General features: G+C 44.5%; 59 protein-coding genes (1 of these 59 running past the window's edge). 13 read left to right on the forward strand and 46 right to left on the reverse strand.

The window, feature by feature from the left end; genetic code table 11:
- Positions 1-960: 960 nt before the first annotated feature.
- From rplQ to L1286_RS20735, 32 genes are all read right to left on the reverse strand, one after another.
- Positions 961-1,362, reverse strand: coding sequence for a 50S ribosomal protein L17 (gene rplQ / locus L1286_RS20580; protein WP_010386932.1), 402 nt, complete (start codon positions 1,360-1,362; stop codon positions 961-963).
- Between the two features lie 38 nt (positions 1,363-1,400).
- Positions 1,401-2,387, reverse strand: coding sequence for a DNA-directed RNA polymerase subunit alpha (locus L1286_RS20585; RefSeq protein ID WP_023401260.1), 987 nt, complete (start codon positions 2,385-2,387; stop codon positions 1,401-1,403).
- A gap of 24 nt (positions 2,388-2,411) precedes the next feature.
- Positions 2,412-3,032 carry a 30S ribosomal protein S4 gene (rpsD, locus tag L1286_RS20590; protein ID WP_039611418.1) on the reverse strand — a complete coding sequence of 207 codons (621 nt, stop codon included), beginning with the start codon at positions 3,030-3,032 and terminating at the stop codon, positions 2,412-2,414.
- Positions 3,033-3,054: 22 nt separating this feature from the next.
- Entirely contained in the window at positions 3,055-3,441 is a 387-nt protein-coding gene (rpsK, locus tag L1286_RS20595) for a 30S ribosomal protein S11 (protein ID WP_010386935.1), read from the reverse strand.
- A 13-nt stretch (positions 3,442-3,454) separates the two neighbouring features.
- Entirely contained in the window at positions 3,455-3,811 is a 357-nt protein-coding gene (gene rpsM, locus L1286_RS20600; RefSeq protein ID WP_010386936.1) for a 30S ribosomal protein S13, read from the reverse strand.
- A 129-nt stretch (positions 3,812-3,940) separates the two neighbouring features.
- Entirely contained in the window at positions 3,941-4,054 is a 114-nt protein-coding gene (rpmJ, locus tag L1286_RS20605) for a 50S ribosomal protein L36 (protein WP_002959476.1), read from the reverse strand.
- Positions 4,055-4,075: 21 nt separating this feature from the next.
- Positions 4,076-5,404 carry a preprotein translocase subunit SecY gene (gene secY, locus L1286_RS20610; RefSeq protein ID WP_063355767.1) on the reverse strand — a complete coding sequence of 443 codons (1,329 nt, stop codon included), beginning with the start codon at positions 5,402-5,404 and terminating at the stop codon, positions 4,076-4,078.
- Between the two features lie 11 nt (positions 5,405-5,415).
- Positions 5,416-5,850 carry a 50S ribosomal protein L15 gene (gene rplO / locus L1286_RS20615; protein ID WP_039611416.1) on the reverse strand — a complete coding sequence of 145 codons (435 nt, stop codon included), beginning with the start codon at positions 5,848-5,850 and terminating at the stop codon, positions 5,416-5,418.
- Positions 5,851-5,854: 4 nt separating this feature from the next.
- Positions 5,855-6,034: a 50S ribosomal protein L30 gene (gene rpmD / locus L1286_RS20620; protein ID WP_010378276.1), complete on the reverse strand. Its 180-nt coding sequence runs from the start codon at positions 6,032-6,034 to the stop codon at positions 5,855-5,857.
- A gap of 6 nt (positions 6,035-6,040) precedes the next feature.
- On the reverse strand, positions 6,041-6,547 hold the full coding sequence (gene rpsE / locus L1286_RS20625; RefSeq protein WP_063355769.1) for a 30S ribosomal protein S5: 507 nt from the start codon (positions 6,545-6,547) through the stop codon (positions 6,041-6,043).
- Positions 6,548-6,556: 9 nt separating this feature from the next.
- On the reverse strand, positions 6,557-6,907 hold the full coding sequence (gene rplR / locus L1286_RS20630) for a 50S ribosomal protein L18 (protein WP_063355770.1): 351 nt from the start codon (positions 6,905-6,907) through the stop codon (positions 6,557-6,559).
- Between the two features lie 9 nt (positions 6,908-6,916).
- Positions 6,917-7,447 carry a 50S ribosomal protein L6 gene (gene rplF, locus L1286_RS20635; protein WP_235408899.1) on the reverse strand — a complete coding sequence of 177 codons (531 nt, stop codon included), beginning with the start codon at positions 7,445-7,447 and terminating at the stop codon, positions 6,917-6,919.
- Between the two features lie 13 nt (positions 7,448-7,460).
- Positions 7,461-7,853 (reverse strand): 30S ribosomal protein S8, encoded by a 393-nt coding sequence (gene rpsH / locus L1286_RS20640; RefSeq protein WP_063355771.1) that lies wholly within the window; start codon positions 7,851-7,853, stop codon positions 7,461-7,463.
- 20 nt (positions 7,854-7,873) lie between these two features.
- Positions 7,874-8,179 (reverse strand): 30S ribosomal protein S14, encoded by a 306-nt coding sequence (rpsN, locus tag L1286_RS20645; RefSeq protein WP_063355772.1) that lies wholly within the window; start codon positions 8,177-8,179, stop codon positions 7,874-7,876.
- Positions 8,180-8,189: 10 nt separating this feature from the next.
- On the reverse strand, positions 8,190-8,729 hold the full coding sequence (rplE, locus tag L1286_RS20650) for a 50S ribosomal protein L5 (RefSeq protein ID WP_063355773.1): 540 nt from the start codon (positions 8,727-8,729) through the stop codon (positions 8,190-8,192).
- Between the two features lie 15 nt (positions 8,730-8,744).
- Entirely contained in the window at positions 8,745-9,059 is a 315-nt protein-coding gene (gene rplX / locus L1286_RS20655; RefSeq protein ID WP_023401269.1) for a 50S ribosomal protein L24, read from the reverse strand.
- Between the two features lie 10 nt (positions 9,060-9,069).
- The gene (gene rplN, locus L1286_RS20660) at positions 9,070-9,438 is read right to left on the reverse strand and encodes a 50S ribosomal protein L14 (protein ID WP_039611414.1); all 369 of its coding nucleotides are present in this window, start codon (positions 9,436-9,438) and stop codon (positions 9,070-9,072) included.
- A 271-nt stretch (positions 9,439-9,709) separates the two neighbouring features.
- A complete protein-coding gene (locus L1286_RS20665) occupies positions 9,710-10,516 on the reverse strand; it encodes a polysaccharide deacetylase family protein (protein WP_235408900.1) in 807 nt (268 codons plus the stop codon).
- A gap of 166 nt (positions 10,517-10,682) precedes the next feature.
- Positions 10,683-14,132, reverse strand: coding sequence for a glycosyltransferase (locus tag L1286_RS20670; RefSeq protein WP_235408901.1), 3,450 nt, complete (start codon positions 14,130-14,132; stop codon positions 10,683-10,685).
- The gene (locus L1286_RS20675) at positions 14,129-15,211 is read right to left on the reverse strand and encodes a hypothetical protein (protein WP_235408902.1); all 1,083 of its coding nucleotides are present in this window, start codon (positions 15,209-15,211) and stop codon (positions 14,129-14,131) included. The genes L1286_RS20670 and L1286_RS20675 overlap by 4 nt, the downstream gene beginning before the upstream one ends.
- A 102-nt stretch (positions 15,212-15,313) precedes the next feature.
- On the reverse strand, positions 15,314-17,977 hold the full coding sequence (locus L1286_RS20680) for a family 20 glycosylhydrolase (RefSeq protein WP_235408903.1): 2,664 nt from the start codon (positions 17,975-17,977) through the stop codon (positions 15,314-15,316).
- 145 nt (positions 17,978-18,122) lie between these two features.
- The gene (locus tag L1286_RS20685; protein ID WP_235408905.1) at positions 18,123-19,052 is read right to left on the reverse strand and encodes a glycosyltransferase; all 930 of its coding nucleotides are present in this window, start codon (positions 19,050-19,052) and stop codon (positions 18,123-18,125) included.
- An 86-nt stretch (positions 19,053-19,138) separates the two neighbouring features.
- The gene (locus L1286_RS20690) at positions 19,139-19,942 is read right to left on the reverse strand and encodes an ABC transporter permease (RefSeq protein WP_235408906.1); all 804 of its coding nucleotides are present in this window, start codon (positions 19,940-19,942) and stop codon (positions 19,139-19,141) included.
- Between the two features lies 1 nt (position 19,943).
- On the reverse strand, positions 19,944-20,744 hold the full coding sequence (locus tag L1286_RS20695; protein WP_235408907.1) for an ABC transporter permease: 801 nt from the start codon (positions 20,742-20,744) through the stop codon (positions 19,944-19,946).
- On the reverse strand, positions 20,741-21,727 hold the full coding sequence (locus tag L1286_RS20700; RefSeq protein ID WP_235408908.1) for an ABC transporter ATP-binding protein: 987 nt from the start codon (positions 21,725-21,727) through the stop codon (positions 20,741-20,743). Before L1286_RS20700 ends, L1286_RS20695 begins: the two co-directional genes overlap by 4 nt.
- Before the next feature lie 9 nt (positions 21,728-21,736).
- Complete coding sequence (locus tag L1286_RS20705) at positions 21,737-22,819, reverse strand: radical SAM protein (RefSeq protein ID WP_235408909.1); 1,083 nt, start codon at positions 22,817-22,819, stop codon at positions 21,737-21,739.
- Between the two features lie 5 nt (positions 22,820-22,824).
- Positions 22,825-23,997 carry a radical SAM protein gene (locus tag L1286_RS20710; protein WP_235408911.1) on the reverse strand — a complete coding sequence of 391 codons (1,173 nt, stop codon included), beginning with the start codon at positions 23,995-23,997 and terminating at the stop codon, positions 22,825-22,827.
- Positions 23,981-25,072: a hypothetical protein gene (locus tag L1286_RS20715; protein WP_235408912.1), complete on the reverse strand. Its 1,092-nt coding sequence runs from the start codon at positions 25,070-25,072 to the stop codon at positions 23,981-23,983. The genes L1286_RS20710 and L1286_RS20715 overlap by 17 nt, the downstream gene beginning before the upstream one ends.
- The gene (locus tag L1286_RS20720; RefSeq protein WP_235408914.1) at positions 25,069-26,367 is read right to left on the reverse strand and encodes an ATP-grasp domain-containing protein; all 1,299 of its coding nucleotides are present in this window, start codon (positions 26,365-26,367) and stop codon (positions 25,069-25,071) included. The genes L1286_RS20715 and L1286_RS20720 overlap by 4 nt, the downstream gene beginning before the upstream one ends.
- 3 nt (positions 26,368-26,370) lie before the next feature.
- Positions 26,371-26,640: a phosphopantetheine-binding protein gene (locus tag L1286_RS20725; protein ID WP_235408915.1), complete on the reverse strand. Its 270-nt coding sequence runs from the start codon at positions 26,638-26,640 to the stop codon at positions 26,371-26,373.
- 226 nt (positions 26,641-26,866) lie between these two features.
- On the reverse strand, positions 26,867-27,631 hold the full coding sequence (locus L1286_RS20730; RefSeq protein WP_235408916.1) for an SDR family NAD(P)-dependent oxidoreductase: 765 nt from the start codon (positions 27,629-27,631) through the stop codon (positions 26,867-26,869).
- Between the two features lie 214 nt (positions 27,632-27,845).
- A complete protein-coding gene (locus L1286_RS20735) occupies positions 27,846-29,792 on the reverse strand; it encodes an AsmA family protein (RefSeq protein WP_235408918.1) in 1,947 nt (648 codons plus the stop codon).
- Between the two features lie 333 nt (positions 29,793-30,125).
- Between L1286_RS20735 and L1286_RS20740 the strand changes: the two genes are divergently transcribed.
- Positions 30,126-31,292 (forward strand): hypothetical protein, encoded by a 1,167-nt coding sequence (locus tag L1286_RS20740; protein ID WP_235408919.1) that lies wholly within the window; start codon positions 30,126-30,128, stop codon positions 31,290-31,292.
- A gap of 270 nt (positions 31,293-31,562) precedes the next feature.
- Positions 31,563-32,249, forward strand: coding sequence for a TorF family putative porin (locus tag L1286_RS20745; protein WP_235408921.1), 687 nt, complete (start codon positions 31,563-31,565; stop codon positions 32,247-32,249).
- Between the two features lie 46 nt (positions 32,250-32,295).
- Here the strand turns inward: L1286_RS20745 and purT are convergent, their stop codons facing one another.
- Both purT and L1286_RS20755 read right to left on the reverse strand, forming a co-directional pair.
- Positions 32,296-33,483, reverse strand: a complete 1,188-nt coding sequence (gene purT, locus L1286_RS20750; RefSeq protein WP_235408922.1) for a formate-dependent phosphoribosylglycinamide formyltransferase — start codon at positions 33,481-33,483, stop codon at positions 32,296-32,298.
- Positions 33,484-33,578: 95 nt separating this feature from the next.
- On the reverse strand, positions 33,579-34,247 hold the full coding sequence (locus L1286_RS20755) for a fumarylacetoacetate hydrolase family protein (RefSeq protein WP_235408923.1): 669 nt from the start codon (positions 34,245-34,247) through the stop codon (positions 33,579-33,581).
- Between the two features lie 241 nt (positions 34,248-34,488).
- Here L1286_RS20755 and L1286_RS20760 point away from each other — a divergent pair, with 241 nt between their 5' ends.
- On the forward strand, positions 34,489-35,166 hold the full coding sequence (locus L1286_RS20760) for a nitroreductase family protein (RefSeq protein ID WP_235408925.1): 678 nt from the start codon (positions 34,489-34,491) through the stop codon (positions 35,164-35,166).
- 18 nt (positions 35,167-35,184) lie between these two features.
- Here L1286_RS20760 and L1286_RS20765 read toward each other — a convergent pair whose 3' ends face one another.
- From L1286_RS20765 to L1286_RS20775, 3 genes are read right to left on the reverse strand one after another with little or no spacing between them, the layout of a single operon-like run.
- Positions 35,185-36,228, reverse strand: coding sequence for an efflux RND transporter periplasmic adaptor subunit (locus tag L1286_RS20765; protein ID WP_235408926.1), 1,044 nt, complete (start codon positions 36,226-36,228; stop codon positions 35,185-35,187).
- On the reverse strand, positions 36,212-39,496 hold the full coding sequence (locus L1286_RS20770; protein ID WP_235408927.1) for an efflux RND transporter permease subunit: 3,285 nt from the start codon (positions 39,494-39,496) through the stop codon (positions 36,212-36,214). Before L1286_RS20770 ends, L1286_RS20765 begins: the two co-directional genes overlap by 17 nt.
- Positions 39,497-39,506: 10 nt before the next feature.
- A complete protein-coding gene (locus L1286_RS20775) occupies positions 39,507-39,788 on the reverse strand; it encodes an ArsR/SmtB family transcription factor (RefSeq protein WP_235408970.1) in 282 nt (93 codons plus the stop codon).
- 113 nt (positions 39,789-39,901) lie between these two features.
- Here L1286_RS20775 and L1286_RS20780 point away from each other — a divergent pair, with 113 nt between their 5' ends.
- Positions 39,902-40,252, forward strand: coding sequence for a rhodanese-like domain-containing protein (locus tag L1286_RS20780; RefSeq protein WP_235408929.1), 351 nt, complete (start codon positions 39,902-39,904; stop codon positions 40,250-40,252).
- Here the strand turns inward: L1286_RS20780 and L1286_RS20785 are convergent.
- The gene (locus L1286_RS20785) at positions 40,249-40,737 is read right to left on the reverse strand and encodes a DUF6653 family protein (RefSeq protein WP_235408930.1); all 489 of its coding nucleotides are present in this window, start codon (positions 40,735-40,737) and stop codon (positions 40,249-40,251) included. The two genes, L1286_RS20780 and L1286_RS20785, sit on opposite strands and share 4 nt — an antisense overlap.
- A 194-nt stretch (positions 40,738-40,931) precedes the next feature.
- On the opposite strand from L1286_RS20785, the gene L1286_RS20790 reads away from it, so the two are divergent.
- A complete protein-coding gene (locus L1286_RS20790) occupies positions 40,932-42,602 on the forward strand; it encodes a S41 family peptidase (RefSeq protein WP_235408931.1) in 1,671 nt (556 codons plus the stop codon).
- Here the strand turns inward: L1286_RS20790 and L1286_RS20795 are convergent.
- The 5 genes from L1286_RS20795 to speA form a co-directional block, all read right to left on the reverse strand.
- Positions 42,551-43,375, reverse strand: a complete 825-nt coding sequence (locus L1286_RS20795; protein ID WP_235408932.1) for a substrate-binding periplasmic protein — start codon at positions 43,373-43,375, stop codon at positions 42,551-42,553. The genes L1286_RS20790 and L1286_RS20795 overlap by 52 nt on opposite strands.
- Before the next feature lie 266 nt (positions 43,376-43,641).
- Positions 43,642-44,817 carry a mechanosensitive ion channel family protein gene (locus L1286_RS20800; RefSeq protein WP_235408934.1) on the reverse strand — a complete coding sequence of 392 codons (1,176 nt, stop codon included), beginning with the start codon at positions 44,815-44,817 and terminating at the stop codon, positions 43,642-43,644.
- Positions 44,814-45,731: an acetyltransferase gene (locus L1286_RS20805; RefSeq protein WP_235408935.1), complete on the reverse strand. Its 918-nt coding sequence runs from the start codon at positions 45,729-45,731 to the stop codon at positions 44,814-44,816. The genes L1286_RS20800 and L1286_RS20805 overlap by 4 nt, the downstream gene beginning before the upstream one ends.
- Positions 45,732-45,785: 54 nt before the next feature.
- Positions 45,786-46,664 carry an acyltransferase gene (locus tag L1286_RS20810; RefSeq protein ID WP_235408936.1) on the reverse strand — a complete coding sequence of 293 codons (879 nt, stop codon included), beginning with the start codon at positions 46,662-46,664 and terminating at the stop codon, positions 45,786-45,788.
- Between the two features lie 120 nt (positions 46,665-46,784).
- Complete coding sequence (speA, locus tag L1286_RS20815; protein ID WP_235408938.1) at positions 46,785-48,665, reverse strand: biosynthetic arginine decarboxylase; 1,881 nt, start codon at positions 48,663-48,665, stop codon at positions 46,785-46,787.
- Between the two features lie 219 nt (positions 48,666-48,884).
- On the opposite strand from speA, the gene speE reads away from it, so the two are divergent.
- A complete protein-coding gene (gene speE / locus L1286_RS20820; RefSeq protein WP_235408939.1) occupies positions 48,885-49,745 on the forward strand; it encodes a polyamine aminopropyltransferase in 861 nt (286 codons plus the stop codon).
- A 67-nt stretch (positions 49,746-49,812) separates the two neighbouring features.
- On the opposite strand, the gene hemE is transcribed toward speE, so the two are convergent.
- On the reverse strand, positions 49,813-50,880 hold the full coding sequence (hemE, locus tag L1286_RS20825) for a uroporphyrinogen decarboxylase (protein WP_235408940.1): 1,068 nt from the start codon (positions 50,878-50,880) through the stop codon (positions 49,813-49,815).
- 678 nt (positions 50,881-51,558) lie between these two features.
- Between hemE and rsd the strand changes: the two genes are divergently transcribed.
- Positions 51,559-52,029 (forward strand): sigma D regulator, encoded by a 471-nt coding sequence (rsd, locus tag L1286_RS20830; protein ID WP_235408941.1) that lies wholly within the window; start codon positions 51,559-51,561, stop codon positions 52,027-52,029.
- A 45-nt stretch (positions 52,030-52,074) separates the two neighbouring features.
- Here the strand turns inward: rsd and fkpA are convergent, their stop codons facing one another.
- Positions 52,075-52,830, reverse strand: coding sequence for an FKBP-type peptidyl-prolyl cis-trans isomerase (gene fkpA / locus L1286_RS20835; protein ID WP_235408943.1), 756 nt, complete (start codon positions 52,828-52,830; stop codon positions 52,075-52,077).
- Positions 52,831-53,105: 275 nt separating this feature from the next.
- Between fkpA and L1286_RS20840 the strand changes: the two genes are divergently transcribed.
- Both L1286_RS20840 and L1286_RS20845 read left to right on the forward strand, forming a co-directional pair.
- A complete protein-coding gene (locus tag L1286_RS20840) occupies positions 53,106-54,104 on the forward strand; it encodes a WD40 repeat domain-containing protein (protein ID WP_235408944.1) in 999 nt (332 codons plus the stop codon).
- Positions 54,104-54,316, forward strand: coding sequence for a SlyX family protein (locus L1286_RS20845; protein WP_235408945.1), 213 nt, complete (start codon positions 54,104-54,106; stop codon positions 54,314-54,316). Before L1286_RS20840 ends, L1286_RS20845 begins: the two co-directional genes overlap by 1 nt.
- Before the next feature lie 44 nt (positions 54,317-54,360).
- Here the strand turns inward: L1286_RS20845 and L1286_RS20850 are convergent, their stop codons facing one another.
- Complete coding sequence (locus tag L1286_RS20850) at positions 54,361-54,561, reverse strand: YheV family putative zinc ribbon protein (protein ID WP_023401300.1); 201 nt, start codon at positions 54,559-54,561, stop codon at positions 54,361-54,363.
- Between the two features lie 123 nt (positions 54,562-54,684).
- On the opposite strand from L1286_RS20850, the gene L1286_RS20855 reads away from it, so the two are divergent.
- The 4 genes from L1286_RS20855 to L1286_RS20870 all read left to right on the forward strand — a co-directional run.
- Positions 54,685-56,607 (forward strand): ATP-binding cassette domain-containing protein, encoded by a 1,923-nt coding sequence (locus tag L1286_RS20855; RefSeq protein ID WP_235408947.1) that lies wholly within the window; start codon positions 54,685-54,687, stop codon positions 56,605-56,607.
- On the forward strand, positions 56,601-57,047 hold the full coding sequence (locus L1286_RS20860; protein WP_235408948.1) for a TIGR02444 family protein: 447 nt from the start codon (positions 56,601-56,603) through the stop codon (positions 57,045-57,047). Before L1286_RS20855 ends, L1286_RS20860 begins: the two co-directional genes overlap by 7 nt.
- Before the next feature lie 119 nt (positions 57,048-57,166).
- Positions 57,167-57,307, forward strand: coding sequence for a hypothetical protein (locus L1286_RS20865; RefSeq protein ID WP_235408950.1), 141 nt, complete (start codon positions 57,167-57,169; stop codon positions 57,305-57,307).
- Between the two features lie 202 nt (positions 57,308-57,509).
- Positions 57,510-57,671 carry the 5' portion of a hydrolase gene (locus L1286_RS20870; protein WP_235408952.1) on the forward strand. Its footprint extends 819 nt past the window's final position, so only the first 162 of its 981 coding nucleotides appear in the window; the start codon lies at positions 57,510-57,512; its stop codon lies beyond the right edge, outside the window.

Below are 57,671 nucleotides of genomic sequence, written 5' to 3' on the forward strand. Positions count from 1 at the left end.
TCTGTACGAGTGCCCACACAGATGATTGCTTCATATTTTTAAAGAACAATGTAACTAACCTTGGTTAGTTACCGCAGCGCTTTGCTGCGAAGTGGAGCGTCATATTAACCGCTTCACTTTTAAAGTCAACTAGAAAATTTAATTTTTTAAATCAACCTTTCAATTTAACTTTGACCTTCACTTTGCATCTCGCAGTTGTGCGTGTTGCTCCGTGTCAGTGGGTGCGCATTATAGGGAGATCAAAAATATGATCAAGTGTTTTTTTTAAAAAAATGATATAAAACACCTAGCTGGTTATTAGCCAAACAAACCGATGGAACTTTGAGCAGAATAAAGCTTTATTTTGTACAGTTTCCTCTTTTCCCCGCTCACGCGCCCATAAAACAAACCTAAAATATATCCACCTTCAAGCGGTAGAAATGTTGATTGAATGAAAAATCAATCATAACACTTACTTTGATTTCCATATTCTAGATTCTTGTCACGGAGATCGGACAATCTAACCATGATGCTCTTTGTCTGTATGACAGAGTTACTTCTTCATAACAAACATACAAAATCGTAGCCTGTAAAAGTGGGTCAACATTACCTATTGAAATGGGTCTTCATATATTCCCTGTTCTAAATGGTCAGTAATGTATTTATTAATACTCAGACAGCAAGAATGGTATTAAAAGGGTACTCGCTCGCTTTCATAACGAATGGCGTCAACAGAAATCCTTATTTCAATATAATCACCTCTTATTCATTGGATTTAGAATAAAGGTAAAATTGTAAACAGTGCCCCGTTTACTTTAAGACTACTCAGTATATCTAGCAGTGCTAGATACTTAATAAACCGGATTGGACACTCAACTTTTCTATATAAGAGAAGAAGCAGCGACTGTTGATATGCGTTCGAGATGTTAAATAAACAAAAAAGCCGAGCTAATGCTCGGCTTTTTCGTGTCTTATAAAGACTTACTCTGCAGACTGCGCGTCTTCTTGAACTTCTTCAGTCGCAACTGGGCGATCAAGTAGTTCAATGTAAGCCATTGGCGCATTGTCACCTGCACGGAAGCCACACTTAAGAATACGAGTGTAACCACCTGGACGATCCGCAAAACGAGGACCGATCTCAGAGAACAATTTACCAACTACTTCTTTATCACGCGTGCGAGCAAACGCTAAACGGCGGTTTGCTACACTGTCAGTCTTAGCCAGTGTGATTAAAGGCTCAATTACACGGCGCAACTCTTTCGCTTTAGGCAAAGTTGTTTTGATGATTTCGTGCTTCACCAAAGAACCAGCCATATTGCTGAACATCGCTTTGCGATGGCTGCTGTTACGGTTTAATTGACGACCACTCTTACGATGGCGCATGACCCTATCCTTCTAACTAAACTAATATAGTAATCTGATTATTCAGCTAGGCTTGCTGGCGGCCAGTTTTCTAAGCGCATGCCTAGAGAAAGACCACGAGAAGCTAGCACGTCTTTAATCTCTGTTAGAGATTTCTTACCAAGGTTTGGCGTCTTAAGAAGCTCCACCTCAGTACGCTGTACCAGATCACCGATATATTGAATTTGCTCGGCTTTCAGACAGTTTGCAGAACGTACTGTTAGTTCTAAATCATCAACAGGACGAAGTAGAATCGGATCAAACTCCGGCTTCTCTTCTTTTTCTTCTGGCTCAGAGACATCACGCAGATCTACAAATGCTTCTAGCTGTTCAGCTAGGATTGTAGATGCACGACGGATCGCTTCTTCAGGATCTAGTGTGCCATTAGTTTCCATATCAATGATTAGTTTATCTAAGTCAGTACGCTGCTCAACACGGGCTGATTCAACCGAGTACGCAATACGCTCAACTGGACTGAATGATGCATCTAGCAACAGACGGCCAATTGGACGCTCATCGTCATCAGAGGATAAACGACTTGACGCCGGAACATAACCACGACCGCGCTCAACACGGATACGCATACTGATATCGCTATTGTCAGCAGTTAAGTGACAAATAACGTGCTCAGGATTAGCAATTGTTACATCGCCGTCGTGCTGGATGTCAGCCGCAGTCACAGGGCCTACACCAGACTTAGTCAGGGTAAGGAAAACTTCATCTTTACCTTCTAAAGTAACTGCTAGACCTTTAAGGTTTAACAGAATTTCAATGATGTCTTCTTGTACGCCTTCTTTCGCGCTGTACTCGTGTAATACACCGTCGATCTCTACTTCTGTCACTGCACAACCCGGCATAGACGAAAGAAGAATACGACGTAAAGCATTACCTAAAGTGTGACCAAAGCCACGCTCTAGAGGCTCTAAAACTACTTTAGAACGGGTTGAGTTGATAGCGTCGATATCGACTAATCTTGGTTTTAGGAATTCGGTTACAGAACCCTGCATTTTATCCTCTCTTAACTCTTAACTTTACTTCGAGTAAAGTTCGACGATTAGTTGTTCATTAATGTCCGCAGACAGATCAGAACGCTCAGGTAGGCGCTTAAAAGTACCTTCCATTTTCTTACCGTCAACTTCAATCCAAGTTGGCTTTTCGCGTTGCTCAGCCAACTCTAGAGCAGCGATGATACGCGCTTGCTTCTTAGACTTCTCACGGATTACTACTACATCTTCTGGAGTAATAACGAAAGAAGGAATGTTCACAACACGACCATTAACCATAATCGCTTTGTGGCTTACTAGCTGACGTGCTTCAGCACGTGTGCTTGCAAAACCCATGCGATATACAACATTGTCTAGACGTTGCTCTAGAAGCTGTAACAAGTTTTCACCTGTGTTACCTTTAAGGCGAGCAGCTTCTTTATAGTAGTTGCGGAATTGCTTTTCAAGTACACCGTAGATACGACGAACTTTTTGCTTTTCACGTAACTGTAAACCGTAATCAGATAGACGACCTTTACGTGCGCCGTGCTGACCAGGTGCTGTTTCTAGTTTACACTTAGAGTCAATTGCTCTTACGCCGCTTTTAAGGAACAGGTCAGTACCTTCACGACGACTCAGCTTGAGCTTAGGGCCCAAATATCTTGCCATGTTCTTTCTCCTAACCTATTAATTATACGCGACGTTTCTTCGGTGGACGACAACCATTATGTGGGATTGGCGTCACGTCAGTGATGTTTGTGATACGGAAACCAGCAGCATTCAATGCACGTACAGCAGACTCACGGCCTGGACCTGGACCTTTAATGAATACTTCTAGGTTCTTAAGACCGTACTCTTGTGCAGCAGTACCTGCGCGTTCAGCAGCAACCTGTGCAGCAAACGGAGTAGACTTACGAGAACCACGGAAACCTGAACCACCCGCAGTCGCCCAAGAAAGAGCATTACCTTGACGGTCAGTGATGGTCACAATAGTGTTGTTGAAAGAAGCATGAACGTGAGCCATACCGTCAACAACTTGCTTTTTGACCTTTTTACGACGAATTGGTGCTTTTGCCATAACTTACCCCACCTTATTTCTTGATAGGCTTGCGAGGACCCTTACGAGTACGCGCGTTAGTCTTAGTACGTTGACCACGTAGTGGTAACGAACGACGGTGACGTAAGCCACGGAAACAACCAAGGTCCATAAGACGTTTGATGTTTAGTGTTACTTCACGACGAAGATCACCTTCAACAGTGTACTTGCCAACTTCTTCACGAAGGATGTCAAGAGTTTCGTCATTTAAATCGCCGATTTTAGTAGTTTCAGCGATACCTGTCGCAGCTAAGATCGCCTTAGCGCGAGTTTTACCTACACCATAGATGCTTGTTAAACCGATAACAGCATGCTTATGGTCAGGAACGTTAATGCCTGCGATACGGGCCACTAACATATCTCCTATAAATAAACCTGATTATCATCTTGCTGGAAAGCCCGTATAGGATACCCAACCGACACTCAAGTTTTACCAATGAAACAGGCTAAGTAAAATACTTAGCCTGCACGACTAGATTTCTTAGCCTTGCCTTTGCTTGTGCTTAGGCTCACTGCAAATCACGCGTACTACACCAGCACGTTTGATAACTTTACAGTTACGGCAAATTTTCTTAACGGAAGCACGTACTTTCATAACTCAACTCCGTAACAGACCCTATCGGCCGTAGCCTTTAAGGTTTGCTTTTTTCAGCACAGAATCATATTGATGAGACATCAAATGAGTCTGTACTTGTGCCATAAAGTCCATGATTACGACAACGATAATCAAAATTGATGTACCGCCGAAGTAGAATGGCGTTTGCCATGCCATGGTCATAAACTCGGGCACCAGACAGATAAAGGTAATGTACATTGCACCTGCCAATGTCAGGCGTGTCATCACTTTATCAATGTATTTAGACGTCTGCTCACCTGGGCGAATGCCTGGAATAAATGCGCCTGATTTTTTCAAGTTATCTGCTGTTTCACGTGGGTTAAATACCAACGCTGTATAGAAAAAGCAGAAGAAAATAATCGCAGCTGCTAGTACCATTGCATATAAAGGTTGACCCGGGGTCAACACCGCTGAAACTGCTTGTAGAGCGTCAGCTAATGGACCTTCACCTTGGCCGAACCAGCTTGCAATTGTACCAGGGAACAGAATGATGCTACTAGCAAATATTGGTGGAATAACCCCTGCCATGTTAACTTTTAATGGTAAATGCGTACTTTGCGCAGCAAACACCTGACGGCCCTGCTGACGTTTAGCATAGTTAACGACAATACGACGTTGACCACGCTCAAAGAACACTACCAAATAAGTTACCGCAACAACGATAAACGCAATAAGTGCTAAGATAAAGACATTCAAATCGCCTTGGCGCGCCATTTCTGCTGTCGAACCGATTGCAGACGGCAGGTTAGCTACAATACCAACAAATATCAGTACAGAAATACCATTACCGATACCACGTTCTGTGATTTGTTCGCCCAGCCACATTAGGAACATGGTGCCCGTTACTAAGCTCACAACTGCTGTGAAATAGAAACCGAAACCAGGGTTTACTACCAAACCATCCATCATATTAGGAAGGTTAGTTGCAATACCTACTGACTGAATTGTAGCAAGCACGAGCGTACCGTAACGCGTGTACTGGCTTATTTTCTTACGCCCTTGTTCACCTTCTTTCTTAAGCTCTATCATCGCAGGATGTATGTGCGTCAATAGCTGCATAATAATTGAAGCTGAAATGTAAGGCATAATACCTAGCGCAAGTACAGATGCACGCTCAAGCGCACCACCACTGAACATGTTGAACATGGCAAAGATGGTGCCCTTTTGTTGCTCGAAGAACTCGGCAAGTACAGCGGCGTCAATCCCAGGGATAGGCACGAATGAACCTAAACGGTAAATAATGATGGCACCCAATACAAATAGTAAACGGCGCTTCAACTCCGCAAGCCCACTTTGTGCGCTTTGCATATCTTGACCTGGTTTAGCCATAGTGTACTTCCTTAGTCTTCTACCTTGCCTCCGGCAGCTTCGATAGCTTCGCGAGCACCTTTAGACACTTTAATGCCTTTAACAGTAACTGCGCGTGAAACTTCGCCAGATTTAACAACTTTAACGAACTGAATGTTCTTCTTAACGATACCAGCTGCTTGTAGTGTGCTTAGCTCTACCACGTCGCCTTCAACCTTCGCGATTTCGAAAAGGTTAACTTCAGCAGATACTAATGATTTGCGTGAAGTGAAGCCAAACTTAGGTAGACGGCGTTGCATAGGCATTTGACCGCCTTCAAAACCAACACGTACTTTACCGCCAGAACGCGACTTTTGACCTTTGTGACCACGGCCACCAGTCTTACCAAGACCAGAACCGATACCACGACCAACGCGCTTACCAGCTGTTTTTGAACCTGCAGCAGGAGAAAGTGTATTCAATTGCATCGAATTAGCCCTCAACCTTAACCATGTAAGAAACTTGGTTGATCATACCACGTACTGCTGGCGTATCTTCTAGCTCAACAGTATGGTTGATACGACGTAAACCAAGGCCACGTAATGTAGCTTTATGCTTCGGTAAACGACCGATTGAGCTACGTACTTGTGTTACTTTAACTGTGTTTGCCATGGTTTCTTACCCCAAGATTTCATCTACGCTAAGACCACGTTTCGCTGCGATTCCCTCTGGAGAATTCATGTTCTCTAGAGCAGAAATTGTTGCGCGAACGATGTTGATCGGGTTAGTAGAACCGTATGCTTTTGAAAGTACGTTCTGTACACCAGCAACTTCTAGTACTGCACGCATCGCACCACCGGCGATGATACCTGTACCTTCTGATGCAGGCTGCATGTACACTTTAGAACCCGCGTGGCGACCCTTGATAGGGTGCTGTAGCGTGTGACCATTAAGGTCAACATTTACCATGTTACGGCGCGCTTTTTCCATTGCTTTTTGAATAGCAGCTGGAACTTCACGTGCTTTACCGTAACCAAAACCTACTTTACCTGCGCCATCACCAACTACAGTTAGTGCAGTGAAGCTAAAGATACGACCACCTTTAACCACTTTAGACACACGGTTTACCGCGATTAGCTTTTCAGCCAAATCAGGCTGTTGTTGCTTTGCTTCTACGTTAGCCATTGTCTACTCCTAGAATTGCAGACCGGCTTCACGCGCTGCATCAGCAAGCGCCTTCACACGGCCGTGATATTTAAAGCCACTGCGGTCAAAAGCAAGTTTTTCGATGCCTTTGTCTGCCGCGCGTTCAGCAACTGCTTTACCAACTGCTTGAGCAGCTTCGATGTTGCCAGTGCCTTTAACTGTTTCAGCAATTGCTTTTTCAACAGTAGAAGCAGCAGCCAGTACATTACCCTCAACGTTTACGATTTGAGCGTAAATGTGACGTGGCGTGCGGTGGATAACAAGACGTGTTGTGCCTTGTTCGATAATATTTCTACGAGTGCGCTTAGCACGACGTAGACGAGCTGTTTTCTTATCCATCGTCTTACCTTACTTCTTCTTAGCCTCTTTACGACGCACGTGCTCATCAGCGTAACGTACACCTTTACCTTTATAAGGCTCTGGTTCACGGTATGAGCGGATGTTAGCAGCAGTTTGACCAACAAGCTGCTTGTCTGCGCCTTTAACAACGATTTCAGTCTGGCTTGGAGCTTCGATAGTGATTCCCGCTGGGATCTCGAAGTTCACTGGGTGTGAGAAGCCAAGAGTTAAGTCTAAAACTTTACCCTTAACTGCAGCACGGTAACCAACACCGACTAGTTGTAGTTTCTTTTCAAAACCTTCGTTAACGCCGATGATCATGTTGTTGATCAGAGCGCGTGCAGTACCTGCTTGAGCCCAAGCGTTTGCTACTTCACGAGGATTAGTAGTGATAACGTTGTCGTTAACAACAACTTCAACTGCGTCGTTAAGAACGCGAGTTAATTCACCGTTTTTACCTTTAACTTTGATTTCCTGGCCGTTAATTGCAACTTCAACACCGGCAGGAACAGCAATAGGAGCCTTCGCAATACGAGACATAGTTCCCCTCCGATTAAGCTACAAAGCCAATGATTTCACCACCAACACCAGCGGTACGCGCAGCGCGGTCTGTCATCAGGCCTTTAGAAGTTGATACGATAGCGATACCTAGACCACCCATTACCTTCGGTAATTCGTCACGTTTCTTATAGATACGTAAACCAGGGCGGCTAACACGCTGGATGCTTTCGATAACAGCTTTGCCTTCGAAGTACTTAAGTTCGATAGTCAATTCTGCTTTTACGTCGCCTGATACTGAATAACCAGTGATGAAACCTTCGTTTTTCAGTACGTCAGCAACAGCTACTTTCAGCTTTGAAGTTGGCATAGTTACTGATACCTTCTTCGCAGACTGACCGTTACGGATGCGTGTAAACAAATCCGCGATTGGATCTTGCAAGCTCATGTCTTACTCCCGTGATTCTATTACCAAGAAGCCTTTTTAAGGCCAGGAATTTCACCGCGCATAGCTGCTTCGCGAACTTTGATACGGCTTAAGCCGAACTTGCGAAGGTAACCATGTGGGCGGCCCGTAATGTTACAACGATTACGTTGACGTGAAGGGCTAGAATCACGCGGTAAAGACTGAAGCTTTAATACCGCGTCCCAACGCTCGTCATCTGATGTATTAACATCGCTGATGATAGCTTTAAGTGCAGCACGCTTTTCTGCGTACTGTGCAACTAATTTAGCACGTTTTACGTCACGCGCTTTCATTGAATTCTTTGCCATAACCCTACCCTTACTTTTTGAATGGGAAGTTGAACGCTTCTAACAACGCACGGCCTTCATCATCTGTTTTCGCAGAAGTAGTGATTGTGATATCCATACCGCGAACACGGTCTACTTTATCATAATCGATTTCTGGGAAGATGATTTGCTCACGTACGCCCATAGAGTAGTTACCGCGACCGTCAAAAGACTTTGCGCTAACACCGCGGAAGTCACGAATACGTGGCATCGCGATTGAGACTAAACGCTCAAGGAAATCCCACATACGCTCGCCGCGTAGGGTTACTTTACAGCCAATTGGGTAACCTTCACGGATCTTAAAGCCAGCAACTGATTTGCGTGCTTTAGTCACTAGAGGTTTTTGACCAGAGATAGCTTCTAGATCTGCAACCGCATTTTCTAGAATCTTCTTGTCGTTTAGGGCTTCGCCCACACCCATGTTAAGTGTGATCTTTTCGATCTGAGGGACTTGCATGACAGAGCTGTAACCGAACTTTTCAAAAAGCTCTTTTACTACTTTGTCTTTGTACACTTCATGCAGTTTCGCCATCGTCTACTCCAACTATTAAATAGTTTTGCCAGTAGACTTGAAGAAACGGACTTTTTTACCGTCTTCAAATCTAAAACCAACACGATCTGCTTTGCCAGTTTCGGCATTGAAAATCGCTACATTTGATACGTCTACTGACGCTTCTTTCTCAACAATACCGCCAGCTTGCTGTAGTTGTGGTACAGGCTTCTGGTGTTTCTTGATGATGTTGACGCCTTCAACAAATACACGACCAGTTTCAGTTACAACTGAAAGCACTTTACCGCGCTTACCTTTGTCTTTACCGGCTAGTACGATTACTTCGTCATCACGACGGATTTTTGCTGCCATGATCGACTCCTTATAGTACTTCTGGTGCTAGTGAAACGATTTTCATGAACTTTTCGTTACGTAGTTCACGCGTCACAGGGCCGAAGATACGAGTACCAATTGGCTGATGGCTATCATTTAAGATAACAGCCGCATTGCTATCGAAACGGATTAAAGAGCCGTCTGGACGACGAACGCCTTTCTTAGTACGCACTACTACAGCGTTTTTAACATCACCTTTCTTCACTTTACCGCGAGGAATTGCTTCTTTAACAGAAACTTTAATGATGTCACCAACACGCGCATAGCGACGGTGCGAACCACCAAGGACTTTAATACACTGCACTTTGCGAGCGCCGCTGTTATCAGCAACGTCCAGCTGAGTTTGCATTTGGATCATTGTATATGCTCCGGTGTAGTTAAAATTTACCTAGATTTTGTATAAAACCTAAGCATTTAGATTAATTTCCACTCAAAAAACGAGGCTTTCGTCTTTCAAGGGCGGGGAATTGTAACAGCAAACTTCAACCAAAGATAGTTCAATTTTTAATTAATTTTATCTATCCCATATGCCGTGTTTGTTCCCCCTATTCCATATGGGGGCTGTAAAAAACAATTCAAGGGTTACCTTCACAACCCAACCTCATGACGGCGTTCAAAAAACAATCGATTTACTTTGCTCGCTGTGCCTCGATATGGTTTGCCACCTCTGTAACTGTGGCTAGCCAAAAGCCATTTTTTGGGTCCTGTAAGTACACAATTAATGCTTCTAAGGCCTCCTTATCTACTGAGTACATCCCCTTTTCCCCTACTTCATGGCCCGCTAGAATAATCCACTTGTTGTCTTCTCTCAGCAAAGCCAGCAAGTCTTTTATCTCTTCGAATGTCATGCCATCCATTCTATTACCTGCCAACTGTGCAAAGTCAGTGTATGTCGGGTTATTGCCAGTTTCATCAAGCCACGTACGTCCTGTTTTGAACATTTCTGCGATGAGCGGCACATAGCTTCGTACCTCCTTTCCGCGACCCACAAAGGTGTTACCGCAGGGATAAGCAAAAGAAGCGGGCGAGACATCAAATTGTGCTTGCATAAACTGAGTCGTCGACTCAATGTCTTTGCGAAGCCACGCCAAGTCAACTTGCTCCAGCCCTAGGCCTTGCTTACGTAACCATTCGAAATTGCCACTGCAGAGGTGAGAACTTGTATGGTTACCCAATTCGTGCCCTTGCTTGACCGCCTTTTTCCACCCTTCTAAACGAGTCATGGCAAACTGAGGATTCACATAGAAGGTGCCCTTTACCCCGTATTTATTCAATAAGGGAATAGCGACATCTATTTGGCTTTCTCGCGCATCATCAAAGCTCAGAGAAATCGCATTACGCGCATTGTTAGGGTAACTAAACTGATGGTGTACTTGTTCCTTTTCACTTGCACTGCCTATGTTAACAAAAGATAAAGTCATAAATATTGCAGTCATAATATTGCTGCTTAGTTTCATTGTGTGCATGTCTGCTCCGTATTGCTTAGCGTGATTTGAACTTGGCAAAACAGTCTGCAAAATGACCCGATAATTCACCATGATAAAATTATGAAGGAAAGCTTACTTTCTTTTAACTGCCTCTGAATAAAGGGATTTACGTTGACTAAAAGCGATACCAAATTGACAGCCGATACTCTGCTTTATGTGTTCTATCAGCGACTTCTTGGCCGACTTGCTCCGCGTTTTCATAGAACGTTCGAGTGCGAATAAAGCGCCCTGTATTCATATGTGTCACCTCAAGCCGCACCTTAATATCATCCACCGGAGAAGACTCTATAAACCCTTTCAATCGTTTATTGCCCTTTACGAACAAGGTCTCGTGGGCATAGTAAAACGGTTCTGTATAATCGCCCCAATACTCAATACCCCATGAACTTTTAAATCGTGGTAAGTCATGGCGAAAATTCATCCATATCCAATCAGCGATATAATTACTCAAACGTTCTGTTCGCCCATTCGGGTTCGAAAAGTCTGAATTCTTGTGTTCATAAGAAATTTCAAATAACGCATTATTTAGGAGCGGCGTTAATTCGAAGGCGGCTTCCACATGACTTCCCCAAAACTGGGCATCACCCACATTGGCCACTCCCCCTGATGTATTGGAAAATGCTACCTGCTCTAGTACATCCTTTTGCCATTGATGAAACCCCTTTATTTTGAGATTACCACGCTCAGAAAAATACCACTGATATTGCAGTGATAACTCCGTAGTTTCTTCAGGCTTGAGGCGGATATTACCGGCTTGATTACGACCATCTCCCGCATCAACACTACGAGCAAAATCAGAAAAGTTCAGCTGACTTACCCGATGTTCAGCAAGCCAATTAACGCTCATGCCTTTTCGGGGACTCCAGTTTGTTTGCCAGCGAGGTTTCCAAAAAGACAACGATTGGCTTTCACTCTGATTTGCCTCTACATCTATTCTCGATGTTTCATAGGTCAATCCAAATTCACTCGAGAGACTTTTAGAGTGGGTGACGTTAACATCGGCAAACACCTCTGCTCTAAGCTCATTGACATCGGTGACCTCTTCGCTTTCCACCCCAGATAAATTGACCGCGGATTGCAGTCTATTTTGCGTTGCTTCAACCCCAAAACGAGGCGCTATGTGTGACTGCTGTTTTACTTCCAAGGCACTGCGCAAGATTACTTCAGTTTTTAGCTCTTGCTGACGCCACAAGGCGATAGCTGTGTTTTGGGTCGCTAAGTTTATACTGGCGTCATCATTGGCATACGCCTTATCATCGATAACAAATATCCCCATGTTTTGCCATTGGTAGCGGTCGTGTTTTTGTATCCAATCGATGCCTAGTTCCGCATTCTTTGTTTCATTGTCAACGTGCAGTTCGCGCGTTATCGGCCCCAACGCTTGGTGGTTATGAGGCACGCTGTAGCGTACAGTATCTCCAACATAATTTTCACTGCTGACTTTGCCCGTCAAGACCAGTTCATTTTGACTACTCGACTGCTTAAGCTGACCGGTGAGCTTCACGCTATGGGTCTCTTCGTCTAGCACCTCAAATTCTTGACTTAACACGCGCTGCTCACGACTTAATTGAATAATATTGGCGGTTCGATAGCCTGGCGTGCCATTTGCTTCCAGCCCCAAGGATGTCGCCCAACCTTGCCATTGGGTATTCAGTTGCATGGCGACTTTTGGCAGAACACTGCCGTCGTAGAATTGTGTTAATTGACTTTCTAATGTGCCGGTGGTCTGCGATTCAACTAAAATCACATCTGCAACCATGACTTTACCCGACGCCACCAATGGAATTTTACTCCCTCGATAGACATTAATTGCCTGAACTTGTGCAACCCCGATTCTGGATAACACCTTATCTAGCGATTCAGACTTGACCGCAGGCCGTGCACCATTGATCAGTACATTACCCGCATTACCACCGAATCCGCGTGCTGAGTCTGTATTGTCAAATGAAAACCCCGGCAAGCGATATATCATATCCAACGCGGTTTGAGGGTTATACTGACTAAAGAAGTCGGCCGGGTAGTTCTGCTGCTCGGTACTTTCTACAACCTGATTCGCTTCAACGTGCCAACTAGGCAATATCATAAAGCACGAAAAAACACAGAATAACAACATCGTAGAGACCCCATTGATAAGCTCCCCAATGTCTAGCTCACTGTATAATTCTTTGATTGCTTTGCGTTGATACGGAAACCATTTCGGATCTTGTTCATTATTTGGCACAGGATCTTTTGCTTCTGCAAATGCTAAAAAATGCTCTAAGTTTTGGTGAGGTTGAATATTAAACCCAAGTCCGCGATTGAATCCCCGGTGCTTTTGCAAGTAAAACTCTTTTGTACAGCACAACGTTTCAGCATGTAACCATGCTGTAATTTGATTGTCAGATGCAATATATTGCCAAAACTGTTGCTGGCTTGGGAAAAAGAAAAAAGGTTGTGACAGACCCGTTGCATCTAACTTATGTCTTTTTAAGTAAGCAAACTGTATTGCTAGCCACTGGCTTGATACCCAAGCGTGCGAATTGGGCCAACACATCACAAAGTCGCAGTTAATCTGTGCAGCAAGTTTTTCTTCAAACCATAAGGATGTCTGTGCTCCTGGCTCATAGGCAACAAAAGTGATGCCCTCCAACTCGGTATGAATCCCCTCTATCGCTAACTCATCTGGATGCGAGATTATTACTTCAGTAGGTTTAAGTGTTTGCTTTTCAAGTAGCGTGATAGCATGCTGAAGTTGAGCAAGGTGGGTTACTTGCAGCACACAACTTATAGTGGCGGCTTGTTGCAACGTATTTAAGTTTGCTGATGTCTCACAGTAATGCGCAAAATGTGTTTCTTTTAGCTGAAGATAAAATGGCAGATCGTGGCTAAACCAAGTTGGATCAGGCACCTTTTGCCAAGCACTCGCTTTAATCAGTTTACCGCTGACAAAACTCCAAGTGTTATTCAAGTGCCTCAAATAAACAAAGTGAGTATGGCCATCAACAGCGACTAATTTGGCACCCGCGTCAATCATACACTCCATAAAATCTGCGTCTTCACGCAACGAACTATCACGGTAGTCCAATACGCCTTCAGACCAGTAAGTACGTCTGAAGACCAATGTGCCTCCGGCAATGCCACGGCGAAACATCGCCTCAAACAATGCTTTTTCTGCGGCCCAAAATTGACCTCGCCAGACATCAAAGAACAAATGATTTTTGAGGCCTGTAATATCAGCAGCGCCCGTAACAAGGGGCGCTATTTGTATCGCTAAACGCTCACTGGAATACCAATCATCGTCATCCCACTGCGCGATAAACATGCCAGTTGACCATTTGGTGCCCATACTCCGCTTAAACCCAATCGAGGCATTGTCTGGCACTTTGAGCAACTGGATGTTGTCTTGTATAGGCATAGCGTTAGGTAGATCTTCAGCCTGTTCATAGACAATGATTAATTCTTTATTGGGGTAACTCTGACGATTGAAGTAGTCAATACTCTGAAGTATATAATGTGCACGCCGACAAGTTGGCATGACACAACTTACCAATGGTAATGTTTCGCATCCTTTTGTCAGCTCAGTCATGAGCGCATCCTTTGACCTTGTAGCCAAGTTTGGAGTTGCAACCAAGTGGGAATGAGTGTGCGCTCTGTCTCACATAGCTGTAAAATGCGCTGATATACTTGGTTCCCCGTCACCGACTTCGAGCGACAAGATAAACGCATTAACAGCTCAACTTCCTTCCATCCTTTCGTAAGCTCAGGTAAAGCGTCGACCAAAGGACTGCACAGTTGTTTTAATTTGGGCGCAGACAAATCCTGCTGCAATGCCAATAGCCAATTCAATGTACTGGCACGCTGCAGCGAAAACACCCATACTCCCGGAATGACATAAGGACGCGAAAGCTGATCCAAACAGCCAATATAGTCTAAGAATTCGGCCATCGCGGAAGTGCCAACATGAGGTGTACCTGAAGCCAACCCCGCTATATTTTGATCGACTTGTTTTAGTGCCCAATCAATATTCAGTGGACGCGTGGGCCCAATTTGCTCCAACTGGTAAATACGCACCACACCTTCATGTGCTAATACGTCTTGAAATGAAGCTTGATAGTCTTCCCAACTGATATCCACATCTCGCTTTTGCGCATCATCCACTATAAATGAACGGCGCTGTGTATCATGGGATTTGAATGTCACAATGTGATAGCCATAATGTTTATGGTAATCTTCGACACGGTATGGGACATGCTTAGCACTGAACTCGCAGATCACACGTTCTTTTTTGGCTAGCATAGCGAGCAAGCTTTGGTCAAAAATGTGTTGGTGCGTAAAAGCGTGCGATCGAACTTGCAAACCATATAACGCTTTAAGTTTATCGCCTACATAACCGGAAATCATTGCTTGTTCGAAACGAAAGTACTGGTCATCTTCATAACGACTAAAAACAATATCCAGTCCTTGTTTGCGTTTGCAATCAAAATAATAAGAATGTTCGCCAAATAGTCTCGCCAAATTTGCAATGGCAAACTTATCTCTCGCTTCAAGCTCAAGCGCCATAAATAAACAATCAGGTAAACAAGACTCGCAAGTACTCTCCACATTGTTGACGCCCACTCCTATGGCATCCTTACTTGTTACTCCTTGCCCCTTTGTATGTTCCATAACTCAACACTTCCTTATTACGCTCTGCTTAACCCTCACACTGACTCATTTTTATGACCAAGAAAGGGACGGTGTCTCAATCTGTACCGTCCCATTTATACCTTATAAGTTATTGGTGTTATTCACCTCAGCTAATTCGACTCGCCCAGGCCGACGCCTATCCGGAGAAAGCGCTCGTAGCTCAATATTAGAACCAGCTTGAATAATGAGAGGTGCCGTGTACTCTTGCCAGTTGCCGCTCCCAACTCGATACTGGATAGGTAAACCCGGAATAAGAGTTGACGCATGTAGCTTATTATCAATGACTTTACTGACAACATTTGGGATCCGATAAAACACACCCAGTTTATCGAACTTTTCCAACTCTTTATGGCCTACGGCATGGATAAAGTCTTGCCACTGTCTATCACGCAGCGCCTTTTTATCCGCCGTTAAGAAATTGGTGGTGTGGTCATATTTTTCACCCGCATAATTATACGGCACTTCCCAGCTTGCTTTGTGCCATGCTTTCTCCGCCAGCGCTAACAAACGAGGGAACAGCATATATTCGGCGAGGTGATCTTTGCGTATGACTTCAGACCATAAGTGACCTTGGATCCCTGTAACACGGAACCCTTCTGGCAGCGGCTGATGTACAAATTTACCGTTTTCATCCACTTGTGTGCGATCATCTGCGACATAATTTCGGCCGATCGTGTCTTTTTTAAACTCAGCGTTGGCCGGCAAATTATCCGGCATAAACTCAAAGATAGTTTGACTATTGGTGCGCCTCGACCCCCATTTGTAACCGCTTTCTTTAGGATCTAATTCATAGGGGAAATCTAGGTAAGTCACGTCAGGCGTCGCAAGAACGATGTCCCACCCGCGACGAGCATGCGCACTGACAACTTTGTGGGCATTTTGTGGTAGCGTAGCCCACACATAGGAAGCCACTTTATTAGGCATTTTATCTTGTCTTGTTTCTGACAGACCATCGTTCCAGCCTGCGACTTCAATACCTTTCGCCGCAATCATTCTGGACACCCGTTCAATGAAGTACCCGGTAAGCTCTTCAATTTCGTGTACATCGTTTGATTTGTCAGCAATAAACTGCTTACATGCGGGGGATTCAATCCAAGCACCTGCAGTTTCATCGGCACCAATATGATAGATATTCAGTGGCGAACCTGCTTTTTTATGCTGCAGCGCAACCTCTGAAATCACTTTTTCTACGAAGGCATAAGTAGAGTCCATACATACATTCAGAGTATTGTCATTGTAGTGTTGAATTGAGCGATATTCTGTTGCATCACTTGGGTCACTTACGAGGTACTGTTTTGCAGCGTCGTGTTTACCTTGCTTACTCAACGTATAAAAGCGTTTCTCCATTGCTTTTACGGCAGCCCGAGAATGACCAGGCATATCCAATGATGGAATCACCTCAATGTGATGTTGCTTCGCAAAGTTCAGAATTTCTTGATAATCGGCCAGCGAATAATATCCATCTCGACCGGCATTTAAGGCTGACCCTAACTGGGGCTGCAAACAATCTTTGTCATCTAAGTCGATACAACGGTGAGAAGATAATTCTGTTAACTCAGGTAAGCCAGGAATTTCGATACGCCAACCTTCATCGTCAGCTAAATGGAAATGTAATTTATTCAGTTTGTAAGCTGACATTTTACTTAATAAACGTAAAACAAACTCTTTTGAGCGAAAATTACGCGCGACATCTAAGTGTAACCCTCGGTATGCATACCTAGGTTCATCAATTACTTTAACAGCAGGTACTTGCATTGTATCTAGGGACAACAAACTGGCCAGTGATTGTAACCCATAAAAAGCACCTTGGTTATCTTGCGCTTCAATGAAGACTTTACCGTTGCGAGTATCTAGTACATAGTGACCCGCGGTGCCTTCTGCTTTGCCAGCTACTTTCACAATGACTTTAGTACCATCATGACTTTGCTTAGCGCCCAAATCTGCTAAACGGCTCAAAGCCGCAGCCACTTGCCCATAATCAACGCCAACTAAGTGCACATCAATGCCTTTGCTCAAAGTCAGTGGTGGTGAACTTGCAAACACCTCCATCGCGTTTGGCGTAGGAACAATAGCGTGCTTTACAGTGTCCACAGGGTAATTATCGATTGCGTATTTTTCGAATAGTGCCGCAGAGGTAAACTGGCCATATTGATCTTCAGGGTGAGATTTCATCACACTTTCTTTGCGACTAAGCGCAGCATAAGGCTTGATCTCTAGCCCAGTGTCCGACTCGATATAAGATTGCGTGCTTTTGATCACTTTTGGGTCCAGACCCTCCGCAGTCAAAATATAATTCGGCATTAATTCGCCTTCATTGAGTAACGAGCTACCGACCCAGAGCTCAATGATTTGACTTTCACCGGCTTTAAACCCACTAAAAGACTGATTCGGAGCGATATGATTTAAGTCACCATTAAAATGACGTAACGTTAGCCCTTGGCTCTTCGTTTCTGATGAGGGATATACTTGGCTGTAGAGGATCTTCCACCCATCCACATTTGCTGCAAACGGACTCGTTAACTCTATTTGAGCATGGTAGCAAAACTCTGCCGTAGAACCAGGGCACTGTTCTGGCATATTACTTAACAACCGATATTTTACATCGAGTGTATCCGCTAAGCGGTTTAATTCTTGCTGATTAATTTTGGTTAAGCTACTGCTTGCCCATACTGGGCTCGCCATCATTATTGAAGGCAACAACATTGCTACAACACGTCCTGTTAATGCTCTTTTCTGTACACGCATAAGTCAGATCCTGCTTTATCATTTTAATTTAAAACATTACATTGGCTAAAAAATAGCTAAACCAAATCAATCTAGTGTTTTTAATAGCTTGTTTCAATTTCAAAACATTCAAGTTCCTTGGAATAATTTAATTATTAACAACAGTTTACTCATTCGCCTCTTCAAATAAGCTAGCTTGCGGTTGCGCATGCACAGGTTTCAACGACTGTTCACAAATCTCAGACCAGCTCTTATTCACCAGCATATTTATCCATTGATCTGAGTACTTGCGCATTAAATAAGCAACATTGCCTTTTGCTTGCTCCTCTTTATTTTCAATGTCTTTTTCGTGTGGATAATGAACAGTCAGAAGTGATTGATGTAAAACAAATTTACATCCTGCATGAAACAAACGATAACCCAAATCAACATCTTCTCCACCCCATGCACAAAAACGTTCGTCAAACCCACCAACACGTGCAACATCCGAGCGAGAAACACTGATACAACTGGTCCAAAAAATGACCCAAGGGGCATTTAACATCTCTAAATCAAAATTAAATTTGGCAAAGAAGCGACCTCGGCAATCCATTAATTGATGATTTTTTGAGAACAATTCAAACGCCGTCGCTATCTCGTTTTCTGCCATAGTGTGTTTGATAAGGTCGCACTCACTCAGTGCTACGGCTTCTATACCATACGACATACCAATCAGCACAAGGTTGGCCGTTTCGCCATGACACTGTAGGTGAATAGATAGCAATGTAGGGTGTGCAATCATGCCACAGTCTAAAAACAGTATGGTGTCAAAGCGTGCCTTGGAAAGCCCTTTATTCCTAGCTTTAGCGACTTGAAACCCTTCATCAGGCTGGAAAATATACTGAATGGTTGCAGTACCTTGATAGTGGCTTACCATCTTAGCGGTACCATCATTTGAACCATCATCTACGATGATAATTTCATAACTTTGCGGCCCCAGCGTTTGTTCGCAAAGTGAATCCAATGTCCTTTTTAGCAACTCGCGGCGATTATAAGTCGGGATAATCACAGACACGCCAGCCCCACATTCACTTGGCTCATTATGATTTTTATTCATTTTTGTTCCTACTTCCCTTAGATTTGACTAACCTACTCGTTTCTATACCACCAACAAAAAGCATACTTATTACACATCAAATTGATTTACCCGCCGCCACTTTCATAGCTATGAATTGCCTTTTTCCATCCCCAACAAGTCAGGAAAAACAGTAAAATGGGCGCAATGCCTCCCCAGATCATTTCCCCAATGCTTAACTGGCCCATTACAGCCAATGGCGAAAAATTGGTGATCAAAAAAATGGGCAAAAACACCGTACCTATGATTTGTATTGGCGATGGAAAAATGCGATGCGGTAGATTATTGAAATCCCACAGTGCCCAAACCAGACTATGGAAAGCTGAAATATGATGTAATTTAAAAGCAAGTAGTAGCGGCAATGTAAAGATACAATACATGGTTACTATCCCTAGCAGGGCATATAAAACGTAGAGTCCAACATGCACTATGTCAAAAGCAATATCGGATGCATGCCAACCATAACTTACCAAACTAACGCCCACGATGATATTGGGGATCACCATCCACGTTTCCACGTATTTTAACGTTGCTAAGAACTGCGCCGACACAGGCTTGGTCAGAATAAGGTCAAACTCCCCTTCTATGATCTGACGGTCAAATGCCATAATATTAAATTGCAACATCGCGACAAAAAACACGGTCATCAAAATAAAAGTACCGATGAACAGATACAAGCTTTGCGGAGCAAAGCCAGAAATATGCACCCCTGTATCGTGAATAATGTAGGCATAAAGCAATTTGATACCGAGATAGCCGATTTCCACAAGTAGCCCCAATACGATGTTCACGCGGTACTCTAATTGTCGAATTGCATTGAGTTTAATCAGCAAGCCATAAATTTTTAGGTGCTTAATAAATTGCCGCCACATGTTAACCACCAAGTGCCAAATATGATCGGCTACCACGGCGCCAAATTACCGTAATCAGTAGCATCATCGCAGCAATCCACCCCCACTGAACAAGTAACCCTGAAAAGATTTGTTCCAAGCTAATTGCACCTGTGAGCGTTTGCAATGGAAAGTAAATAAGGTATTGAAATGGCAGAAGACTAAAACCGTATTGCAATGACTCCCCAAAAACACTCAGTGGCACAACCCCGCCAGATAACACCAAGCTAATCACCCGTACAGACTCAAACAACGCCCACACCTCATGCAGCCAAAATGCAGTCAAACTGAGTAAATAAAACAGCATAAACTGTAATAAAAAAGCCCCTGCAGCTGAGACCACAAAAAGTGCGATATGTATTATCTGTGTTGGCAATACCCAATACTGTATAGCGACCCACAGTACGAGGGCCATCACCATCAAAGTTGCCACAAAGTAACCCAAATTTGTGCCGACAAAAACACTCAAACGATAACCGAAGTACGATAATGGCTGGACGATAAAACGGTTTAGACCGCCGCTTTTGATGTCTTCTGCCATGTCGTATTCAAATCCCGTTCGCAGTGCTTGTGCCATCAGCGCAGCTAACACCACATAACTGAGCATGTCTGAATAAGACATTCCATACAATGTATCCGCTTTGGTATATTGGTATATTGATTGCCACAGAACCCATTGCAAAATAATGGGAAAGACTGCCGCCAAAATAGCAACACTATAATTTACCCGATAGGCCAATGCCTTTTGCAGCCCCATACCCAACAACCACATATACTTGTTCACGCAACCTGTCCTCGGCGTGTATATAATCGCTCCAAGCTATCTTCAAGCGGTGGTGCACTTACTCTAATATCCTTAACCGCGATGTCTTTAAGTAAGTGCTGTAGCACTTGGTTGACAACATCATCACCCACTTCTAGCTCAGCGCAATGAACATCATTGTTGATCACTTTGCCATACCGTCCTAAGAACTCTGAATGTAATGGTGATTCACTTTCTATATGGATCCGACGAAGGCCGCCCAAGGTATTTTGCAATTGCGTGATCCTATCATCAAAGACAAGCTGACCATTTTGAATGACCAACACCCTTTCACACAGCGCCGAAATATCCGCCATATTATGACTTGTCAGTAAAATGGTGATATTGTCTTCACGTACCAGCTGCTGAAGAAACCGCATTACCGCACGTTGCGATAAGAAGTCGAGACCGATTGTAGGCTCATCAAGAAATAGTAGTTCCGGTCCATGTAACAGTGCTGCGATTAATTCCATTTTCATACGCTCACCCAAAGACAACCTGCGCACCTGAATATCCAGTAAATGAGATACATTCAAAACCTCAGACAAACGCGCCAACCGTTGCTTGAACAAGGGCGTTGGAATATCGTAGATACGCTGGCACAGCGAAAAGCTGTCAATGGCGGGTAAGTCGGGCCATAATTGCTGTTTTTGACCCATTAAAATGGAGAAACGCTTTTTAAACTGCTCTTCACGTTCACTTGGCGTATGACCCAAAACTTTAATTTTTCCATGTGTGGGATGTAAAATCCCAGACAACATTTTCATCGTGGTCGTTTTACCAGCGCCATTGGCACCTAAAAATGCGACAACTTGCCCTTGTTCAATACTAAATGAGACATCTTTGACCGCTTCTTTGTATTCGACTTGCCGCTGCCATAAATTTTTAAATGACGCAGATAGCCCCTGTGGCTTGCGATAAAATTTAAAAGTCTTACTCAGTCCTTCGACCTCGATCACATTCACAATCAGCCCCTAACGTTTATTTGGATCAGCGTAATACCGCGCACATGAACCACAAATTGGGAATAAACCGCCTTCCCCTCGCAATCCTCTGCGCAGCTGCTGCATTCTGTGCCCGCGCCAGATCTCTTTCACCGACTGCTCATTTACGTTACCAATCGAATAATCATAAAATGTATGGCATGGCGTTACGTCACCATTGGCTGCCACTTCCATGTAAATCCACGGAAAATGACATTTATCTCTGCGATCATCTAAATTTTGATAATCTTTGTTAAAGTAAGCACGGTAATTAGTTGCAGATATGGTTTTGGGGTAACATACAAAGTAGATCCCACGCTTTTGGCATGCCTTTTCTACCCAAGCAATTTGCGACTCAATGGCCTTAAAGTCCATCATTGAAAATTGATGTAAGGGGGCAACCATACCTTCGGCACACGCAGTGTCAGGTACATCAAACAGACGTTTAAACAAACGGCGATGTTGCTCATGCTCATCTTCCGTGGCGAACGTTTGGAACTCGATACTAATATGATCCACTTTGTCTAGGTCTAAGCACTGCTCGAAAAAACCTTGAATATACAAATGTGTTAAAGGTGTCACGATGAAGGTATAGCCGATCTTGGGTTCTTTTAAACCGCGAGTTTCGCGCAGCTCAAACAAGGTCTCGACCCCTTCTTGAACGGCTTCATAAACCCCCTCCCCACGCTGTTCATCATTAATGTGCTTTGGTCCATCCAACGACACCCAAATACGATTTGGTGCAGATTCCAGCAGCTTTTCAGCCTTGCGCTTTAAAAACATCCCATTGGTTGGAATGTCGACTCTTGCGCCCCCTTTACGAATACGGTGAACCACTTCATCAAACCAGGGATACATCATAGGCTCACCGCCAAACAAGGCGAAGTAAGGCTTTACTGGTAGGCACTCATCAATCACCCTAAAAACGGTATCTTTTTCAAGCCTATCCAGCTTTTTACCATGATAGGCTCCATTCTCTCCCCACTCATAGCACATCTTGCAGCGGAGATTGCATGCATCTGTAAGTTGTAAAGTCACCCACAGTGGTAGTTGGTTTTGCAGTATATTGGTCATTTTTATCACCCAGTGCTATACAACAGAGTACATTTAGAGCAAACGGGCATCAGACCACACTGAACCTTGTCTCTAAATGCGTTAAATGCGCGCCCTTGCCAAATGTCTTTAAGTGGTAGAGCCTGAAGGTTACCTACTTCCAGTTCTGGAAAAAATTTACAGCTAGATACTGTTCCGCCCGGCAATACATCAATACGATGTGTAATCGCAGCGCAGTTAATTTTTCCCTCTGCCGGTGTGGTGTCACCCAATATAAAGGGTTCGACTTCATCCATCGTCAGGTCTGGATGAAAACGCACTCGACACGGCCATATGCGATGAGTGATCTCAGCCAGCTCAGCTTTTAAACGGGCAACGTTTTCTGGCGCAATACGATGGGTGTAGCCATGCCAACTGGCTTTACTAAAATCATCAATATACTTCGCACGATAAGGTAAATTGGTCTGTACCCAACTATCCATTTCCTCAGCCACAGATTCTGGCATATACCATGGGAATACAATGTAGATACTGTCTATGCCAAGTTCGGCAAAGTACTCAATAAAGTGCGCTAACTTACCGACAACCGCATCATGCAGGGTCAAGCATATCGAAACCTTACCTTGGTATTCACCGGTTTTTCTCAATGCCAACAACCTCGACATGCCTCGCACCACTTTTTCAAACACCCCCTTACCACGGATTGCATCATTTTCTGCTTCCAAGCCATCTAGGCTCACCAACATCGCTAAGTGTGCTGACATTTTAAGCAAGTGGGGCAGATGTTTTTTTATCAACATGCCATTTGTACATATTGTGAGCCACCTCGGATGTTGTGTGAACAGTTCAGCCAGCTCTGCCATTTTGGTATACATCAGCGGCTCCCCACCCCACAAATAGAAAGCACTTTGGCTTGACTCAGTTTGTTTCAATAATTTTTCAATTAACCCGATGTCCACTTCATCACGCACTTGCTGCTTGCCCATATGGTGATGATACCCTTCATCATTCCACTCAAAGCAGTGCGCGCAGCGTAAGTTACACGTGTTGTTCATTTTGATCCCCACTTGATCAGGTACCAGTTCAGACTTAAAGACATCGCTGTCATTACAGCGCTTCAAACGTGCAATATTCTTTGCCCGAAGCTTAAGCCTGGCAAATTCGTCGCGGGTAATTTTTTGCTCAGTTGCGGGTCTCATTAAACACTCCAAATATTGCTGGAACAGATGACTGACTCAGTAAGTTGTTGTGTAACGTGCGCAATAACTCAAATGAACAGTCATTTGCTTGCCACTGCTCAAACGTCACAGCGAACCCCAATGACAACCAAGTACGTGCATTGTGCATTTCATACTCACCAAATGCGGGCAATAAAATTAACGGGGTAGCGAAATTTAAACTATCCAGCAAACTGGCGCCGCCAGGCTTTGTAATAATTGCGGCCGCACTTGCAGTCAGTGAGTCAAATTCAATTTGGTTGTGTGATTCAGCTTGGTTAGACTCTGCGCATAGTGTGAGTGCCGGCAAAGCATCCATACTATTCCATGGCTGATAGTTAGGATCCGTTTTAAATACGCGTTGATTGATTGAGGATGATAATGCCGCATCCGCAGAGACAATGATGTCACTATGGATAGCCTTGCGCTTTAGCGACTCACTTACGGCTGCTAAATTCCCCATTTGCCAACCACCTCCATGGCAAAGCACACGGGCAGCTCTCGCCTCCCACTCCAGCGGTTTATCAACGGGATACAGGTGATATACCGTACTGCGATTAGCCTTAAACAGATAAATATCTTGCACGGCAATATCGAGTTGATGCATGACACCTTGTGCATGTAACCAAGAACTTGACGACACGGTATCCATATGAATAGCGTCAACAGATCTTACAGGCACATATTCTGGCTGCATCAGGGCGAGTACAGACAACCAAAACCCGCTAAAGACAATACAACGTGTAAATTGGGTTTGTTGCCATAAGTGCATCATCGTCGCCAACTTATCCGGATCGATAACTTGATTTATATTTGCCCCGCCTTGCTCAACCACCTTTTGTAGCAGTAACGCGGTACGAAAGTCGGCACGACAACGCGCTCGTGTCGCATGATGTTTATCAAGTGCAGCCTCATCAAACAATTGTTCTACGCAATATAGGTGTGTTTTTGCCCCTTGCGCACGTAAATAAGCGCGCAGCCTCAATGCCGGTGCAAAGGTGCCAAGTCCACTGGATGCGGTTAAGATTAATATCTGCTCTGTGTGCCACGTCGTCATTGTAAGGTGACCCCAAAATCAGATAAACATGATTGCAACGTTGCACGATAACTTTCACTACGTTTAGATGCACATTCTAGCTGAACCCACCGCCCCTTTGAGAAGTTGCTTGATTGTGTCAGTGCCATACTCGACGCCGTGATAGGGACTATGCCACCGAGTTGACCACAACACAGCAATGCACCTTGCAAACCCAGCTTGTGAAGGATAGCTTCAAAACTTACGGGAGCTTGATAAATAACGTCATACTGACGCAGACGAAGTGAATTGCCCAGTGATAGTTTATCCCGCCAGCGCAATGCGATACTCCCCATAGACTCACGCGCATTCACTTCAATCACCGGGTAAACTGTGCCATCCTTTAATAACGCAGAATCGACACAAATCGGGCCAAAGTAACCCGCCTTAAACAATTCAGACAGTAACAGTCTGATCTGCTCATAATAGTCCGAGCGTGCCACAACCTGCTCAAGTGCCTGACAAGATAGATTTATTCCATTGAAACGAAAGCCTTTATTTTCAACTTGGCACAAACCAATTAATGTCAATTCGCCACACGAACTGACCGCCCATTGACTAGAAAAGTCGAGCTCAATATCCAGCCAAGGCTGGGCAATCATTCCCCCCTGTTTACCCTGCTTGCTCTGGGTTTGAAAGTGCCTTACCAAGCGCTCAGCAATACGCTGCTCTCTAACCAAGTAAGTCCCTTTGCCCGATACCCCAAATGCTTCTTTCAGTACATATGGATAATCCAGATCAAGCAGTTGATTAATGTCTTCTTGGTGGTCAATTACCGTTCCTAAGCTGGGTATTTCTAACTGGTGACAGAGTGTCGTAATGGTGGACTTGCTATTTGCATAGCGAATCGCATTGAGCCCGGGAGATGAATGCACATTGGAGACTGGTGCCTCGGCTAAATGGGCATAAGGAACTTGAATACATGACGAGAGCCTGTCTCGTATTGCAGAATGAGACTTCTCAGCGTCTGTTTGCATTGAAGCGAAAATATCTGGCCATGCCGGTTTATCGGCCGATTGCCATGCATGGATACTCTCAAACACCGAGTGGGTGTCATAACTGCCACCGAGGCGCACATGATAGTCATGTAATGCCTGACATTTTGGCGTGATTGTCAATGCAATATCCTGAGCCCTAGCGGGCACAAACATATCATCTAATAGCGCCAAATCCATCGCACTCCTCACGCCTTTAGGGGCTGGAAGTGATAAATAGTCGCCATCATGCCAACTGGCTTCTGGATCAAAGTGTGCCCAGTATACATGGGGTATGTACACAGCTTATACCTCGGCTGTGCAATGAGCCACAATATAATCCACTAAACGCTTTGCAGATGTTAGGTTATCAAAATCAAAGGCATCAAAATCCACTTCAATATCAAATTGACTCTCCAACCCCAGCATAAAGTCAACAATATCTAAAGAATCAATGCCAAAGTCCTCTATAAAGTTACTTTGCTCTGTCACTTGCCCAGCCAGGCTGGGATCATTTTTTATACTGCATAGTAACTCATTAATTTCAGACAAATAATTCACTTTCTGCGCTTCCATCGGTTTTTCTATTATCGGTAGACTATTTAATAGACTTAAACGACTGATGCGCAATTTTCAATCAAAAATATTACATGTTAAACACACTGTTTACAATTATGGGACTCTGTATATTATTTAAGCTATTAAAACGGGGACTTAAGAAAAAACACCGCCAAAAAACTGCAAAATCGGCAATAAAAAATTTCCTGTTCGGTGAATTGTGAGAATGAATTCGCAGCCAATATCAACCAATGTGGTAACCCCCATCGATCCGTAAAGTATCCCCGGTATGATAACTGCCTGCACCTGACATTAAATATATGGCTGCCCCGACCATTTCTTCGGCTGATGCCCAGCGTTTCATCGGTACTCTTAGTCTCTTTATTGACTCAAACTGCCGCTTATCTTGTTTGATATCCGCGTTCAAATCAGTATCCACCCAGCCAGGCATAATACAGTTAACGGTGATTTTATGTGATGCCAGTTCAATTGCTAAAGCACGACATAAACCTTCAACCCCCGCCTTGGCACTGCTGTAATCGGTAAATTGTGCGTTCCCATGCAATGCAGCCAAGCTTGATACCGCGATTAGGCGACCTTCACCATGTGCTTTTAGTGGCCCAATTGCCGCTTGAAACGTATTCATTGTTCCCTCTAGATTCGTACTCAACGTGGTTCGCCATGCCATCCCATCAACTTCATCCAATGCACAACCTGTGCCGCGCCCTCCGGCATTTGCAATACACCCATATAACCCACCCGCCCAATTTGCAGCTTGTTCAAAAGCGGTGGCGACACTGCGTGGGCAGGTCACATCACACGCGACTGGGAGGACACGTTCTGCATGCGCTGAAATTGCCGCACATGCCTGGTGATTGCGCTGCTGATCTCGCGCAGCAATAATGACTTTTGCACCGAATGCATGTAGCCCTTTCGCTAGCGCGAAGCCGATGCCACGATTGCCTCCGGTCACAACAATTGCTTTGTTATTTAGATCAAATAGTTTCATTTCCCTAGAACCTTTTTCAACCACAAGTAGTGCTATTAGTTCATAAATTATGCGAATGAGAAAGTGAGAAAATGTAAACTTAGAGTGTCAAACTTGGTGAGTGGAATATTGGCATTAAACAGCCAGGGCGCTCATTGCTCGGCACCGCTTTGATTGGGTTGACGACACAGTGTCAATGATGACGCTGCGTCGTCAACCATGTATCGCTCAGAAGCTATCCACCAAATAACCCTTTAAACTTGTCTTTTAGTTTATCTTTTACGGCATCTTTGGCTTTGTCTTTCGCTGCACCGCTTAAGTCTAAGCGAGTGTCCACTTTGTGAAATGGACCTTTGATCCGCACGGGTACTTTAAAGCCAGTGCTTTTATCACGACTACTTTGCCCTTCTATGGTATCGACTATGCCCGTTACCAAGCGATAATCTACAAACGTCTTAGGCAAATCAACCTCACCGGAGCCAGTCACACGAATAAGTGGGCTTGCTAGCAATAAATCGGTGTTTCTCCCAACCCCATGATTAAACTTAAAGCTCCCCGTTAGTGCTGAGAAGTCTGTCTTTTGCTCTGGGTCAAAGTCAGCGTTAATGCCCTCAGAAAGGCCTGAAAAATTGCCCTTAAGCATTTCCTGACCTTTACGCACCATTTCGGCCAAATTCGCGCCTTTTACACCGCCATCTTTAAATTCAAAAGCTAAATTGCCATTAAGTCTCGAAACAAACTGCTTCTGGCTAGCGCCTTGAGTCTGCAAGTTCCAATTGATACTGCCTTTACCAAGTACTTTATCAAAGTCGATTGCATCCGAGAGTAATGGCTGCGCATTAATGCCCTGAAGCTTAAAATTTGTTTCAACATGATAAGGTTTTACCGATGCATTGACTGTGATAACACCACTGCCTTGACCATCATAAGCAACAAACTTATCCAACGAAACACGTGCGTTTCCTTGATTGAGGCGCACAGATAATTGGTTTTCACCTAACGTCACGTTGCGCGCTTTTAACCCCGTTGACCTTACAACGAGATGGGCGTCAAGTTGACCCAAAGCCGACAGATCGATTTCACTGTCATCCCATACAATAGGCTGAGCGGGTGCATTCTCTTCTGAAGGTGCTTCAGTGGCCACGACCGGTTCTGGTAAGTATGGATTTAAATCCAGCATGCCCAAATCTACATTCGCTGTGATAGACAAACGCTCTTTGAGTTCAACCTGTGCACTGCCCGTTATTTTCAACTCATCCAATGCGGCACTCAGGCTTTCTAAACTAAAGACATCGTCAGCAAACTGCATCGACCCTTTCACTTCGAATTGATTGAATGCATTGTCTTTCGCCTCTAGAGTAACTTTTTGCCACTGAGTGAGTGCTTTAACAGAGTCTCCCGCTAGCACCAGCTCACCTTTGAAGCGCTGTGCCTGGTCTAAAACTTCGCCATTGAAATCAAGATTGACCAGTTCGTTACGCAAGGTTGTAACAAACTTAAAGTCTTCACTCTGAATTGCTTGGGCTGGATTATCGACAGTGAGCGCGATATTAAATTGCTGGTTTTGATAGGTAACGGCGCCTTCGACCATTAAAGCTTGATAGAGAGAAGGTAACATGACACTCAGTTTCAAGTCCGAGAGTTGCTGCTTCGTGCCAGCTTGTGCGTCTTGATAAGTGACCGTCCCACCGTAGATAGCGACTTCACCCAACGCAATATCAAATCCAGAGGGCAATTGTGTCTTCCCACTAGCTTGTTGTGAAGAAACTTGCGCTGAGTTTGGGGTCGCGGAAGTCGGAAATAACTGCCAATTTGGCTGACCTGCCGCATCGACTTCAAGCAAAATTTGCGGGTTCTTTATGACAAATTGCTCAAGCTTAAACTCTCCGGATAATAAAGAAACCCAAGGGATATGCACCGCAAGTTGTTCCATTGTCAACATGTGCGGCTGACTACCTGACGGCATATTCGCGAACTCAACATCATTGAGTGTAATATTCAGTTCAGGAAAAACGGATAACTCGCTATCTCCAGTAATGGCCAACGTTCGACCCGTCGTTTTCTCTACTTGTGATGTTATCTGTGACACAATCGTGTCCGTTGGGATCAGTAGGGGCGCAAGAATTATCAATCCAACGAGTAATACTAAAATTCCCACAACACCTTTCAAAATTGCCTTCATTGACCATCCTTCCACTGAAATAAACTTATATGCATTATCATAGCGAGGTGAATAAAAAACCACAAAAAAGTCGTCATTTGTGGCGTCATATTATCTTTATAGTGCAGCGATTGGGGGTTGTTTAAGCGCCCTCTCCAATCACGGTAAAATGACGAAATAGATCAAAACAATACCTTCGAATCCTCCTTTACTCAAGAAACACCAAAAAGAACCTAAAAAGCACATTGCAACTGCGCTGGATCTAGGTATGATCCTCGCCCTTGCCAGTTTAATGATCAATTCGCTAAACTGAATAGTCTAGATTTTAACCTAACGTTGGAGAATCCCCGCAGCATGAAAAAGTTGCTCATATCACCGTCAAATATGGCTTTGGGCGAACAAGAAAGTCAGATTTATCAAAATATTTTAAAGCAATCGACTGAGATCAGTCTCAACTTGATGGCTGTAAAGGTAGAAAATCACCCAGAGGACTTCCTGGGTTGGTGTTATGAATTACTCGATGTAGCTAAAAATCGTATCAACTTTGACCTACTGGACGACCACCAGCTACCGACGGTTAAAAAACTGCAAGACTTGTTGATTTCAGCCATCAGCTTTTTGCAGGTCAAAACCCTGAGAATTGCCCCTTGGCCAGTGATCAGTGAGTTTATTGCGGGACGTCAAGCACTGCTCGCGCTTGAAGAGCAGATCAAACTGATGGATTACATTGCAACGCTACGCGACACTCCGCTAACAGACATGATTGTTGAAGACCGCTTAGCTTTTGCAGGTAAACACACCGCGAAGCATGATGTCAGCGTCTACCAGTTTGATGTTGAGTGGTTTGGTTCAACTAAAAGTGCAAAAGGGTTTCATCAACAGTTAGCTGATTTACCGGCGCTTTTCGATCAGGCATTGGCACATATTCCGCTTGAAGGTCCGGTAAGTGAAACCGACTACCAAGCATTTATGATTGCGTATTTGGAAGCATTCAATGGCAGTGATGAAAAGCCAACACTGGCGCCTGCCACGCGGTTACTTGCAATGCGTCGCCCTGACGTCTTCACGCCTATCTCAAACAATCGTTTGGATGCGCTATGCCAAGCATTAGGCATAACACGATTGAGTAACCGCGATTTTGAAAGGTACTGGGTCGATATTGTTCAGACAATTGCGAAAATGCCTTGGTTTGCCATGGCCACAGAAACCAATGAGCTTGAAGGTCAACTGATTCCAATTAAAGCCCTATTGCCAACTTTTTTCTATTACGCAGATAAAGATACGGCAATCTCTTCTAACTACTACAAATTATTGCACAAACCAAAGCGAACTAGCACCGCGTCAGGCAGCAGAACCGTTAAGCGTAGTAAAGAGTCAGCAGCAACCTTGGTGGATAGAGCCCTGAGTGATGAAGCCATTCCTGAGCATATCAAAGCAAAACGTGACTCTATCATCTCAGAAGTAGAAAAAGGACGCAGTGTGGATGAAACTATTCAATTAATGCGCACAATTTTCGGTTAATCGACAGGGATAACCTGCCTAAAAACAGTGCAGGTTATCCAAATACGCACCACCTAAGTGCAACCTATCTGTGTGTCTCCCTTGCACATGGCCACATCCTGCTATAATTATCGTTTTCAATTTCAATCAGATATTAAAAATCTCACGCAGCTTTTTTGTACTGGCGTAAAGATTGCGTTTGCAGGGGACTGTTGATCTTTTTGCTGCGCCTAAAAGTTCAATGGCCCAAAGTTCAAATTACAAATTTTTCTGTGCCATATAGGAACCATTATGACAAATAAAGCTTCACTTATTGCTTGCACCTGTTGTGCGCTATTTAGCGTCGACCTATTCGCCGCCAGTGAACATAGCGTCACTGCGAACGTGGCAGCCAGTTCAAATTACTTCTGGCGAGGCATTACTCAATCAGATGACGGCGCCGCTGTGTCAGGTGGCATTGACTATAGTAACGAGTCTGGGTTTTATATCGGAACCTGGGCCTCGAACGTTGACTTTGGAGAGACTTCCAGCACCAGCTACGAGCTAGACTTGTATTTGGGTTTTAGCGGCGAAATCCAAAAAGTACGGTATGACCTTGGTTATATCCATTACGCCTACCCCGATGCGTCGGGAGATATCGATTTTGGGGAAGTGTACGCAGCGCTCGGTTGGCGGAATGTGGATTTTAAAGTGAGCTATATGACACATGCGCAAGATGGCAGTAGCACTGAAGAAGACATGTTGTACATTGAGCTCAACGCAAGTTTTCCCGTATTCAAAGGGTCAGAATTAGGTGTACATATCGGAAACTCTCGTGGAGATACCGTTATGGAATGGACCGGTGAAGATGACAGCTATATGGATTATGGCATCAGCCTAAGTAAAGATGGCTACACATTTGGGCTAGTTAAAACAGACTTGGATGCGGATGACGATGTCAAAGTATATGTCAGCTACGCATTAGATTTTGACCTGTAAGGTTAAGTTGCTGCAAAACCAAAGGGCCTATTGGCCCTTTATATCGTTATAGCTTAACGCCAATTGTTGAGCTGACCTGCTTCGCTATCGCAACTGCGGAATCAATATCCTCAGCCCGAGCAAGGGCAACCCCCATTCTACGCACACCCTGTACTTCTGGTTTACCAAATAAACGAAGATCGGTATTCGGCACAGACAATGCTTCTGCGACATGGGTAAACTGTAGTGCTTGTGAACTTCCCTCTACTAAAATAACACTGGACGCGGAAGGTCCGTTAAAATGGATATTAGGAATAGGTAACCCCAGCACTGCACGGGCATGTAACGCAAACTCGCTAAGGTGCTGTGAAATGAGCGTCACCATACCGGTGTCATGCGGTCGCGGAGAAACTTCACTGAAATAGACCTCATCACCTTTGATGAACAGCTCCACACCGAATAACCCTCTCCCACCTAATGCATCCGTTATCTTACCTGCCATCTCTTGGCTGCGTGCCAACGCGATATCACTCATAACCTGTGGTTGCCAACTTTGCTGATAATCACCATTCGCTTGCACATGTCCTATGGGTTCACAAAAGCTGGTGCCATCAACATGTCGAATCGTCAACAAGGTGATTTCGTAATCGAAGTCAACAAAGCCTTCTACAATCACCCGGCCTTTACCCGCTCGACCGCCCTGTTGGGCATATGTCCAAGCAGCCTCAATATCAGACGCGTGCTTCACCACACTTTGACCCTTACCGGATGAGCTCATGATCGGCTTTACGACACACGGCATGCCAATTTCAGCAATGGCGGCTTTGAAGTCGGCCAAGTTATCGACAAATTGATAAGCAGATGTTGCCAACTGCAGCTGCTCAGCAGCAAGGCGTCGGATCCCCTCTCTGTTCATCGTTAACTGTGTGGCCTTTGCGGTAGGTACAACGGTAAAGCCCTGCGCTTCCAATTCGACCAATTTGTCTGTCGCGATCGCCTCTATTTCAGGCACAATGAAATCTGGTTGTTCTTGTTCAATGATCTCTGCGAGTCTCTCGCCGTCTAGCATGGATAAAGTATAACTACGATCAGCAACTTGCATAGCTGGTGCATGTTCATATCTATCCAGTACAACGACCTCTGCACCGAGGCGTTTGAATTCAATCACCGTTTCTTTACCAAGCTCCCCGCCTCCACAAAATAATATTTTGCATGCCGTGTTGCTAAACGGTGTTCCTAGCAATTTTGTTTTCATAACGTTTCCTGATTCGCGTAATCTCACAGCGATATAGCCTACGTGGAGCCACCCCATTGCGTCCAGTGCTAATCCAAAAACATCGTCTGCCCGACTTAAACTTGCTTGACTACCTTGCTATGAAATACAGTTGCTGATTCTCCTAATTGCAATTTGAGTTGATCACCGACATTAAGTGGGCCAACCCCCTCAGGTGTTCCAGTCATCACAATGTCTCCCGGATGCAAAGTAAAAAACTGAGTGATTGCCTTAAGCAACATTTCTAGATTGAAGATCATATGTTCACTGTTGCCCTGCTGCCTAAGCGTGCCATTTTGCCAAAAGCGGTAAGTCAGCCCGGCGTGCAGCTGCTCTTGTGTTACAGGGATAAATGGAGTAATACAGCCACTGCCATCAAAGGCTTTGGCCACCTCCCAAGGATGGCCTTTTTGCTTCAACTGCGCTTGCAATTCCCGCAGTGTCAAATCAAGTCCCAAACCGACCCCAGCAATGTGCCGGAGTGGCTCCGTACTGTCACAATGTATTGTGCTACCAACTAATAGTACCAGTTCAGCCTCATAGTGGTGCGCACCTCTCTTTGAGTGAATAAAGATATCAGGGCCAAACTCACATAGCGCACTGGCCGGTTTCATAAACAATAAAGGACGACTTGGCACAGGGTTGTTCAGCTCTTTGGCATGCGCCACATAATTGCGCCCAACGCACACCGCTTTACCCACAGGCAAATTCATCGTTGCTTCTGATATCCACTTATGTTGGTACATATACGTTCCTTACATCACCGTTTTGTATAGCAAATACTACGTCAAATATAATAGAAAACAGAATGTTATATATCCATACTCATTATACACTCCAGTTATTTAGCAACGTGCTAAGCAACATAAGTAAAGTTTTTTTGCCACTCTCTATGGACAAATATGTTAATAAAAACAACCAAAAAGTTGAAACCTTTATAATCACAAGTTATAAAAAATGAACTGCAAGTAACTAGGAACCTCAACCATGAAGGCCCATGACAATATCCCACTGACGGACTTTATTGAATATTCGCCACAAGAAATGCAACAGCGTGCTGATGAAAACCTCACCCTCATGAAACGACGCCATACCATTCGTAGCTTTAGCAATAGACCAGTGCCCAAAGAAGTGATTGAGACTTGTATTCAGACCGCAGGACTAGCACCGAGTGGGGCAAATCACCAACCCTGGCATTTTGTCGCCATTCACAGTAGTGAAATAAAAAAGCAGATCCGAGACGCTGCAGAGCAGTTAGAACGATCATTTTATGAGGGCCGCGCGGGAGACGAATGGCTTGATGCATTAGAGCCACTAGGTACTGATGCACAAAAACCGTATCTTGAGCATGCCCCTTGGCTTATCGCTATTTTCACCCAGAAAAAAGGGGGGATCCATGCCGAAGATAAAAATACTAACTACTATGTGCATGAATCAGTGGGTATTGCCACAGGGTTTTTAATTCAATCTCTCCACAATGCAGGGTTGGCAACACTGACACATACACCTAAGCCTATGAGCTTTTTAACCGAAATTTGTCAGCGAGATAGAGACAATGAACGCCCCTATATGCTGTTGATTGCAGGCTACCCAGCTGACGATGCAACCGTGCCTGAGCATGCGTTAGTGAAAAAGTCGCTTGATGAAATTGCTTCTTTCATTTGATGGACATGAGATATTGGCTTATATTGCCAATATCTCACCCTCATTCAGCCCTGATATTACTACCACGTTTTCACCGTAGTTGGGTCCTAAACGAATGAGCCTTCGAGACTTCACGCCAGTCTCAATAACATCGACCATATTCAACTGCCCCGCACGCTTCACCAACTTACGTGGGATCAGCACCCGTTTCACGGTTTGCGCAGGCAAGTAAACTTCAGCATACATACCAGGTTTGATGCCCGTGGGTGTCACAACATCCAACTTTATTAAAAACTGCCTTGCTAAGTTATCTGCAACGGGCACAATTTCACTAATTTTACCCTTAAGCGTGTGCGCTGTAGCACCAACTCTGACGGCCAGCTCGGCGCCAATTTGTAATTTCCCGACTAGACTGGCGCCCACTGAAGCTGAAATTTGCAAACTGGCAGGATTAAACAAGTCCACGACCGGAGTCCCTGGCGTCACCATATCACCCGGCTCGGCCAAACGCTCTACCACCACACCAGAAATAGGCGCCACAATCTGCGTATATCCCAGCGCAACCTTCGCACCTTTCAATTGCTCTGCCAGTGCCGTGCGTCTCGCACTTAATTCATCAACACCGCTTTGCCAATTGTCCACTTGATCTCTCGCCACTAAGCCCCTGTCTAACAACGCGCTCACGCGACTTAATTGCTTTTGTGCTTGTGCCAACTGAACTTCATTGGCGTCGCTTTGTGCGCGAATTTGTTTTACCGTTGCTTGCAACTGTTCATCAGCCAAAGTGGCGATAACCTGACCTTGTTTAACCACTTGTCCCGCTCGCACTTCTACCGACTTAATTTGCGCCAGAATGCGGCTCGCTACTCTGGTATTCTCTTGTGCTGATACCATCGCACTGAGGGTATCTTGCAACTCGATCGCCTGCGCCGTTACTAAGTAACGCTCCCCTTTGTACAACTGAGAGGGGGCCAAATTAATGGGCCGAAGTTTATCCTCAAAGGCGCCGGTAAAAACAGCGAGCGTCAAAACCAAAGTACAGAGCGCGGTAATGGCCACCACTTTTTTATGAACCAGTTGCATGCTTGCTCTCTCCTCTGGCTTCGTCATTAAATACCAAATAGTACACCACTGGCACCACCACCAAAGACAGCAATGTGGAGGCCAAAGTGCCAAAAATAATGGCCAGTGCTAAGCCACTAAATACAGGGTCAAAAATAATCACAACATTACCTAACATAGTGGTGCCTGCAGCTAATAAAACAGGCCGCATTCTCACCTCACCCGCTCGGCATAGCGCCTCTACTATCGCTACGCCCTGCGCCATTTGTTGGTTTACAAACTCAATTAAGATCAGACTATTTCGCACCACAATACCCGCTAGCGCTATCATGCCTATCATCGCTGTTGCAGTAAATAACACTGGATCCGGTGCCCCTGCAATACTGCGTTCACCGAATTGGTTCAACAGCCAAAAACCCGGCATAATGCCAATCATTGTCAACGGAATAGACGACATGATGATGCCAGCCAATGCACTCGAAGCCGTCTGCAAACGTAAAATTAAAAAGATAGCGCACAGGGCAAACGCAAATGCAATGCCCATATCCCGAAAGACATCAACAGTGATACGCCACTCCCCCTCTCCTGAGAAGGTATAATAGGTACCTTCTGGCATTTGCCACCCGATACCTGCGCCACTGCTCAAAAATGTTCTTTCAAACCACGCTTTAACCTGTGTTTGCTCGCGGCCTTCATCGCGAACTATGTCTGCAATTACAGCTGCTGGGACACGCCCATTTAGCTCCGCTGTCACATAAATTACTTCCGCCAAATCTTTTCTATGGATGGGCCGCTGCGCAGCAATTGATTGCCACTGTCCCAGCTCATAAATGGGTACTAAGGGTCGCGCAGCGTCTTCTAGCGCACTGTTTGAAGATGTTTTAGATAACTCATCGCGGCCACGCACTTGTAGTGCATTTAATTCGGACCATCGATTGCGATCTTCATAGGGCATTTGAAGTTCAACCTGTAATGGTTCTGCCTCATAAGGTACATGCAATAAGCCAGCCTCAACGCCAGCGCTGGCGATTTGTAATGTTTGATTCACGTCCTGCGTGCCAATCCCTGACAACGCGGCTTTGCGCTTGTCTAACACAAAGCGGTGAACGTGTGTTTGTGCTGCGATACTAGTATCGACATCGAGCACATGAGCTTCTTGACGCAAGCGATGGGCCAATGTCATGGCAGCTTGCCGCTGCAAGTCACTGTCAGCAAAGATATCTGCTTTGTAAACCTCAGCAACCAAGGTAGACATCACAGGAGGGCCCGGTGGCACCTCCACGACCTTAATATGCCCCCCCTCGTGCACCAAGGGAGCCAGTAACGCTCGCATCCGCAACACTACTTCATGAGATTGATGTTGGCGAAGGTTTTTATCAATCAACAACACTCTTAAATCCGCTAAGTGACTACCATGGCGTTGGTAGTAACCTCGTACCATGCCATTAAAATCCATACTAGATGGCGAACCCACATAAGCCGCAACCGAACTAACCTCTGGTATCTGCCAAAGTTGATTTTGTACACTGTGTGCCATACTTGCGGTGTATTCAAGACTACTCCCCTCAGGTAAATCAATCAGTACCTGAACCTCATTTTTGTTGTCAAAGGGCAATAGTTTTAATGGTACTGCGCGCATCAATGGCAAACTCACACTCACCAGAAAAGCACCAAGTATCAGCCATAGTAACCATTTTGTTTGTCTCGGCTTAGATAATAACCGTACTAGCAAACGGCGATAGCCACTGGTGTCAACTTGAGGGCTCGGTTGCTCTTCAACATCTGCACTGCGCAATAATTTCATCGCCAACCAAGGCGTAATAAAAAGCGCAACCAAGGTCGATATCACCACACTCAGTGGAATGTTAAATGCCATTGGAGCCATATAAGGCCCCATCATCCCTGTGATAAATCCAAGCGGAATAAACGCCACAATGATTGTTAGCGTTGAGATCAGCAGCGGTGTTTTCACCTCTTGCATCGCCAACGTCACGACTCTCGGTTTATTACCTCTGCGATTGACAAAACGAGTAATATTGTCCATGCCTGTGATAGGATCATCCACCAGCAAACCTAGCGCCAATATCAGCGCAAACAGGGTTACGCGATTGATGGTGTATCCAAAAACATAACCGATAATCAGGGTAAGCCCGTAGCAAATTGGAATCGCCAACCCAACCACAATAGCAGGGCGCCAGCCAAGAAACACGCCAACAAAAACGATCACACTTAGTATCGCAAATGCCAAGCTGGCTGTCAGATTATCGACTTTATCATCCGCCGTTTGCCCATAATTTCGCAATATTTGATAACTCACCCCATCTGGAAGCATCTGTGCTTCAATCTGTGCCATCTTTGCTAACACTTGCTGCGACACGGTGACTGCATTACTGCCGCGCTGTTTTGCCACACTAATGGTGACCATCGGTAAGCTGTCACGACTTCGGCTCCGTGCTAACCATTGATATTGTGTCGGCTCACTGGGGCCATCGTTGACCGTTGCTACATCTGTCAAATAAATCTGTTTACCGTTGATCACATTAACCACAAGGTTTTGTAACTCCGCCACGCTGCGCAGCACATCACCGGTTTGCAATTGCCACTGAGCCTTACCCGCAACAAACGCCCCTACTTGTTGCAACTGATTGGCATGTTGAATGGCGTTAAAGACATCTAACGGCGTAGTATGGTGGGCAGCCAATGCTATGGCGTCTAACTCAACCTGTACTTGGCGTTTGCGACCTGCCAATACTTTGACTTCGTTAGTATTGGGGATCGTTTGTAGTTGAGTTGACACCTCTTGCGCTATACGTGTTAACTCATAGTCGCTATAACGTTCAGGATCATGACTAAACACGCCCAGCATGAGCATCGCCACATCATCCACTTCAACAGGCTTTATTTGCCAATTCGACACCACGTTTGCCTTGCTGTCTTCATTGGCATAAAGCTTCGTGTACGTATTCAGAATGGCACGCTCTCTGTCCTCACCGACTTCAAAGCGCAACGTCACCCGCGTTTTACCCGTAACCGTTGTGGAATATACATGCTCGACCCCTGGAATTTGCATCAACAATTTTTCCAAAGGCTCAGTGACTAACCTCGTTACTTCGGGCGCATCCACATTTGGCACTTCCACATGAATATCCAAAATCGGCACTGTGATTTGTGGTTCTTCTTCTCTCGCCGTATATTGCAGCGCAAATAACCCCAAGACAACACTGACAAGCAACACATAAAGTGGCATACGACTTAGCAATACCCGCCGACTTATTGATGCAAACATCATTAATCCTCAATTAAGCTTGGCAAAACAGTTCGTATAGCTTTTCAAGCATGGCAGCTACCTGATCATCGACAACACGGTAATAAATGGTTTGACCCGACCGTCGTGTTGCCACCACTTGCGCCTTTCGAAGACCCGCCAAATGCTGCGAAAGCGCAGATTGAGCCAACGGTACCCGCGCATTCAACTCGCTCACACTCATTTCAGATTGTTGTAAACAACATAAAATCATCAAACGATGCTTGTTGGCCATTATTTTTAACAAAGCCTCAGCTTTTGCCGCACTCTTTGCCATATCTTGTGGGGTCACTTATATACTCCCTGACATTATTCTGGCTGCGAGTATAGATATTTACATTAGAAATGTCTAATATTAGATTTTACTAATATAAATTTGGAGAAAGTCATATGCTTATTTCATCACACTCTTTAGTTCAATCGGTTAAGGGATCACTCAGGTGCATCGGGGCAGAGCGAGCAAAAGACGAGCTAACGGCAGATCAGACTGTCCTCATTGATGTACGAGAGCCCCATGAACATCAACAACAGGCGCCTAAAAATGCCATCAATATACCGAGAGGCCTGATTGAATTTATATTGCCAAAAAAAGTGCCCAATCCAGACGCAGCATTATTTGTTCACTGCGCAATAGGGGGAAGAGCTGTGTTGGCTGCAGAACAATTGCATCGACTTGGATATACCAATGTCACCGTGATTGACGCATCCGTGGCAGAAATTTGCGACGTCATAGGCTGCTAATTCTTTTGTTCAGCTGCCATCACCTCTCGAGATAGCCAAACCATCCTATCTAAGAACCAAGTTTTGGTGAGGATCAATCCCACGCCACCCATGCAGGTGCTGATAGGCTCATGGAAAAATAGCCCGATGGCACACAGCAAGGTAAAAACAGCCAGCAGTATGGCGATAGTATTGAGCACGGGTTCATGATGCGTGGCTACTTTTTCCCGTTGATAAATTAAAATACGCTCACCTATTACGCACCTTGATGCCCAATTGTCTGTCTTGGCCGGTTTTTTAAAACACCTTGGATTTAACCAAATCCATAATAAAACGACAATTAACGTTGGCCAAAACCATACTTGCAAGGCTTCACGCCACCATAAGCAAGCCAACAATAAGGGCAAACAGCTGTATCTTGTCCAAACACTCCATGGATTGGCATGGCGCGCCCATACTTTTTCGTCCATAGCAAAATACTTGGCTGCGAAATGTGCAAGCTTCACTTTGGTATCTCCCCACGATTTACTTAGCTCAAAGCGTAACGCGAAAGTTCACATCAGACTGTTTAAAAATGTAGCGACAGCCCAACATTTATTGACGCTTTTGGAAAACTCGCTAACAGTCCATTTAACCCGCACTCTGTAGACTCAATATCACTCTTATTAAACGCTATCCACACAACAAGGGATTGATGATAATGCGGCAAACTTTAGGGCTTATTTCAACGATAGCCGCGGCGTTTATGCTCCTGAGCGGCTGCCAAGACAATCAAGATCACCGCTCTGATTTACAACGTTCAGCTGGTTTTTGGCACAAACCTGCGTATGGTGAAGCACTCAATATCACCATGAATCGAGTGATCCATTACCAGTATAATCGTTATGGCTGCATTCAAACATCTGAGCGGAATCACACATCCACGACCACACAAATAGACCCCGTCGCGCTATCCAAAACAAAAAGGTTACGGATAGCGCGCAAAGGACAAGTTTACCCACACTACTACACGCAACTCCCAATATTGCCACAGCAATGCCAAAATCCGATTACGATTTCGAGCGCCGTGGCACCCAGTGTGGTATTTGAATACTTTTGGCACACTTTTAACGATTACTACGCATTTTTTTCCATTCGAGAGGTTAACTGGCAGGCACAATACGACCGCTATCGGCCAAAGATTAACGACAGCATGTCAGATGACGCACTCTTTGACATACTTGCCGAGATGGTTGCCCCATTACAGGATATGCATGTCACGCTGTCTTCTTCTCACAAGGATTATGTCTCCACGAAACCAGTCTCTATCTTCGATGCCATTTTACAAGAGGGGGATGGGTATACCTATCAAGGTGAAAAACAGACCTTATCAAGTAGACTCATACATTATCAAACGCAATTGCAGCGTATCAGTCAGCACTACATCACCTCTGATTCTCTAAACACCTTACCTCAAGACAGCGACAGCGCCACCGCAATTTGGGGTAAAACAGCCTCGAATATCGGTATCCTGGTATTAAATAATATGGAGACATATACCACAAATCCCCATGCCGACGAGCAGCAACATCTTGACGCAGCCCATGAGATGATGGTGAGCGTAATGGCTGCACTCAAAGACAGCGACGCCATGATTATTGACATTCGATATAATACAGGGGGAGGTGATGCCATAGCTTTAGCGATAGCGGGTTACTTCGCCGACCGTGATTTATTGGCATTTAACAAACAAGCTATCAACCAAACTGGTCGGGGTATTCCAATACGCCAAAAGCTCTCCCCACATCGCAGTGCCTATACAAAGCCTGTTTATCTACTTACCAGTCAACTCACAGTCAGCGCAGCGGAAGTCTTTACAATGGCAATGGATCAACTAGCACATGTCACTAAAGTAGGTGAGGAGACCGCGGGGTCCCTGTCAGATGCATTAAAGTTCACACTCCCAAATGGTTGGCAATTTAGTTTATCCAATGAAGTGTATCGCAATGCACAGGGCGACATGTTTGAGCATATTGGCTTTACGCCCGATCATCATGTACCTGCATTCAACCACGATGATATGAAAATGAGGCGCTTCGAAACCTATGATTTTGTTTTGAACACACAAAATAAATCATCTATGGCTAAGCGTCAATTACCAGCATCTGGCAACCTTAACAAGGTGACTGTGAATATCATGTCGCAAGGACACACGGTCTATAGCCAAGGCTTTTCAAGTGCGACACAAAACCCATTCAAGGCAGAGGCTCCACTTTACTTGACTTACCTAGATGAATGCGATGATAGCCGGTGTATATCGACTAACACACACCTCACCCATCAATATGGTGAGAATGATGCTGAAGATGACTTAGGCGAATCAATAAGGTGAGATGGAATTTTAGGCAAGTGGTATGGTGCGACTAATTTATCTAAGGTCTTATCTCTCGCCATTTCAAACATTTGCTTTGAGATAAGCGCGCCAAGTTCTGATTTCGCAAAGTCTGCACTCATAGCCATATAACCATAAATTTCCTGCGTATGGCGGTATGTCATTTTTTTCAGCTTATGCGTGGGTTGTTCCAGTACACCCATCGCAACATCGGCAGTATCTTCTACTGCGATGACTAGGTCCACGCGCCCTTTTAGAACCAAATCGACTGCGACCCGCTCTGAAGGTACAGCCACTTTGTTCAAGCTTTGATCTTTGTCGAACTTAGGGAAAAATGCGCCGCCACGCATCACAGCGATACGCTTACCTTGTAGGTCTTCGTAGCTGTTTACTTCAATACCGCTGCGCTCCGTGCCATAAAATACAAACGAAGACGATAGTACCATGTATGGAGGTTCAACAAATGACATGATTTTTTGGCGCTCAGAGGTCTTAATTAAACCGCCCATCACATCGACTTTACCCTTGCTGAGCAACCTGACACATCGAGAAAATGGACAAGGTACGGCATTAATTTTGTACTTCTGCTCACTGGTTAATTGTGCATAGCGCAGAATATCAAGGATTAAGCCTTGAGAGCGACTATCATCACTTAGGCGACTATAAGGTGGGGCATGGTCAACGGCAACATGCACTACTTTTTCAACCGCTTGGTTTTGTGCACTATATATTAATACCAAAAAGCTCAGTATGAGCACGGTATAAAACTTCATTCAATCACCTACTCAAAAACCACGCGCATAAAAATGCAAAATACTCAGCTCCCCTGCAAAACCACTGAATTATTCCAAACTATAAAGAACTATAACATATATTATTGCCACAGAAACGCCATAACAAAATACAATCTCTGTCGATACCATACCATAAGCATAGAATAGAGACTCACCATTTTTAATGCATTGCCAGCAGATATGTGGGTCTCAGCGCGCATTTACCTAAAAAAAAACACAGAGACTACCATTGCGTGAAGATTGAATTATTGACTTTGAGAACTAATCACCTGATAGGGACGAAGTTCAAATTCGGCCATTAAAACCAGCATTTGATCTAAAATATCGGCCTGTAAATGTTCATAGTTCACCCAACTTTTGTCTTTGCTAAAGCAGTAAAACTCTACGGGTAACCCGTGCTGTGTCGGCGAGAGCTCTCTCACCATACACGTACACAGGGTATTAATCTCAACACGCTGTTTCAGCACCCACTCAGCATATTTACGATACAAGGTTAAATTACTGCACTGCTCTGGCAAACACATCGTGCTAAGTCCCGTAAATTTGTTTTTGTAATCCGTTAACTGCTGCCCGTCCAGTAGTACGACACTGTGCATATCAATTGCGATAGCCCGCTTTATTCTGCGCCCTGGAGACTCCTGCATCGCACGCCAATTTTTAAAAGAGTCTGAAATTAACGCATAAGTGGGGATCGTGGTAACCGTATTATCCCAGTTGCGTACACGTACGGTATTCAGCCCCAGATCAATCACTTCACCATCGGCACCAAAGGTATCAACTTGGATCCAATCACCCGTTGCCACCAGACGATTAGCGGCAATTTGAATACTAGCCACCAAGCCCAAAATCGTATCTTTAAATACCAACAAGGTAACTGCCGCTATCGCACCAAAACCAGACAAAATATAGGTCGGTGATTTATCGACCATAGTACTGACTACCAACACACCGGTAATAATAAAAATCACCAGTTTGGTGACTTGGACAATGCCCTTTATTGGTACATCCTTGGCGAATTTTTGTTGTTGGTAAATCGCGTGGGCGATATTGATAAATGAACTGACCAAAAAGCCAAAGGCGATGATGAGAATAACCTGTGCAGCGACCTTAAGCTGAATCATTACCCAATCAGGCGCTATGAACATATGTTTGTGAATGATGACGAATAAGATGCTACAAATTAGCAAGGCAACTCGACCACTCAACTTACTTAATTGCGGTGCTAAGAATGAAATTTTGGCCTGTGAAAAATTAGCAACCAATTGTTTGACTTTGGGTACCAAAGCCAATTTTATCCCAGCGAATACAACAACTAATAATCCAAACGACACGCAGTTGGTCAGCACAGCTAAAATTGCGGGGTGGATGTCCGCGTTGCCAAATAATGACACGATAAAGTCTTGCACATGCCCGGTATTCATAGCTGCCCAGCCTCCTCCTCATAGTCGTAATTCGCGCTGCGATAATCTTCTTCAATGACAGCAATTCTTCGCGACTTTTCAGACCATAGTTGATTCATATAAGCTTGGAATTGAATCCGATATTGTTTATCCAGTTGATAATCACCAAGCGGGAGCTGTGTCAGAGGCGTAAATTCAATTTCCACGCTTACTGCGGTCAGTTTGCCCATCATAAATGCTCTGCAAATATGCTTTTGCGCACTGTGATATACCAACACCGTATTGAGTAAGCCGTCGATTTGCGCGCTTAACACATCCAACGCGAAAGCTGTCCCACCCGCCTTGGGTTTTAACAGGTTTGGATAGGGGCTAGATTGGCGATGTCGTTTGCCCTGAGTAAAGCGTGTGCCCTCAGCAAAATTAATCACCGTTGTAGGATGATGCCTGAAATTTTGGCAACTTTGTTTTGTTCGTTCAACATCCATGCGCTTAAGCTTTGGATTCTTGGCAACAGCGGACTTACTGGCGCGCTTCATAAATGGCATATCAAGCGCCCACGCACCCGTGCCAATTAACGGCACATACTTCAGTTCATCTTTAAGGAAGAATTTTGGTGCTGGTAACACCTCTTGGGCACTGAGAACCACAATGTCTAGCCAGCTAATATGATTTGAAATCAATAAATACCAGCCATTTACAGACACCTCATTCGGCATAGTCACATGTAAAGTGACGCCGCCCAATTGCAGCCCAATGCGGTTTCCGACACACCACTTACGATATGCCCTGTGCAATAGTGATGAGAGCAACTTGATACGCAGCGCCCATTTAAGTAAGCCCAAGATTAGTATAATCAAGCCCCAAAAAACAGTATTAAGCACCAACCAAAGTGCGCCAATGGCGCCACAAATCCAATTAGGTAGCATGTTTCTCATCGTCTTGTTTGTTCCTTTACGCAGGCTTTACGTTACCACTTGGCACAGAGAATACTATTCAGCTGTTTCGACCAAACACTCAATACGCTCATCTTTTTCTAACCATAAACGATTGAGCTCCCCCTGAAATTGCACCCTAAACTCATTGTCACGACTGTAGTCTCCCACCAGCTTTTCACTCACTGGCATCAGCTCTACCTGAACGTGTATTTCACCCACCTTGCCAGCCACAAAATCCAAAAATGTGGGGACGCCATTTGGATAGTAGATGGTGACGTTCACAACTTGGTTGATTTGCTCACCCATTGCTTGCATCACAAACGCAATGCCGCCAGCTTTTGGCTTTAATAAATGTTTGAATGGGCTTTTTTGCCGTTGGTGTTTCTCTTCTGTAAACCGAGTCCCTTCAACAAAGTTTACAATACTTACCGGCATCGTTTTAAATTTCTCACATGCTTTGCGTGTGGTTTCAATGTCTTTACCTTTGAGCTTAGGGTTTTTCTTAATTTGACTTTTGCTTGTACGCGTCATAAAGGGAAAGTCCAGTGCCCACCAAGCCAACCCCAAAAAAGGCACATACAGTAACTCTTTCTTCAAGAAAAAGTTCAAAAACGGAATTTTGCGATGAAGTACGCGTTGCAACACTAAAATATCTACCCAACTTTGGTGATTAGCGATCACCAAATACCAATCTTTCTCTGTGAGAGACTCCGTACCGGTCACTTTTAATTGATACGGCGAGATACCTTGTTGGTTGATGTTGTTACACGCTACCCACATGCTGGCACATGCTTTGGCTAATTTGCTAAATAGCCGCTGCAATGCAGGAATAGGGAGCAACTTCAACACCCCACATACAAAAATTGGTACAAACCAAACTAATGTATTGAGAACATATAAACACAACCCTAGGACTTGACGGACTAATGACATGCAAAGTTCCTTTACTACTTTTATTCGACTTAACTACCCCAACTCACAGCACAACGATGTACGGTGAATTGAGGTATCATACGCGCTTTCCTACTCAGAAAAAATCAGAGCAGTACTTATTTAATCTTCAAAATAGGTGTAGCCCGTGAGGCCCGCTTGAAGTTCTTGCAAATAGGCTTCTTTCGTTTGCTGTGATGTAGGTAGCGCTTGCACTATTTGGCCAAAGTTGTTTATTAATTGCGTTTTGTCATAGTGGACAAAACGCAAGACATCCTCAACGCAGTCTCCTTTCAGGGCATTGGTCAGCTTATACCCTTGCCCATCTAGCTCCACGTGCACCGAATCGGTATCCCCAAACAGGTTATGTAAGTCACCCAAAATTTCTTGGTATGCCCCCACCATAAACATCGCCAAGTGATACTGTTGTCCATGCTGATATGGCGGCATAGGTAAACTAGACTCTATGCCTGCCCCCTCTACATAGTCTCGTATCTGACCATCTGAGTCGCAGGTTATATCTTGAATAATAGCTCTTTGCGTCAGCGGCTTATCCAAATCACTGATTGGCATCACAGGGAATAGCTGTTCAATGCCCCATACATCAGGTAGCGATTGGAATAAGGAAAAGTTCACAAACAATTTGTCTGCCAATTTCTCATTTAAGTCATCCAGCACTTCACGGTGGGCTCTAGACTGACCGCTCAAGCTATCTCGCACGCTGCGTAAGATAGTAAAGTATAAACGCTCTATCTGTGCCCATTGCTGCATACTCAGCAAACCATGGACGTATTGATCATGCGCATCGCCAAATAAATGCATGGCATCGTGGTAGGTTTCTAGTGCCAACCTTGGTGTTAAACGCAATAGTGCCCCTTTTAGTTCCTGTACAAGGTGGTGCTCATCGCCGCTCAACTGGCTATCCAATTCATCGCTCGGGGCAGTCTCAATATCAATGACATCCGTAATCAAAACGGCATGATGTGCCGTCAGTGCGCGGCCCGACTCGGTTATAATATCAGGATGAGGCAAGCCGTGTTGCTCAGCCACCTCAGCAAACGCATTGACCACGTTTCTAGCATACTCACCGACGGTATAATTCATTGAACATGCGCTGCGTGACCCAGATCCTTCGTAGTCAACACCCAATCCACCACCAACATCAACAGTTTTAAGCGGTACCCCAAGCTGTGTAAGCTCTGCATAATGTCGAGCACATTCTCGCAGTGCACGTTGAATGTCTCTAATATTGGCAATTTGAGAGCCAATATGAAAGTGCACTAACTGCATCAAATGTAATTTATTATGCTGTCGTAATGTCTCTACAGCATCCAGTACTTGCCCTGCTGTTAGACCAAACTTGCCTTTTTCACCACCGGTATTTTGCCACTTCCCTTTGCCGATAGAATTGAGTCGAATACGAATACCAATTGAAGGCTCGATCTGTAGGTCATCGATTTCTTTGATCAGTGCGTCTAGTTCTGACAGTTTTTCAACCACAATGTGAACTTGATGCCCCATGGCTTGACCAATTAGTGCAAGACGCAAAAACTCTCGATCTTTGTACCCGTTACAAACAATCGTGATGGGCGTACTCGCAAGCCCTAATATCGCCATAAGTTCCGGTTTAGAGCCGGCTTCTAAGCCAACTAAACCACTTGGATGACTCAATAACTTACTCACTACAGAGCGTTGTTGATTCACTTTTATCGGATAGACACAGGTATATTTACCTAAGTATTGTTTCTGTGTACGTGCTTGGGTAAAAGCGTCCGTTAAGGTATCGACTCGATTTTGTAGGATGTCCGTGAAACGTACAAGTACAGGTAAAGTTAGCCCCTGCTCTTTGAAGCGCTCTGTTAACTCAGACAGGGAAATGGGCAATTTACTGCGATCACCATCGGGAAAAGCAACTAATGCCCCCCTGTCGTCAATATCAAAATAACCATCACTCCAATGCGCTACATTATATGTTTCACGTGCGGTTTCAACTCCCCACTTCATCTGCATCTCAACTATAAAAAACTCAATATTGTGCTCATTTTAATACGCATACCCTTGTTTAGCGATAGTCAATTTAAGCTTTTATTCCGATTCCAATCGCTCCTGTAAGATAACCGTTTTGCGCGCAGACAAACTGACGGCTTTCTACTAAAATAGATTGAGCAAATTAGTCGGCGCTGGCAAAATTGCGCCAAGTTATAACTCAATGTGAAGGCAAAAATGTCTAATTTAGAAGCAAACCGTTGGTTTACAGAGATAAGTGACCGTGATGGCAGCGCTTTTTCTTTGCGAATAAACAAAAAGCTCGATGAAGTACAATCTCCGTTTCAAAAAGTAGAAATGTATGAGACCACTGATTTTGGCAACCTTATGATTATTGACGGTTGTACGATGGTAAGCACACGTGAAAACTTTTTCTACCACGAAATGATGAGCCACCCAGCTCTATTTGCGCATCCTGCACCGAAGAATGTCGTCATCATCGGTGGTGGTGACTGCGGTACATTACGAGAAGTATTAAAGCACCCTGATGTTGAGTCAGTAACACAAATCGATATTGATGAAGTCGTTACGCAAATGTCTTTGAAGTATTTCCCGGAGCTCTGTGCATCTAACGACGACCCACGCGCAACCGTTATGTTTGATGACGGCATAAAATTTATGCGTGAAGCAGCTGCCAACTCTATCGATATCATTATTGTAGATGGCACCGATCCAGTAGGTCCTGGCGAAGGCTTGTTCAATCATGCTTTCTATACAAGTTGCTTAGCAGCACTGCGTGAAGGGGGAATCTTAATCCAACAAAGTGAGTCTCCATTGATGCATATGCCACTGCTAAAAGAAATGCGTCAAGCGATGAAAGATGTTGGTTTTGCAGATTTACAAACGTTACCTTTCCCACAACCCATTTATCCAAGTGGTTTATGGTCTGCAACCTTGGCGCGAAAAGGCGAAGTCTTTAACGGCTTTAGAGAGCAAGACGCCGACGCAGCGACATTTAATACCGAATATTACAACACAGGTATTCATAACGGTGCTTTGGCAACACCTCACTTTATGCGCCGCGCCTTTGAGGAATAAAGCACAGCGCTTAAAACGAAAAAAACCCAAGTAAGGCTTACTTGGGTTTTTTATCGTGTCGCCTTAATCACTTCTGATGATATTGGCGGCTGAATTCATGGACCGCATTGATGAACACACCCGCATTTTCAGGGTCCACATCCGGCGTTATTCCATGACCTAGATTAAATACATGGCCATTGCCTTCACCAAAGCCAGCTAAAATTGACTGCACTTCTTCCCGGATTCGTTCTGGCGTGCCATGTAACATTGCAGGGTCCATATTGCCTTGAAGTGCGACTTTATCACCTACGCGACGCTTCGCATCTGCAATATCAATCGTCCAATCTAGACCAATCGCGTCACACCCCGTTGCCGCAATAGACTCAATCCATTGTCCCCCATTCTTTGTGAATAGCGTAACCGGTACTTTGCGTCCATCGTGGTCACGGATCAGGCCATCAACAATCTTGTGCATGTACTGCAATGAAAACTCTTTGTAGTCACGCGGGCTCAATACCCCACCCCAAGAATCGAATACCATTAAAGATTGCGCGCCCGCTTTTACCTGAGCATTTAGATAATCAATGACCGAGTCAGCCACTTTATCTAGCAGCAAGTGAAGTGTTTTCGGTTCAGCAAACGCCATTTTCTTTATTTTACCGAAGGTCTTACTGCTACCGCCTTCAATCATATAAGTGGCCAGGGTCCACGGTGAACCAGAGAAACCAATTAATGGGACTTCACCTTTCAATTCTCGACGAATGGTGCTGACAGCATTCATGACATAGCCAAGATCATCGTTTGGGTCAAGCTTTGGTAGCTTTTGTACATCTGCTAATGACGAGATTGGACGCTCAAACTTTGGCCCTTCCCCTGTTTCAAAGTAAAGCCCCAGCCCCATTGCATCTGGGATTGTCAAAATATCACTGAATAGAATCGCTGCATCAAGTGGGTAACGACGCAATGGCTGTAGCGTTACTTCACACGCTAACTCTGCATTTTTGCATAGGCTCATAAAGTCACCAGCTTGAGCTCGTGTAGCTCTGTATTCAGGGAGGTATCGGCCCGCTTGGCGCATCATCCATACAGGTGTAACATCAACCGGCTGCTGCTGCAACGCGCGTAAGTAACGATCATTTTTCAACTCGCTCATAGCGTTATTCAATTCCAGTGCTGTAAAAATTGCTCGAATTGTATCACCTTATGGCCACGGTCCCTAGTTGTTCACTCCTGAAAATAACCGCAATATGATCCAGATTAACAATCACACTCGTTCATTGTGTAACACTCATTGTGCAACGCCACAGCTTTGTTATATCTGTCGCTAAATTTAAATAGCTTACGAATCATGCTTGTATACGATCATTTACAAAAAACTCGGTACATGCATTTGCACCTTATGAGAAACCTTGCTATAAAATGGCTGCGCAAAACAACAACAATAAACACCTTCTAATAAGAACAAGCGAATAGCTAAACTGCATTCGACCACCCTAGGGTGGTTTTTTTGTTTGTGCCTCTCACGACACTTTTTCAAAGCCTTTGTTAGTTAATACTTAATTAGAATTATTAACAACCACACTCAGTAAACCCAGCAAGGGTACAAATGAAAGAAATTCCCTCCTTTTTGCAAAAAGTGGTTGATCTTTTCATCAGTTTTCCTTTTCATAGAAGGCAAGATAACGTATTCGGTAGTACCAAATTGTGGCCTTTATTTGGGTCCATACCTGAGTCAGGTTAATGCGTCCCATAAACACAATGTGTTCTTTGCAAAAATGCAATTTGGTCATTGCAGGGCCTAATAACAAAACGACCCGCTAAGGAGATAACTATGCTTTCACGGTTAGAACAAGCCCAACAAAAATGGGGAGGGAGCCATAGTGTAATCGACAATTGGCTTATGGAACGTCAAGAGCTTTTGCTACTTTACTATAAAGTCGCAGGCCTATCTCCTTTCGAAAACAGTGATAACGCACTACCTGAACAAGTTCAAATCCAATCCTTTTGCCAAATTCTAATGGATTACCTGTCAGCTGGGCACTTTGAGATTTATGACAATATTGTCGCTGCATGCAAGGAAAAGGGACCTGAGAGCTTGAAGCTCGCACGCTCTATCTACCCAAGAATCACAGCATCCACTGATTTGGCGTTGGACTTCAACGACAAGTACGCCGAAGCCAATTCTGACAACGAATTAGATGGGTTTGATAAAGACCTCTCGACGTTAGGTGAGGCGCTTGAACAGCGTTTTGCATTAGAAGATGAACTAATCGATAACCTCTTTTCAAATCACAGCGATTAAGCCATTAAAAAAGGGCCCTTAGGGGCCCTTTTTTAATGCTGCAAATTACTCTGCAGGCTTTTCTTTATCTTCTTGAATTTCTAGCAGCTCAACTTCAAAAATAAGCGTTGAGTTTGCTGGAATTTTACCAAGATTACGCTCGCCGTAACCTAGCTCTGAAGGAATAGTGAATTTAAATTTAGAACCAACAGGCATCAACTGTAGACCTTCAGTCCAACCAGCGATAACTTGGTTTAGTGGGAAAGTAGCAGGTTGGTTACGAGAATATGAGCTATCAAATTCAGAACCATCTAATAACGTACCTTTGTAATGCACTTGTACGATATCCGTTGCAACTGGTTTTTTGCCTTCACCAGTTGAAAGTACTTCATACTGAAGGCCTGATTCAGTTACCGTTACGCCATCTTTTTTAGCATTTTCAGCAAGGTACTTTTGCCCTTCTTCTTTATTTTTCTTAGCGTCAGCTTCAGCTTTAGCAGTTTGCTTCTCGCGCACTGATGTGTCTAGTGCCGTCAATACTTCACGAATTTTCTCGTCATCTAATTTTGCATTGCCAGCTAACGCGTCTTTGAAACCACGCATCAATAGCTCTTGGTCAAGTGCAATACCCAACGCTTGTTTGTCAGCCAGATCTTTTTGTAAGAAGTTACCCACTGATGCACCAATGCCGTATGCTTGTTGCTGAATCTCAGTTTCTAGTTTTACTTCTTCGACCTTTGCAGTTTCCTGCGCTTTTTGGTTACAAGCAGTTAATGCAAGTACTGACGCTGCAATTAAAGACAGCTTAATAGTTTGTTTCATTTTATTCTCTCCGACATCCGAGCAGCTAGAAACCAATGTTGCTCTCTAACCTCATTGTCTTGTTAAATAATTATTAATATAAAAAAGGTGATGTCACATTATCACTCATTGCCGTCAAAGCCAAGAATCTCACCATGACAACCTGCCCACCGGAAATATCGGTGCGATAGACGACATTAGTTCCCTGATACGCTAATATCAGGTTTGTGGGCCAATCAATTTTACCACTAGTCTACTCGGTGAAAATCATAGAGTTAAGGGGAAATACCGAATTTATGGCCAAATTTTTAAAAATGCACCAACTACTTTTAAGCTGCGCGCTTCTCACCGCACTTACGGGTTGTTCACCCGACAGCTCAAAGGCCCATTTAACCGTGGAACACGCCGCCAGAGGTGCATTTGCAGCTGCTATTTCACACGATGGCCGTTACAGTTTAGTGTCATCTGTCGAGCATGGTGTGGTTTTATGGGATAATCAAGCCCATGGACTCCAATACCAATGGACACACTCAGACCAACCTGACGACTTGGTCCACTCACTCGCCATCGCACACGACAATTCAACGGCGGTGACCGCAGCCAGTAATCGATTTGCCCTATGGCGCCTATCTGACGGCAACAATATTGGCTATTATCAGATAGATACAGGCACCATTAGAGACATTGCTGTCAGTAACAACGGCCGTTATGTGTTATATGGACGCAGTGACAATGTGGTTGTGCATCTGGACTTAGATAGCGGAAGACGCTTAGAGTTCCTTGGACACCAAGAAAAAATTAACAGCATTGCCTTATCGCCTAACGGTCATTTTGCACTGACCGGGGCGAATGACTACAGCGCTTACTTTTGGGATACGCGTACTGGGCAAGTTTTACATCGCTTCAATCACCCGAGTCGCGTCACAAAAGTTGCTCTCGATCCACAAGGACGTTACGCATTTACCGCCGATAGCATGAAAAAAGCCAGCATCTGGCAGCTTACCTCGGGTGATCTTGTCGCGCAATTACAGTATATTGCTCGCCAGAAAATATTCAGTGCTGTGCGCTTTAATCAGCAAGGTGACCTACTTGCAACTGGCTCACCTAACCGTCAGCTTACATTATGGCGAGTCAGTGATGGAGCCAAATTAGATACTTGGCTCGTCAAACCCCGCGAAGGAAGCAGACCAAAATCAGCCGTTGTGTTTGATGTTGCATTTGCAAAACGAGACGCACTGCTTGTGACAGAAAGCTCCAGTGGCTTAATGGAACAATTCGAAAGAGTAAAAGAGTAATGACAGAATTAGAAAACCGGGTGGTTGAACTTGAAGCAAAAGTTGCGTTTCAAGAAGACACAATAGAAACGCTCAATGACGAACTGAAAGTCCATCAGTCTCGACTGGCGACCATGCAACATCAAATTAAGCTTTTGGCACAAAAAATAAATGATGGAAAAGACAGTAATATGATGCCGATCGAGCAGGAGCCACCACCACCCCATTATTAATGGCTCGATGGGGTGCGCTTACGCTATTGCGCATCCCTCCATGCTCACTGGGGCTTAAACACACCAATCACCTGCTCAAACTGACGGGTTGATGCCTGTACAGCTTCTTCTGGCTGTGTCATTGAATGGCCACATGCAACGCACTCTACTTTTTCTACATCATGTTCTTTGTACAACATCATAACATCCATTTTGTTACATGCTGGACATGACGCACCCGCGATAAACCGCTTTTTCGTTCTCACAATACTACCCCGCCTTCTCTGTGAAAGGGTTATTTTATATTAGTTCAACGCGCTTTGATACGCTTGTCGTCGAGTATTAGATCCATGTTATCATGCAGTCAGAAGATTTAAGCTGAGCACATTATGATCCAACTTTCTGATATTGAACTGTTACGCGGTGGAAAAACACTCCTAAAAAATGCCAATGCAACCTTATTTCCTCAACATAAAGTAGGTTTGGTTGGTGCCAATGGCTGTGGAAAGTCCTCCTTGTTTGCTTTATTAAAATCGCAATTACACGCAGATGCCGGTGATTTTCAGATCCCAAAAGATTGGTCCATTGCGTCTGTAAAACAAGAAACGCCAGCGCTCTCTATATCAGCGCTCGAATATGTACTGCAAGGCCATGAGCAGTATTATCAGCTACGCGATGCTTTGCGAACCGCAGAGACCAGTGGCGATGGAGAAACGCAGGCCAAAATCCATCAACAACTCGAGTTAGTTGGCGGATATGGCATTGAAGCCAAAGCGGGCGAGTTGCTGCACGGCTTAGGCTTTAGCAATACGCAACTCGACTTTGCTGTCAGCGAATTTTCGGGTGGTTGGCGTATGCGTCTAAACTTAGCACAAGCCCTGATCAGAGATGCTGACCTTTTGCTGCTGGACGAACCGACGAACCACTTAGATCTCGATGCTGTTTATTGGCTAGAGCGTTTTTTGAAAGCGTATCAGGGTACACTGGTATTGATATCTCACGATAGGGAGTTTTTAGATGCCGTAATCGATCAGATATGGCATATAGATCAGCAGTGCATTAATGTATATAAAGGCCATTACTCGCAGTTCGAGCGCCAAAAAGCTGAGCGTATGGCACAACAACAAGCAATGTATGACAAGCAACAAGAAACCATTGCACACTTAGAAAAGTTCATCACACGCTTTAAGGCCAAAGCCAGTAAAGCCAAGCAGGCACAGAGCCGTGTTAAAGCGTTGGAGCGAATGGAAAAGCTGGCACCGGCACATGCAGACTCCCCTTTTAGCTTTGAATTTAAAAACCCTGAACATATTCCAAACCCACTGATGACCTTAGATCAAGCCCAAGCGGGTTATGGTGATATCACCATTTTACACCAAATAAAATTAAACCTCGTGCCTGGCAGCAGAATCGCATTATTGGGTAGAAATGGCGCGGGTAAGTCGACCCTAATCAAACTGCTGGCAGGTGATATAACGCCTCAGGCGGGAGAAGTATTTCAACATCAAGGGTTGAAAGTCGGCTATTTTGCTCAGCATCAACTCGAGTCGTTGGATCTACATGCCAGTGCCATTACCCATTTGCAGCGTTTAGACCCTCAAGCATCAGAACAATCCCTCAGAGACTTCCTCGGCGGTTTTGCTTTTCATGGTGACAAAGCACTCGACCCCGTTGCCCCTTTTTCTGGTGGTGAAAAAGCCCGCTTAGTACTGGCGATGTTAGTTTATCAACAACCCAATCTGCTGTTACTGGATGAGCCAACCAACCACCTAGATTTAGAAATGCGTCATGCCTTGGTGATGGCGTTGCAAGGCTTTGAAGGTGCCATGGTGACCGTCTCTCACGATCGCCATATGCTGAAAAACACTGCTGATGAATATTACTTGGTTGATAATGGGACGGTCAGCGCATTTGGCTATGATCTGGATGAATATTACCAATGGTTGCTCAACGCAAATAAAGAAGCAAAACAAAAACCTGATGTCGAAGAAAAGGCGCACTCCAGCGTTAATCGTAAAGAACAAAAGCGCTTGGAAGCCGAATTTAGAAAGTCTATACAACCTCTGAAAAAGTCTATCGACAAACTTGAGAAGTCACTGGATAAACTGACCAATGCACTCGCCGAAGTAGAGAGTCAACTTGCCGACAATACATTGTATGAGGCCGAAAACAAGGCCAAACTGACCGAACTATTGGCCCAGCAAGCAACATTGACACCTGAACTCAATGATGTCGAAGAAGCTTTGCTGATGGCACTTGAGGAGCTAGAAGAGAAAGAAAGCCAATTCGCTGAAAGCGGCACCATATGCTAAACCACGACCAGTTTTGGCACTATGCATGCCAGCTATACAGAAATAAGCCTATGGAGGAAGTGCTGTTGCACTTCCAAGATGCGCATAACAAGAACGTCAATTTATGCCTGCTACTGGATTATATGGCGGTGCTCAATAAGCAGCTGTCGCTCGCCGACGTCAATGCATTGGAACAACGTGCCGAACAGCTCGATGCGCAGCTACTGTCGCCCTATCGTACTATTCGCCGAACGTTAAAAGACGCCCACAGTCACTACCCTAGCTATACATCCGCACGCGCTTGTCTGCTAAAAGCAGAGCTGGAACTAGAAAAGTTGCAACAACATTATTTAGTTGAATACGCAAACGCCTGTTCAACCACCCACACCCCCCATGCCAATAACCTTGCACTATACTTGCCAGAGTCCCTTGTGCAGCGGTTTCTCAGCGCTAAATCATGATCAAGATCAAGCGTCAATACGAGTCAATATCGGTTAATTTATAAACTTGATCTCGATCATAACGATCATGGCGGTGCTCCTCTACTATTAATTCATCGACAAATTGAGGAGACACAGCCATGAACGTATTCTTTAGAGATTTCTTTACCGACCCCGTGTTGTATTTATCGTTTGGCATACTTGGGATCGTGATCGCGCTGTGCATCTACTATGTTTACTACTTTGTTAAAAAGGTCAATGAAGCTGAAATACCTGAGTAAACACATGTAGGTCGAAAAGATTGTTAAGCAAATTTAGTTCCCGTTTCAAGAATTAAGCACGACGCACAAAGCACCTTATCAGCTCAGCTGGTCGGGTGCTTTTTATTTTCAGCATCACTATTTCGTACCGTTAATTATCTTTTATGTTCAGCTTTGATACACTGGCAAAGTTAAAGAGTTAGCAAGAGAATTTTTCTGATTTATGTCACAACAGCTTGATCTTACTTTTAGACCAGCTTGGTGGATGCGTAACCGTCACGCACAAACCATACTGCCGAGGGCATTTAGACCCAGACTTAAAGCCAATGTCCATTATGAGCACCTTCAGACACCTGATGATGACTTTCTTGAATTGGCCTGGGCT

It is taken from the genome of Pseudoalteromonas sp. SMS1 (assembly GCF_021530565.1).
In the GTDB taxonomy this organism is placed as follows: Bacteria; Pseudomonadota; Gammaproteobacteria; order Enterobacterales; family Alteromonadaceae; genus Pseudoalteromonas.

Excerpts from the sequence above, each read along its gene's own strand:
- rplQ (WP_010386932.1), bottom strand. The coding sequence starts at position 1,362 with ATGCGCCATCGTAAGAGTGGTCGTCAATTAAACCGTAACAGCAGCCAT.
- L1286_RS20585 (WP_023401260.1), bottom strand. The coding sequence starts at position 2,387 with ATGCAGGGTTCTGTAACCGAATTCCTAAAACCAAGATTAGTCGATATC.
- rpsD (WP_039611418.1), bottom strand. The coding sequence starts at position 3,032 with ATGGCAAGATATTTGGGCCCTAAGCTCAAGCTGAGTCGTCGTGAAGGT.
- rpsK (WP_010386935.1), bottom strand. The coding sequence starts at position 3,441 with ATGGCAAAAGCACCAATTCGTCGTAAAAAGGTCAAAAAGCAAGTTGTT.
- rpmJ (WP_002959476.1), bottom strand. The coding sequence starts at position 4,054 with ATGAAAGTACGTGCTTCCGTTAAGAAAATTTGCCGTAACTGTAAAGTT.
- secY (WP_063355767.1), bottom strand. The coding sequence starts at position 5,404 with ATGGCTAAACCAGGTCAAGATATGCAAAGCGCACAAAGTGGGCTTGCG.
- rplO (WP_039611416.1), bottom strand. The coding sequence starts at position 5,850 with ATGCAATTGAATACACTTTCTCCTGCTGCAGGTTCAAAAACAGCTGGT.
- rpmD (WP_010378276.1), bottom strand. The coding sequence starts at position 6,034 with ATGGCAAACACAGTTAAAGTAACACAAGTACGTAGCTCAATCGGTCGT.
- rpsE (WP_063355769.1), bottom strand. The coding sequence starts at position 6,547 with ATGGCTAACGTAGAAGCAAAGCAACAACAGCCTGATTTGGCTGAAAAG.
- rplR (WP_063355770.1), bottom strand. The coding sequence starts at position 6,907 with ATGGATAAGAAAACAGCTCGTCTACGTCGTGCTAAGCGCACTCGTAGA.
- rplF (WP_235408899.1), bottom strand. The coding sequence starts at position 7,447 with ATGTCTCGTATTGCGAAGGCTCCTATTGCTGTTCCTGCCGGTGTTGAA.
- rpsH (WP_063355771.1), bottom strand. The coding sequence starts at position 7,853 with ATGAGCTTGCAAGATCCAATCGCGGATTTGTTTACACGCATCCGTAAC.
- rpsN (WP_063355772.1), bottom strand. The coding sequence starts at position 8,179 with ATGGCAAAGAATTCAATGAAAGCGCGTGACGTAAAACGTGCTAAATTA.
- rplE (WP_063355773.1), bottom strand. The coding sequence starts at position 8,729 with ATGGCGAAACTGCATGAAGTGTACAAAGACAAAGTAGTAAAAGAGCTT.
- rplX (WP_023401269.1), bottom strand. The coding sequence starts at position 9,059 with ATGGCAGCAAAAATCCGTCGTGATGACGAAGTAATCGTACTAGCCGGT.
- rplN (WP_039611414.1), bottom strand. The coding sequence starts at position 9,438 with ATGATCCAAATGCAAACTCAGCTGGACGTTGCTGATAACAGCGGCGCT.
- L1286_RS20665 (WP_235408900.1), bottom strand. The coding sequence starts at position 10,516 with ATGACTGCAATATTTATGACTTTATCTTTTGTTAACATAGGCAGTGCA.
- L1286_RS20670 (WP_235408901.1), bottom strand. The coding sequence starts at position 14,132 with ATGACTGAGCTGACAAAAGGATGCGAAACATTACCATTGGTAAGTTGT.
- L1286_RS20675 (WP_235408902.1), bottom strand. The coding sequence starts at position 15,211 with ATGGAACATACAAAGGGGCAAGGAGTAACAAGTAAGGATGCCATAGGA.
- L1286_RS20680 (WP_235408903.1), bottom strand. The coding sequence starts at position 17,977 with ATGCGTGTACAGAAAAGAGCATTAACAGGACGTGTTGTAGCAATGTTG.
- L1286_RS20685 (WP_235408905.1), bottom strand. The coding sequence starts at position 19,052 with ATGAATAAAAATCATAATGAGCCAAGTGAATGTGGGGCTGGCGTGTCT.
- L1286_RS20690 (WP_235408906.1), bottom strand. The coding sequence starts at position 19,942 with ATGTGGCGGCAATTTATTAAGCACCTAAAAATTTATGGCTTGCTGATT.
- L1286_RS20705 (WP_235408909.1), bottom strand. The coding sequence starts at position 22,819 with ATGACCAATATACTGCAAAACCAACTACCACTGTGGGTGACTTTACAA.
- L1286_RS20710 (WP_235408911.1), bottom strand. The coding sequence starts at position 23,997 with ATGAGACCCGCAACTGAGCAAAAAATTACCCGCGACGAATTTGCCAGG.
- L1286_RS20715 (WP_235408912.1), bottom strand. The coding sequence starts at position 25,072 with ATGACGACGTGGCACACAGAGCAGATATTAATCTTAACCGCATCCAGT.
- L1286_RS20725 (WP_235408915.1), bottom strand. The coding sequence starts at position 26,640 with ATGGAAGCGCAGAAAGTGAATTATTTGTCTGAAATTAATGAGTTACTA.
- L1286_RS20730 (WP_235408916.1), bottom strand. The coding sequence starts at position 27,631 with ATGAAACTATTTGATCTAAATAACAAAGCAATTGTTGTGACCGGAGGC.
- L1286_RS20735 (WP_235408918.1), bottom strand. The coding sequence starts at position 29,792 with ATGAAGGCAATTTTGAAAGGTGTTGTGGGAATTTTAGTATTACTCGTT.
- L1286_RS20740 (WP_235408919.1), top strand. The coding sequence starts at position 30,126 with ATGAAAAAGTTGCTCATATCACCGTCAAATATGGCTTTGGGCGAACAA.
- L1286_RS20745 (WP_235408921.1), top strand. The coding sequence starts at position 31,563 with ATGACAAATAAAGCTTCACTTATTGCTTGCACCTGTTGTGCGCTATTT.
- purT (WP_235408922.1), bottom strand. The coding sequence starts at position 33,483 with ATGAAAACAAAATTGCTAGGAACACCGTTTAGCAACACGGCATGCAAA.
- L1286_RS20755 (WP_235408923.1), bottom strand. The coding sequence starts at position 34,247 with ATGTACCAACATAAGTGGATATCAGAAGCAACGATGAATTTGCCTGTG.
- L1286_RS20760 (WP_235408925.1), top strand. The coding sequence starts at position 34,489 with ATGAAGGCCCATGACAATATCCCACTGACGGACTTTATTGAATATTCG.
- L1286_RS20765 (WP_235408926.1), bottom strand. The coding sequence starts at position 36,228 with ATGCAACTGGTTCATAAAAAAGTGGTGGCCATTACCGCGCTCTGTACT.
- L1286_RS20770 (WP_235408927.1), bottom strand. The coding sequence starts at position 39,496 with ATGATGTTTGCATCAATAAGTCGGCGGGTATTGCTAAGTCGTATGCCA.
- L1286_RS20775 (WP_235408970.1), bottom strand. The coding sequence starts at position 39,788 with ATGGCAAAGAGTGCGGCAAAAGCTGAGGCTTTGTTAAAAATAATGGCC.
- L1286_RS20780 (WP_235408929.1), top strand. The coding sequence starts at position 39,902 with ATGCTTATTTCATCACACTCTTTAGTTCAATCGGTTAAGGGATCACTC.
- L1286_RS20790 (WP_235408931.1), top strand. The coding sequence starts at position 40,932 with ATGCGGCAAACTTTAGGGCTTATTTCAACGATAGCCGCGGCGTTTATG.
- L1286_RS20795 (WP_235408932.1), bottom strand. The coding sequence starts at position 43,375 with ATGAAGTTTTATACCGTGCTCATACTGAGCTTTTTGGTATTAATATAT.
- L1286_RS20800 (WP_235408934.1), bottom strand. The coding sequence starts at position 44,817 with ATGAATACCGGGCATGTGCAAGACTTTATCGTGTCATTATTTGGCAAC.
- L1286_RS20805 (WP_235408935.1), bottom strand. The coding sequence starts at position 45,731 with ATGAGAAACATGCTACCTAATTGGATTTGTGGCGCCATTGGCGCACTT.
- L1286_RS20810 (WP_235408936.1), bottom strand. The coding sequence starts at position 46,664 with ATGTCATTAGTCCGTCAAGTCCTAGGGTTGTGTTTATATGTTCTCAAT.
- speA (WP_235408938.1), bottom strand. The coding sequence starts at position 48,665 with ATGAAGTGGGGAGTTGAAACCGCACGTGAAACATATAATGTAGCGCAT.
- speE (WP_235408939.1), top strand. The coding sequence starts at position 48,885 with ATGTCTAATTTAGAAGCAAACCGTTGGTTTACAGAGATAAGTGACCGT.
- hemE (WP_235408940.1), bottom strand. The coding sequence starts at position 50,880 with ATGAGCGAGTTGAAAAATGATCGTTACTTACGCGCGTTGCAGCAGCAG.
- rsd (WP_235408941.1), top strand. The coding sequence starts at position 51,559 with ATGCTTTCACGGTTAGAACAAGCCCAACAAAAATGGGGAGGGAGCCAT.
- fkpA (WP_235408943.1), bottom strand. The coding sequence starts at position 52,830 with ATGAAACAAACTATTAAGCTGTCTTTAATTGCAGCGTCAGTACTTGCA.
- L1286_RS20840 (WP_235408944.1), top strand. The coding sequence starts at position 53,106 with ATGGCCAAATTTTTAAAAATGCACCAACTACTTTTAAGCTGCGCGCTT.
- L1286_RS20845 (WP_235408945.1), top strand. The coding sequence starts at position 54,104 with ATGACAGAATTAGAAAACCGGGTGGTTGAACTTGAAGCAAAAGTTGCG.
- L1286_RS20855 (WP_235408947.1), top strand. The coding sequence starts at position 54,685 with ATGATCCAACTTTCTGATATTGAACTGTTACGCGGTGGAAAAACACTC.
- L1286_RS20860 (WP_235408948.1), top strand. The coding sequence starts at position 56,601 with ATGCTAAACCACGACCAGTTTTGGCACTATGCATGCCAGCTATACAGA.
- L1286_RS20865 (WP_235408950.1), top strand. The coding sequence starts at position 57,167 with ATGAACGTATTCTTTAGAGATTTCTTTACCGACCCCGTGTTGTATTTA.